Annotated in this window: 49 protein-coding genes and 1 pseudogene (1 of these 50 running past the window's edge); 20 read left to right on the top strand and 30 right to left on the bottom strand. The window is 73.1% G+C overall.

Annotated features, from left to right (window positions below; translation table 11 throughout):
• Positions 1–619 carry the final stretch of a hypothetical protein gene (locus tag IPL61_32970; protein MBK9036009.1) on the top strand. The gene continues 674 nt to the left of window position 1, outside the view, so only the last 619 of its 1,293 coding nucleotides appear in the window; the start codon falls outside the window, past its left edge; its stop codon occupies positions 617–619.
• 48 nt (positions 620–667) lie between these two features.
• Entirely contained in the window at positions 668–982 is a 315-nt protein-coding gene (locus IPL61_32965; GenBank protein MBK9036008.1) for a hypothetical protein, read from the top strand.
• Between the two features lie 143 nt (positions 983–1,125).
• On the opposite strand, the gene IPL61_32960 is transcribed toward IPL61_32965, so the two are convergent.
• The 6 genes and pseudogenes from IPL61_32960 to gltB all read right to left on the bottom strand — a co-directional run bounded on the left by IPL61_32960 (position 1,126) and on the right by gltB (position 12,829).
• Positions 1,126–2,850 carry a hypothetical protein gene (locus IPL61_32960; protein MBK9036007.1) on the bottom strand — a complete coding sequence of 575 codons (1,725 nt, stop codon included), beginning with the start codon at positions 2,848–2,850 and terminating at the stop codon, positions 1,126–1,128.
• A 23-nt stretch (positions 2,851–2,873) separates the two neighbouring features.
• Positions 2,874–3,179, bottom strand: a complete 306-nt coding sequence (locus tag IPL61_32955; protein MBK9036006.1) for a hypothetical protein — start codon at positions 3,177–3,179, stop codon at positions 2,874–2,876.
• A gap of 51 nt (positions 3,180–3,230) precedes the next feature.
• A complete protein-coding gene (locus IPL61_32950; GenBank protein ID MBK9036005.1) occupies positions 3,231–4,274 on the bottom strand; it encodes a hypothetical protein in 1,044 nt (347 codons plus the stop codon).
• A 70-nt stretch (positions 4,275–4,344) separates the two neighbouring features.
• Positions 4,345–6,522: a DUF4157 domain-containing protein gene (locus tag IPL61_32945; protein ID MBK9036004.1), complete on the bottom strand. Its 2,178-nt coding sequence runs from the start codon at positions 6,520–6,522 to the stop codon at positions 4,345–4,347.
• Positions 6,523–6,804: 282 nt separating this feature from the next.
• Positions 6,805–8,279: pseudogene (locus IPL61_32940) on the bottom strand (glutamate synthase subunit beta).
• Positions 8,279–12,829: a glutamate synthase large subunit gene (gene gltB / locus IPL61_32935; protein ID MBK9036003.1), complete on the bottom strand. Its 4,551-nt coding sequence runs from the start codon at positions 12,827–12,829 to the stop codon at positions 8,279–8,281. The pseudogene IPL61_32940 and the gene gltB overlap by 1 nt, the downstream one beginning before the upstream one ends.
• A 68-nt stretch (positions 12,830–12,897) precedes the next feature.
• On the opposite strand from gltB, the gene IPL61_32930 reads away from it, so the two are divergent.
• Together IPL61_32930 and IPL61_32925 are read left to right on the top strand one after the other, a co-directional pair.
• Entirely contained in the window at positions 12,898–13,842 is a 945-nt protein-coding gene (locus IPL61_32930; GenBank protein ID MBK9036002.1) for a hypothetical protein, read from the top strand.
• 34 nt (positions 13,843–13,876) lie between these two features.
• On the top strand, positions 13,877–14,167 hold the full coding sequence (locus tag IPL61_32925) for a hypothetical protein (GenBank protein MBK9036001.1): 291 nt from the start codon (positions 13,877–13,879) through the stop codon (positions 14,165–14,167).
• Between the two features lie 366 nt (positions 14,168–14,533).
• Here IPL61_32925 and IPL61_32920 read toward each other — a convergent pair whose 3' ends face one another.
• Genes IPL61_32920 through IPL61_32910 form a run of 3 tightly spaced genes read right to left on the bottom strand, consistent with a single transcriptional unit; the run spans position 14,534 to position 17,624 of the window.
• Complete coding sequence (locus IPL61_32920; GenBank protein ID MBK9036000.1) at positions 14,534–15,760, bottom strand: SUMF1/EgtB/PvdO family nonheme iron enzyme; 1,227 nt, start codon at positions 15,758–15,760, stop codon at positions 14,534–14,536.
• 8 nt (positions 15,761–15,768) lie between these two features.
• Positions 15,769–16,686, bottom strand: a complete 918-nt coding sequence (locus IPL61_32915; protein ID MBK9035999.1) for a PEGA domain-containing protein — start codon at positions 16,684–16,686, stop codon at positions 15,769–15,771.
• Positions 16,683–17,624 (bottom strand): PEGA domain-containing protein, encoded by a 942-nt coding sequence (locus IPL61_32910; GenBank protein ID MBK9035998.1) that lies wholly within the window; start codon positions 17,622–17,624, stop codon positions 16,683–16,685. The genes IPL61_32915 and IPL61_32910 overlap by 4 nt, the downstream gene beginning before the upstream one ends.
• 49 nt (positions 17,625–17,673) lie before the next feature.
• Between IPL61_32910 and IPL61_32905 the strand changes: the two genes are divergently transcribed.
• The 4 genes from IPL61_32905 (at position 17,674) to IPL61_32890 (ending at position 22,335) form a co-directional block, all read left to right on the top strand.
• On the top strand, positions 17,674–18,087 hold the full coding sequence (locus tag IPL61_32905; protein MBK9035997.1) for a hypothetical protein: 414 nt from the start codon (positions 17,674–17,676) through the stop codon (positions 18,085–18,087).
• A gap of 233 nt (positions 18,088–18,320) precedes the next feature.
• The gene (locus IPL61_32900; protein ID MBK9035996.1) at positions 18,321–20,816 is read left to right on the top strand and encodes a tetratricopeptide repeat protein; all 2,496 of its coding nucleotides are present in this window, start codon (positions 18,321–18,323) and stop codon (positions 20,814–20,816) included.
• Positions 20,817–20,899: 83 nt separating this feature from the next.
• Complete coding sequence (locus IPL61_32895; GenBank protein ID MBK9035995.1) at positions 20,900–21,826, top strand: hypothetical protein; 927 nt, start codon at positions 20,900–20,902, stop codon at positions 21,824–21,826.
• A 2-nt stretch (positions 21,827–21,828) separates the two neighbouring features.
• On the top strand, positions 21,829–22,335 hold the full coding sequence (locus IPL61_32890; GenBank protein MBK9035994.1) for a hypothetical protein: 507 nt from the start codon (positions 21,829–21,831) through the stop codon (positions 22,333–22,335).
• Positions 22,336–22,353: 18 nt separating this feature from the next.
• On the opposite strand, the gene IPL61_32885 is transcribed toward IPL61_32890, so the two are convergent.
• Positions 22,354–22,866, bottom strand: coding sequence for a hypothetical protein (locus tag IPL61_32885; GenBank protein ID MBK9035993.1), 513 nt, complete (start codon positions 22,864–22,866; stop codon positions 22,354–22,356).
• Between the two features lie 19 nt (positions 22,867–22,885).
• Here IPL61_32885 and IPL61_32880 point away from each other — a divergent pair, with 19 nt between their 5' ends.
• Both IPL61_32880 and IPL61_32875 read left to right on the top strand, forming a co-directional pair.
• Positions 22,886–23,701 (top strand): hypothetical protein, encoded by an 816-nt coding sequence (locus IPL61_32880; GenBank protein ID MBK9035992.1) that lies wholly within the window; start codon positions 22,886–22,888, stop codon positions 23,699–23,701.
• The gene (locus IPL61_32875; protein MBK9035991.1) at positions 23,698–24,063 is read left to right on the top strand and encodes a response regulator; all 366 of its coding nucleotides are present in this window, start codon (positions 23,698–23,700) and stop codon (positions 24,061–24,063) included. Before IPL61_32880 ends, IPL61_32875 begins: the two co-directional genes overlap by 4 nt.
• 182 nt (positions 24,064–24,245) lie before the next feature.
• Here the strand turns inward: IPL61_32875 and IPL61_32870 are convergent, their stop codons facing one another.
• Genes IPL61_32870 through IPL61_32855 form a run of 4 tightly spaced genes read right to left on the bottom strand, consistent with a single transcriptional unit; the run spans position 24,246 to position 29,853 of the window.
• Positions 24,246–25,346: a hypothetical protein gene (locus IPL61_32870; protein ID MBK9035990.1), complete on the bottom strand. Its 1,101-nt coding sequence runs from the start codon at positions 25,344–25,346 to the stop codon at positions 24,246–24,248.
• Positions 25,343–26,521 carry a hypothetical protein gene (locus IPL61_32865; GenBank protein MBK9035989.1) on the bottom strand — a complete coding sequence of 393 codons (1,179 nt, stop codon included), beginning with the start codon at positions 26,519–26,521 and terminating at the stop codon, positions 25,343–25,345. Before IPL61_32865 ends, IPL61_32870 begins: the two co-directional genes overlap by 4 nt.
• Positions 26,522–26,539: 18 nt before the next feature.
• Positions 26,540–29,026, bottom strand: coding sequence for a hypothetical protein (locus IPL61_32860; protein ID MBK9035988.1), 2,487 nt, complete (start codon positions 29,024–29,026; stop codon positions 26,540–26,542).
• Positions 29,023–29,853, bottom strand: a complete 831-nt coding sequence (locus IPL61_32855; GenBank protein ID MBK9035987.1) for a DUF4159 domain-containing protein — start codon at positions 29,851–29,853, stop codon at positions 29,023–29,025. Before IPL61_32855 ends, IPL61_32860 begins: the two co-directional genes overlap by 4 nt.
• A gap of 113 nt (positions 29,854–29,966) precedes the next feature.
• Here IPL61_32855 and IPL61_32850 point away from each other — a divergent pair, with 113 nt between their 5' ends.
• The 5 genes from IPL61_32850 (at position 29,967) to IPL61_32830 (ending at position 35,298) form a co-directional block, all read left to right on the top strand.
• Entirely contained in the window at positions 29,967–30,686 is a 720-nt protein-coding gene (locus tag IPL61_32850) for a hypothetical protein (protein ID MBK9035986.1), read from the top strand.
• Between the two features lie 17 nt (positions 30,687–30,703).
• Entirely contained in the window at positions 30,704–31,651 is a 948-nt protein-coding gene (locus IPL61_32845; protein ID MBK9035985.1) for an ABC transporter ATP-binding protein, read from the top strand.
• The gene (locus IPL61_32840) at positions 31,648–32,448 is read left to right on the top strand and encodes an ABC transporter permease (GenBank protein ID MBK9035984.1); all 801 of its coding nucleotides are present in this window, start codon (positions 31,648–31,650) and stop codon (positions 32,446–32,448) included. Before IPL61_32845 ends, IPL61_32840 begins: the two co-directional genes overlap by 4 nt.
• On the top strand, positions 32,445–33,125 hold the full coding sequence (locus IPL61_32835; GenBank protein ID MBK9035983.1) for a hypothetical protein: 681 nt from the start codon (positions 32,445–32,447) through the stop codon (positions 33,123–33,125). The genes IPL61_32840 and IPL61_32835 overlap by 4 nt, the downstream gene beginning before the upstream one ends.
• Before the next feature lie 85 nt (positions 33,126–33,210).
• Entirely contained in the window at positions 33,211–35,298 is a 2,088-nt protein-coding gene (locus IPL61_32830; GenBank protein ID MBK9035982.1) for an ATP-binding protein, read from the top strand.
• A 51-nt stretch (positions 35,299–35,349) separates the two neighbouring features.
• On the opposite strand, the gene IPL61_32825 is transcribed toward IPL61_32830, so the two are convergent.
• Positions 35,350–36,654, bottom strand: a complete 1,305-nt coding sequence (locus IPL61_32825; protein ID MBK9035981.1) for a hypothetical protein — start codon at positions 36,652–36,654, stop codon at positions 35,350–35,352.
• A gap of 138 nt (positions 36,655–36,792) precedes the next feature.
• Here IPL61_32825 and IPL61_32820 point away from each other — a divergent pair, with 138 nt between their 5' ends.
• A complete protein-coding gene (locus IPL61_32820; GenBank protein ID MBK9035980.1) occupies positions 36,793–38,616 on the top strand; it encodes a HEAT repeat domain-containing protein in 1,824 nt (607 codons plus the stop codon).
• Positions 38,617–38,891: 275 nt separating this feature from the next.
• On the opposite strand, the gene IPL61_32815 is transcribed toward IPL61_32820, so the two are convergent.
• Positions 38,892–39,197 (bottom strand): hypothetical protein, encoded by a 306-nt coding sequence (locus IPL61_32815; protein ID MBK9035979.1) that lies wholly within the window; start codon positions 39,195–39,197, stop codon positions 38,892–38,894.
• A 36-nt stretch (positions 39,198–39,233) separates the two neighbouring features.
• On the opposite strand from IPL61_32815, the gene IPL61_32810 reads away from it, so the two are divergent.
• Complete coding sequence (locus IPL61_32810; protein MBK9035978.1) at positions 39,234–39,632, top strand: hypothetical protein; 399 nt, start codon at positions 39,234–39,236, stop codon at positions 39,630–39,632.
• A gap of 358 nt (positions 39,633–39,990) precedes the next feature.
• Here IPL61_32810 and IPL61_32805 read toward each other — a convergent pair whose 3' ends face one another.
• From IPL61_32805 to IPL61_32790, 4 genes are all read right to left on the bottom strand, one after another.
• Positions 39,991–40,797, bottom strand: a complete 807-nt coding sequence (locus tag IPL61_32805; GenBank protein ID MBK9035977.1) for a hypothetical protein — start codon at positions 40,795–40,797, stop codon at positions 39,991–39,993.
• 11 nt (positions 40,798–40,808) lie between these two features.
• A complete protein-coding gene (locus IPL61_32800) occupies positions 40,809–43,106 on the bottom strand; it encodes a hypothetical protein (protein ID MBK9035976.1) in 2,298 nt (765 codons plus the stop codon).
• Positions 43,107–43,119: 13 nt separating this feature from the next.
• Positions 43,120–43,815: a PASTA domain-containing protein gene (locus IPL61_32795; protein ID MBK9035975.1), complete on the bottom strand. Its 696-nt coding sequence runs from the start codon at positions 43,813–43,815 to the stop codon at positions 43,120–43,122.
• A 347-nt stretch (positions 43,816–44,162) separates the two neighbouring features.
• Positions 44,163–44,510 (bottom strand): hypothetical protein, encoded by a 348-nt coding sequence (locus tag IPL61_32790; GenBank protein ID MBK9035974.1) that lies wholly within the window; start codon positions 44,508–44,510, stop codon positions 44,163–44,165.
• Positions 44,511–44,629: 119 nt separating this feature from the next.
• Between IPL61_32790 and IPL61_32785 the strand changes: the two genes are divergently transcribed.
• On the top strand, positions 44,630–45,112 hold the full coding sequence (locus IPL61_32785; protein MBK9035973.1) for a hypothetical protein: 483 nt from the start codon (positions 44,630–44,632) through the stop codon (positions 45,110–45,112).
• 95 nt (positions 45,113–45,207) lie between these two features.
• Here the strand turns inward: IPL61_32785 and IPL61_32780 are convergent, their stop codons facing one another.
• The 5 genes from IPL61_32780 to IPL61_32760 form a co-directional block, all read right to left on the bottom strand.
• On the bottom strand, positions 45,208–47,148 hold the full coding sequence (locus IPL61_32780; GenBank protein ID MBK9035972.1) for a TonB-dependent receptor: 1,941 nt from the start codon (positions 47,146–47,148) through the stop codon (positions 45,208–45,210).
• Positions 47,149–47,194: 46 nt separating this feature from the next.
• The gene (locus IPL61_32775) at positions 47,195–47,479 is read right to left on the bottom strand and encodes a hypothetical protein (GenBank protein ID MBK9035971.1); all 285 of its coding nucleotides are present in this window, start codon (positions 47,477–47,479) and stop codon (positions 47,195–47,197) included.
• Positions 47,480–47,615: 136 nt separating this feature from the next.
• A complete protein-coding gene (locus IPL61_32770) occupies positions 47,616–48,086 on the bottom strand; it encodes a hypothetical protein (protein ID MBK9035970.1) in 471 nt (156 codons plus the stop codon).
• A gap of 201 nt (positions 48,087–48,287) precedes the next feature.
• Positions 48,288–49,274 carry an extensin family protein gene (locus IPL61_32765; GenBank protein MBK9035969.1) on the bottom strand — a complete coding sequence of 329 codons (987 nt, stop codon included), beginning with the start codon at positions 49,272–49,274 and terminating at the stop codon, positions 48,288–48,290.
• 345 nt (positions 49,275–49,619) lie between these two features.
• Positions 49,620–50,141, bottom strand: a complete 522-nt coding sequence (locus IPL61_32760) for a hypothetical protein (GenBank protein ID MBK9035968.1) — start codon at positions 50,139–50,141, stop codon at positions 49,620–49,622.
• Between the two features lie 94 nt (positions 50,142–50,235).
• Here IPL61_32760 and IPL61_32755 point away from each other — a divergent pair, with 94 nt between their 5' ends.
• Entirely contained in the window at positions 50,236–50,904 is a 669-nt protein-coding gene (locus IPL61_32755; GenBank protein ID MBK9035967.1) for a hypothetical protein, read from the top strand.
• A 23-nt stretch (positions 50,905–50,927) separates the two neighbouring features.
• Here IPL61_32755 and IPL61_32750 read toward each other — a convergent pair whose 3' ends face one another.
• A complete protein-coding gene (locus tag IPL61_32750; GenBank protein MBK9035966.1) occupies positions 50,928–51,719 on the bottom strand; it encodes a hypothetical protein in 792 nt (263 codons plus the stop codon).
• A 295-nt stretch (positions 51,720–52,014) separates the two neighbouring features.
• Here IPL61_32750 and IPL61_32745 point away from each other — a divergent pair, with 295 nt between their 5' ends.
• On the top strand, positions 52,015–52,734 hold the full coding sequence (locus tag IPL61_32745; GenBank protein ID MBK9035965.1) for a hypothetical protein: 720 nt from the start codon (positions 52,015–52,017) through the stop codon (positions 52,732–52,734).
• A 981-nt stretch (positions 52,735–53,715) separates the two neighbouring features.
• Here IPL61_32745 and IPL61_32740 read toward each other — a convergent pair.
• From IPL61_32740 to IPL61_32725, 4 genes are all read right to left on the bottom strand, one after another.
• Positions 53,716–54,465, bottom strand: coding sequence for a hypothetical protein (locus tag IPL61_32740; protein ID MBK9035964.1), 750 nt, complete (start codon positions 54,463–54,465; stop codon positions 53,716–53,718).
• Between the two features lie 228 nt (positions 54,466–54,693).
• Positions 54,694–55,518 carry an SDR family NAD(P)-dependent oxidoreductase gene (locus IPL61_32735; GenBank protein ID MBK9035963.1) on the bottom strand — a complete coding sequence of 275 codons (825 nt, stop codon included), beginning with the start codon at positions 55,516–55,518 and terminating at the stop codon, positions 54,694–54,696.
• Between the two features lie 9 nt (positions 55,519–55,527).
• Positions 55,528–55,842, bottom strand: coding sequence for a hypothetical protein (locus IPL61_32730; protein ID MBK9035962.1), 315 nt, complete (start codon positions 55,840–55,842; stop codon positions 55,528–55,530).
• Positions 55,764–57,380 carry a PAS domain-containing protein gene (locus IPL61_32725; GenBank protein ID MBK9035961.1) on the bottom strand — a complete coding sequence of 539 codons (1,617 nt, stop codon included), beginning with the start codon at positions 57,378–57,380 and terminating at the stop codon, positions 55,764–55,766. The genes IPL61_32730 and IPL61_32725 overlap by 79 nt, the downstream gene beginning before the upstream one ends.
• Between the last annotated feature and the right edge of the window lie 291 nt (positions 57,381–57,671).

Here is a 57,671-nt window from a genome sequence, read left to right as displayed (position 1 = left end):
CGCCGCCCACCTCGTGGTGTTCGCCGGGGTGCTGGCTGGTCCGGATCTCGGACGCCTGGCGTCGGTGCTGATCGCGAACCGCCCGACCACGCCGCGACCGCCGCGCACGCCCTTGCCGCGGCGCTGGATGGAGCGCGCGCGGCTGGCGGTGAAGGCCGTGGTGATCGTCGGCGGCGTCTACGTCGTGCACGGCGAGAACCGGCGCATGAGTGTGCCGCCCGAGCTGCGCCCGTACCACGCGGCGTTCGAGGTCGATGAGTTCCGGCAGGCCGGGACCGCGGTCACCACCGGCGCGCGCTGGGCCGGCTGGTACCCGTCGTGGCCGGGGACGCTGGTGGTCGAGCAGGCCGACGGCGCGCGGCTGCGGTTCGCGATCGCCGCGGACGCCGTCACCAGCACCGTCACGCTCACGCTCACGCCGGTCACGCCCGCCGACGCCGCCGCGACCACGCCGCCGCCCGCGCAGGTGCTCCAGGCGACCTGGACCGACGCCGATCACCTGATCCTGCTCGGCGTGCTCGACGGCGTCGCCACCGAGGTGCACCTGCGCCGGCGCGCGCCGTGGAAGCTCATGACCCGCGGCTACCACTGGGTGAGCCCGGTCCCGTACAACCGCTAAGCGACCGCGGGCTTGCGCAGGCGGGGGGATCGGTGAAGGTGCGACGCGATGTCCGGTCGCACGCGCGAGTGGCCGGCCGAGCGCCGCGCCGTCGAGGAGCGCAAGGCCCGGCTGGATCAGGCGCTCGAGCAGCTGCGCCGACGCGAGGAGAAGGCCCAGCGCCAGGCGGCCGGTGAGCTGCGCGTGGTGGCCACCACCGAGCGCCAGCTCGTGGCGCTGGTCGGCCACCCCAAGGCCTCGCTGTCGGCGCTGTACGTCGCGCTGGCGGTGGTGGTGCTGGCCGCGGTCCTGTGGCCGGTGGCGCTGACCGGCGCCGCGGTCGGCGAGCACCTGGCGGTGCGCCGGCGCAGCCGCGGCGGGTGACGGCGACGGCCCGTCGCACCGAACGCGAGATCCGCTCGACCTGTGGACTTCAGCTCGGCGATGATGCCGGCCGCCGAAAGCGGGGACGAGGACACCTCGAACTCCCGACGATACCGGCCTGCGGGGCGGGCACCTACCCCCGGTCACTTCGCCTGGGGCGCGCACACGTAGTCGACGTCGGCGCCGCACTTCTCGTACTGCGCCACCTCGGTGTCGAAGGTCAGGGTGCCGCCCTTGGCGCACCGGGTCTCGAGCTCATCGAGGATGCTCACGGTGTCGATCACGTCGCCGACCGGCGCGCCGTCGCGCTGCTGCGTGAGCTTGAGGTTGTAGTAGGCGTCGAGGATGTCCTTGTAGCCGCGACGCTTGGCGCTGCCGGTGAGCTGCTCTTGCCCCTTGGCCTTGGCCCGGGCGCCCGGCGGCTTGAACTCCCAGATCTTGCACCCCGTGGCGGTGACGGTGACGCAGTCGGGGCGATAGCGGAGCTCGCACATCGTGCCTTTCCACCTGGCGCAGTACTCTCGGTCCGCCAGCCGGCACGCGTGGACGTCCTCCATGCGCCGGTGCTGCTGCTTGCCGAAGTTGATCCACATCTGGATCTTCGGGTTGCGCGAGCCGCGGGCGATGCCCTTGCTGACCACGTCGTCGATCAGGTTGCGTTCCACGACCACCTGGTCGGCGAACACGTTGAGCTGATCGCGCCATGCGTTGTACGCGTCGCTCGACACCATCCGGCCGTTACGGCGGGCCTGGGCCACGCCGGCGCGGGCGTGGAAGTCGTCGAGCTGGGCGATGGCGGCGGCGACGCGATTGTTCATCTCGACCTTCAGCTCGTCGGCGCGAGCCCCGTAGATCACGTCCTCCTCGTCGATCAGCTCGCCGTCGCCGTCGCGGTTGTCGCAGTAGTCCTCGTGCAGCTCCTTCATCGACTCGCAGTCGTACTGGTACAGTGACTTGGCCTGTGCCCGCCACGCGGCCAGGTCGTCGTCGAGCTGCTGCTTGAGCGCGGCGTACAGCTGGTCTTCGAGCTGCTTGAGCTGGGCGTGATCCTCGCCCTTGGTGGGCTCGGCGCAGGCCTTGGCGGCGGTGGCCCAGTCGGCCTGCCACTGGTCGAGCATCTTCTTCGACGACGCGTACATCGCCTTCACCACCGGCGCCCAGGCCTTGTCGTAGGGGCTCGGGGTCTCGAGCAGGCGGGTGTTGCGCTCGAGCTGGATCATCGACGCGCCGTTGGCCTCCTGGGTCGACACCCACTCGCGCACCAGGGGCTGCTGCTGGGTCGCGAACAGGCGCGCCGCGTCGAACTCGTCGAGCGACTTGTGCGCGAGCGCGGCCTTGCCTTTGCCCAGGACTGCGGTGGTGACGTCCTTGCACTGCTGGCCTACCGCCACCGGCTGCCGGTGCAGGGTCTTCATCGCCTCGAGGTCCTTGAGCCGCGCCGCGTAGCTGCCGAAGTAGTCGCCCCACTTCGACGTCACCCAGCCGGCGCGGGCGTCAGGGCCGTTGTTGGCGCTGACCTCGTCGCGGAGGCTCTGCAGCTTGGCCAGCATGTCGGGGGTGAACACCGACGCGCAGAACGGCGCGCCGCCGAGCGCCTTGATCGCGCCGCGGCCGTGGCGCCGGGCCGGTGCCGCTGCCGGCTTCGGGGTGGTCCCGACCGCGGTCGGGCACGGCGTCTTCTTGTCGACATTGGTGACCTGCGGCCCCAGCTTGCCGACCTCCTTGTCGAGCGCCGCCAACGCCTTGTCGCGCCGGGCCTTCTGGCCGGGCGGCTCGTCGGCGCGCGCCCACGCGCTCCCCAGCCCCACCACGACCATGGCCACGACCCCGACGTTCCGCAGGTGCCCCATGACTGGTCGAGTCGGCATCACGCCCCTTGTGACGCCCCGCCCTACGAAATCTCCGCGGTCCGCCGCGAGACGATCGAGCCACGCAACGCCGCCGGGCGCCCGCCGAGGCGGTCGCCACCAGGCGCGCCGTCGACCACCGAGGTCGCGACCCCACCGACGCCCAGAGCCGGCGGCGGCGCCGCCGCCGCCACATGTTTGTCGGCTTGAGCCCGCACCTGCGCGACGCGCTCGCGCGACCCGACCAGCTCGAGGATCTCGAGCGCCGCGAAGTGCGGCAGCGCGGCGAGCCGCGCGTCGTCGAACGAGCGGCCGTGGCAGCTCGACGAGCGGCACCTCTGGCGGCTCACCGATCACGCTGACGTCGATCCACTCGGGCACGAAGCCCCGCCCGCCCGCAGCTACGGCGCCAGGACGATCTCGCCGGCGGCGCTGATCGCGATCGCGGCCGGGGCGGTCGGCGCGGGGGCGGCCGCGGGCGCCACCTCGGCGCGGGTGCCGGCGGCGAGATCGAGGCGGCTGATGCCGTCGAGCCGCCGGGTCAGGTTGTCCGACATGCCCTCGCGCCGGGTGGTGACGTGCAAGAGCGCGACCCCGGCGCCGCCCGGGACGCCGGCGGCGGCGGCCACACCGCCCTGCAACAGCCCGAGCTCGGTCGATCGGCGGGTCGGGCCGGCGCGGCCGGTGCGCGCGTCGATCGAGACCAACCACTGCGGGTCGCCGAGGCCGCGGCCGACCGGGGGGCCGACGATCACCAGCAGGTGGGTCGCGTCGCCGCTGGCGGCGATCATCGCGGCCGGCTCGTAGCCCCACGGCAGCGCTCGCCCCGGGGGCGGGGGATCGTCGGCCGGCCGCCCGCTGGGTGGATCGGGCTCGCGCGCCGGCGGCGGCGTGAGCGTGGTCGACCACAGCGCGCGCAGGTCAGCGCCGTCGAGGGCCTCGACCACGACGGCGGTCGCCGTGACCGTGGTGACGAACAGCCGCGTCGCGTCCGCGGCCGCGACCGCGCCGGGCGCGGTCAGGTTGGCGTCCGCGGGCCGCTGCACGACGATCGGCGGCCCGCCGCCCAGCGCCACGAACGCCTGCTGGTTGCCCGACCGCAGCGCGATCACGATCCGCTCGGGCGTCACGGCCGCCGCCTCGACGTTCCAGTGCTCGGGCCCCAGCTCGAACGTCGCCCGCACCCGGTCGTCGGCGCTGGAGCGGACCTGGAACTGCGTCGGCGTCGGATGCTCGAGGAACACCACGACGTCGTCGCCGTCGGGGGCGCCCAGGCCGATCCCGGGGAGCGACCGGACCACGCGCCCGGCGTCGCGGTCGTACAGATCGGTCTGGTCGTCGCGCACGATCAGGGTCAGCGGTCCGCTGTCCGCGAGCGCCAGCCGGCGCACGCCAGCGGCGACCTCGAGGTGCTGCAGGTCGAAGACTGGGGGCGTGGTGGTCACGGGCGGGCTCGCCTTTCCGCAGGTGCACGAGGCCGCGAGCAGCGCCGCGCCCAGCCACGGCCGGCCGCGGTCACTTCGGGTGCCCATACTCGGACTTCGGGAACTTCTTGCGGAACTTGTCGTCGAGGCTGTCCTCGAGCTCGTCGGCGAGCTTGCCCCAGCCGACCTGGTCGATCACCCAGCGGGCGTCGGGCTCGGGCGCCAGGTCGAGCACGTACCAGACGTGCCACTCCTCGTCCTTCCAGGTCTTGAAGCCGGCGGTCATGTTCAGGATGAGGTCGCGGCGGGCCTGGCGCGTCAGCGACTGGATGCCGCCCGGGATCTTGGCGGCGTGCTCGTAGTAGGCGTTGGCGTTGTCGTCCTGGTTGTTGCCGAAGATGCCGCCGCCGGTGTCGGGCGTGTAGTTGAGCACGCCCCAGATCAGCCCCACGCAGCCGTCCTCGGTCTCGAGCCGCGAGATGATCGCCTTCTTCAGCGCCTTCTCCTTGGCGCCGCCCAGGTCGGCGCCGACCTCCTCGAGATCGGTCTTCTTCTCCTGGCAGAAGGTGAACAGCGCCTTGCGGAAGTACGGGATGGTCAAGAGCTCGCGCGGCGAGCCGAGCCGCCAGTTCATGCCCGGGTTGTCCTTGTCGGGCGAGCCGTCGAAGGTCGGCATCAGCCGCTCGCCCTCGAACAGCCCGTCCTCGCCGACCAGCTCGTCGACGCTGTCGCGCCCGGCCTTGCCGGCGGTCCACGCCTGCTCGACGTCGCACACGCTGGCGCCCACCGCGCGGATCGCCAGCGCCTTCTCGTCGCCCTCGCCGGCGTGGCCGTCGCCCATGAGCTTGACCTTCTTGCCGTCGACGTTGGCCGACACGCCCTTGGCGTTGTCGTAGTCGTGCAGCGCCAGCGCGACGATGTCGCCGAAGTTGACCACGCCCTTGGCGCCGACCTTGGCGCTCACCACCTGCTGGGCGCCGTCCATCGCACCGAACAACGGCCCGTTGGTCAGCGCGTCCTCGGTGAGGATGTTGTAGCCGCCCATGTTGTTCATCGCCCGCGCGATCTCTTGCGACAGGTAGGCGACGAAGTTGGTGTAGAACAGTGGCACCTTGTCGTTCCAGTAGGCCGGGATCGGGTTGCGCTCGGTGCGCACGTGGCCGCCAGAGAACGAGTCGGTCAGGAAGTGCGAGGCGAAGCCGTCGGTGGCCAGCGCCGAGTCCATGGGCTTGCCGGCCTTGCCGGCCAGCAGCGCCTCGTTGATCGCCATCACGTGGTTGTGGCGGTACGCCGCCACCGCGTTCTTGGGCTTGCCCTTGGGCCACCAGCCGCTCTTCTTGTCGCCGTCGAGATCCTGGCCCTTCTCGGCCGCGGTCTTGCTCTTGTCGCCGTCGTTGGGGTTGAGGAAGTGGACCGCGTTGTTGCTGGCCAGCGCGTAGTAGCGCTTGATCTGCTCGCGCTTGGCCTCCTCGGAGTACTTGAGGCCCTTGACCCCGAGCTTCCACTCGCGCGCGTACTCGATCTCCTCGCGCGACTCCTTGCCGCTGGGCTTGGCGGCGAACGTCCGCATCTGCTGGATCGACTCGAAGTGATCGCCGCCCAGCGCGGTCATCTCGCCGTAGGGCAGCTCGTAGTCGTCGGCCAGCTTGACCTTGTGCGAGCCGGACCCGCCGTTGCCCATGTCGCGGTGCTCGCCGGCGCTGAACCGCTGCACCGCCGGCGCGGCCGCGCTCGGCGCCGGGGCCGCGAGCTGATCGAGCAGCGGCGCCGCCGGCTTGCCGGCGACCACCGCGTCGGCGACCGCGTCGGCGTGCTGCTCGTAGCGATCGCCGGTCTGGCCGATGCCGCCGTACAAGCTGACGCCCGCGCGCTGCTGCACCACGTGGGCCGCCTCGTGGGCGGCGGTGTGCAGGTCGGGCGACGGCGACGCGAACGCGACGTCGTTGCCGGTGGCGTAGGCGCTGGCCCCGATGGCGCCGGCGCTGGTCGCGGCGGCGGCGTCGGTGTGCGCCCGCACGCCGCTGAGGTCGTGGCCGCCGAACGCCTGCTGGATGGTCTCGGCGTGGGGCAGCGCCGTGCCCGGGCCGGCCACGCCGCGCTCGGCCTGACCGCGGACGTCGGCCTCGATCGCGGCGTCGCCGTCGGCGCGCCGCTGCACCGGGGCGTCGGCGCTCCCCAGGTACAGGCGCACGTCGGCGATCGCGCGGCGCTGCACCACCCCGGCGCGGCGGTGCGCAGGGGCCTGCTCGTCGTCGGACTCACCGGTCACGGCGGGCCGCGTCGACGTGGATCGCGGGGCGATGGAGTGTTCGCTCATCAGGGGACCTGCGCTGGTAGTGGCGCCGATGCGGCGCCGTGCCCGTCATACTACGCATGGTTCCGGACCGACCTCCCCCTTGTCGCGCAACCCCTCGGACTCGTTGCCGCGCCGCGGCCCCCCCGGCCGCGGCCACGCCGGGCACCGGCCCTTGCAGGAGAGCTGGTCTGGATGAGACCTCGGACCTCGGAGCCCCCTGCACCTGCGTGGGTTCGGCGACGAACCTTCTGGAGCTCAGCGTCGATCGATCGGCGAGTCCTGGCCCCGGGCCGGCAGCAGCGAGGCGCCGCCGCGCAGGTGGGCGTCGACGGCGCGGGCGGTCTCGCGCCCGAGCGCGATCGCCCAGACGATCAGGCTCGCGCCCTTGTGCGCGTCGCCGCACGCGAACACCCCGGCGGCGGTGGTGCGCTGGTCGGCGTCGACGGCGACGTTGCCGCGGCGGTCGAGCGCGACGCCGAGCTGGGCGGTGAGCGTGGCGGCGTCGGGGCCGGTGAAGCCGAGCGCCAGGAGCAGCCGGTCGCAGCGCAGCTCGACGATCTCGCCGGTCGCGACCAGCTCGCCGGGATGGCGGCCGGCGGTGCCGGGCGCGGCCGTCAGGCGCTCGGCCACCAGCGTGGTCAGGCGGCCGCCGTCGCCGCGCAGCGCGGTCGTGCGCAGCGCGAAGCCGCGCTCGCCGCCCTCTTCTTGCGACGACGAGGTCCGGAACGTCATCGGCCAGGTCGGCCAGGGGTTGTCGTCGGGGCGGTCGGTCGGCGGCGTCGGCAAGAGCTCGATCTGCGCGACCGAGGCCGCGCCCTGGCGCAGCGCGGTGCCGAGGCAGTCGGAGCCGGTGTCGCCGCCGCCCAGGATGATCACGTGCTGGCCGGCGACGTCGAGGCGGCCGTGGGCTGCAGGCCGGCGACCGCGCGGTTGGCGTCCTCGAGGTAGGTCATCGCCAGGTCGACGCCGGCGAGGTCGCGGCCCGGCACCGGCAGCTCGCGGGCGCGGCCGGCGCCGATCGCGATGACCACCGCGTCGTGCTCGGCCCGTAGCCGATCCCAGGTCGGGTCCTCGCCGACCCGGACGCCGCAGCGCAGCTCGACGCCCTCGGCGGTGAGCTGGGCCAGCCGGCGATCGAGCACGCCCTTGTCGAGCTTGAAGTCGGGGATGCCGTAGCGCAGCAACCCGCCGGCGCGGTCGGCGGCCTCGTAGACGATCACCGCGTGGCCCGCGCGCGCGAGCTGCTGCGCGCACGCCAGGCCGGCCGGGCCCGAGCCGACGACCGCGACCCGGCGGCCGGTCTGGTGCCGCGCCGGCGCCAGCTGCGGCACGATCCAGCCGCGGTCCCAGGCCCGCTCGGCCAGCTCCTTCTCGACGTGCTCGATCGTCACCGGCGCGCCGTCGAGGCCGAGCACGCACGCGGCCTCGCACGGCGCCGGGCACAGCCGGCCGGTGAACTCCGGAAAGTTGTTGGTGGCGTCGAGGCGGCGCCACGCCGCCTGCCACTGATCGCGCCACAGCCGATCGTTGAAGTCGGGGATCGGGTTGCCGAGCGGACAGCCCTGCATGCAGAACGGCACGCCGCAGTCCATGCACCGCCCGGCCTGCTGCCGCAGCGTCGCCTCGTCCTGGTGGCCCTCGACCTCGCGCCAGTCGCGCAGGCGCTCGTCGATCGGTCGGCGCGGCGCCACCAGGCGCGTCCACTCGATGAAGCCGGTCGGCTTGCCCATCACGGCGCTCCTGCGGCGGGGGTGGCGGCGGCGGGGGTGGTGCCGGTGCGCGGGCGCTGCGCGGCGCGGCGGGCCTGCAGCACCCGGCGGTACTCGATCGGCATGACCTTGACGAACCGCGGCACCACCAGCTCCCAGTTGTCGAGCAGCTTGCGGCCCAGGGTCGAGCTGGTCAGGCGGACGTGGTCCTCGATCAGGCCGTGGACCAGCCACAGGTCGCTCTCGTCGACCAGCGACTCCAGCTCGACCAGCTCGCGGTTGACCCGGCTGGCGAAGCGCTTGTCCTTGTCGAAGACGTACGCGGTGCCGCCGCTCATGCCGGCGGCGAAGTTGCGCCCGGTCAGCCCCAGGATCACCACCGCGCCGCCGGTCATGTACTCGCAGCCGTGATCGCCGACGCCCTCGACGACCGCCCGCGCGCCGCTGTTGCGGACCGCGAACCGCTCGCCGGCCTGACCGGCGGCGAACAGCTCGCCCGAGGTGGCGCCGTAGAGCGCGGTGTTGCCGATGAGCGCGTTGTCCTCGGCGGCGAACCGGGCGCCGGCCGGCGGCCGCACCGCGAGCCGGCCGCCCGACAGGCCCTTGCCGACGTAGTCGTTGGCGTCGCCCTCGAGCGACAGCTCGACGCCGGCGGTCAGGAACGCGCCGAAGCTCTGCCCGGCCGAGCCGGTCAGGTGGACCTTGAGCGTGCCGTCGGGCAGGCCGTGGGCGCCGTGCCGGCGGGCGATCTCGCCGGCGAGCACGGTGCCGACCGCGCGGTGGGTGTTGTCGATCGCCAGGCGGACCTCGGCGGGCTTGCCGCCGGTGAGCGCGGCGCCGGCGGCCGCGATGATCGCGCGGTCGAGGTGATCGACCGTGGCCCAGGGCTCGGCGGCGACGAACCGGGTCGGGGCGTCGGTGGGCGGGCGGTGGAGCAGCGGCGCGACGTCGATCGCGGCGGCCTTGCCGGCCAGATCGGCGCGCGCGGCCAGGAGCTCCGTGCGCCCGACCAGCTCGTCGAGCGAGCGCGCGCCCAGCCGCGCCAGCCACACGCGCACCTCCTCGGCCAGCATCGTGAACAGCGCGACGACGTGCGCGGGCGAGCCGCGGTAGCGCGCGCGCAGCTCGGGATCCTGGGTCGCGATGCCGACCGAGCAGGTGTTGAGGTGGCACTTGCGCAGCATCACGCAGCCGGTCGCGATCAGCGCCGCGGTCGCGACGCCGTACTCCTCGGCGCCCAGCAGCGTCGCGACGATCACGTCGCGGGCGGTGCGCAGGCCGCCGTCGACCTGCAGCCGCACCCGGCCGCGCAGCCGGTGGTGGACCAGCACCTGGTGGGCCTCGGCCAGGCCCAGCTCCCACGGCACGCCGGCGTGGCGCAGGCTCGACAGCGGCGACGCGCCGGTGCCGCCCTCGTAGCCGGCGATCACGATCGCGCCGGCCCGGGCCTTGGCGACGCCGGCGGCGATCGTCCCGACGCCGACCTCGCTGACCAGCTTGACCGAGACGCGCGCGGTCGGGTTGATCGCGGTCAGGTCGTAGATCAGCTGCGCCAGATCCTCGATCGAGTAGATGTCGTGGTGCGGCGGCGGCGAGATCAGCGTCACGCCTGGCGTCGAGCAGCGGACCTTGGCGATGCGCTCGTCGACCTTGGCGCCGGGCAGCTGCCCGCCCTCGCCGGGCTTGGCGCCCTGGGCGATCTTGATCTGCAGGTCGTCGGCGTTGACCAGGTAGTGGGCGGTGACGCCGAACCGGCCCGACGCGATCTGCTTGACCGCGCTGCGGCGCCAGGCGCCGTCGGCGTCGGGCTCGAACCGGTGCGGCTCCTCGCCGCCCTCGCCCGAGTTCGAGCGGCCGCCGAGCTGGTTCATCGCGATCGCCAGGGTCTCGTGGGCCTCGGCGCTGATCGAGCCGAACGACATCGCGCCGGTGACGAACCGCGTGACGATCGCGCTGACCGGCTCGACCTCGTCGAGCGCGATCGCCCCGGCGGCCGGCGGCACGATCGCGAGCAGGTCGCGCAGGGTCAGGGGCGCGGGCTCGGCGGCGCCGGCGTCGCACAGCGCCAGGTACTCGGCGAACCGGTCCCGGTCGGCGCGCGCGACCGCGTCTTGCAGGGCCGCGATCGCGGCCGGGCTCCAGGCGTGGCGCTCGCCGCGGCGCCGCCACTGGTAGCGGCCGCCGATCGGCAGCTCGTCGACGATCGCCAGCCCGGCCGGGCCGAAGCCGCGCGCGTGGCGGGCCAGCACCTCGGCGCCGAGCGTGGCCAGATCGACGCCGCCGATGCGGCTGGGCGTGCCCGCGAACGCGCGCGCGACCACGTCGGGGCCCAGCCCCAGGGCCTCGAAGATCTGGGCGCCGCGGTAGCTCTGCACCGTCGAGATGCCCATCTTCGACATGATCTTGAGCAGGCCGTCGTCGCACGCGTGCAGGTAGCGCGCGACCGCGGCCGCGGCCGGGCCGGCGACGTCGCCGCGCCCGACCAGATCGACGACCGCGTCGAGCGCCAGGTACGGGTTGACCGCGGCGGCGCCGTAGCCGATCAAGACCGCCAGGTCGTGGACCTCGCGCGCCTCGCCGGTCTCGACCAGGAGGCCGGCCTCCATGCGCGTGCCGGTCGCGACCAGGTGCTGCTGGACCGCGCCCAGCGCCAGGAGCGCCGGCACCGGCGCGCGCTTCGCGTCGACGCCGCGATCCGACAGGATCAGGATGTTGCAGCCGTCCTCGATCGCGGCCGAGGCCTCGGCGCACAGCCGATCGAGCGCGGCCGCGAGCCCGGCCGGGCCGTCGGCGATCGCGAACAGGGTCGAGAGCTGCCGGGTCTCGAACGCGCCCTCGTTGAACGCGGCGATCTGCGCGACCGCGGTGTTGTCGAGGAACGGCCCCGGCAGCCGCACCTGGTGGCAGCTCTCGGGGGTCTCGTCGAAGGTGTTGCCGTCGGGGCCGATGTTGGTCTCGAGCGTCATCACCAGCGCCTCGCGGATCGGATCGATCGGCGGGTTGGTGACCTGCGCGAACAGCTGGTGGAAGTAGTGGGGCAGGGTCGGCGCGTGCTCGGACAAGGCCGCGATCGGCGTGTCGGTGCCCATCGAGCCGACCGGCTCCTTGCCGGTCGTGGCCATCGGCGTGACCAGCAGGCCGACGTCCTCGTCGGTGTAGCCGAACGCGCGCAGCTGCCGGCCCAGCTCGTCGCCGGCGATCGGCGCCGGCGGCGTCGCCGGCTCGAGCTCGTGCATCTCGAACACGTTCTTGTCGAGCCACTTGCGGTACGGGAACCGCCCGGCGACGTCGCGCTTGAGCTCGTCGTCGGCGACGATCCGGCCCTCGTCGGTGTCGACCACGAACATCCGGCCCGGCTGCAGCCGGCCCTTGGCGATGATCCGGTCGGCGGGCACGTCGACGACGCCGGTCTCGGACGCGAGGATCACGCGATCGTCGGTGGTGTGCCACCACCGGGCCGGGCGCAGGCCGTTGCGATCGAGCGTGGCGCCGACGACGAAGCCGTCGGTGAAGACCATCGCCGCCGGCCCGTCCCAGGGCTCGACCAGCGACGCCGCGTAGCGATAGAACGCGGTCCGCTCGGGATCCATCGTCGGATCGCCCTCCCAGGCCTCGGGGATCATCATCATCATCGCGTGCGGCAGCGACCGCCCGCCCAGGTGCAGCAGCTCGAGCAGGTTGTCGAACTGCGCCGAGTCGCTCTTGCCCGGCACGACGATCGGCGCCAGCCGCTCGATGCCGCCGCGGAACTTGGCCGAGCGCAGCTGGCTCTTGCGCGCGTCGAGCCAGCCGACGTTGCCGCGCAGCGTGTTGATCTCGCCGTTGTGGGCGACGAACCGGAACGGCTGGGCCAGATCCCAGGTCGGGAAGGTGTTGGTCGAGAACCGCGAGTGCACGACCGCGATCGCCGAGACCATCTCGGCGGCGTGCAGGTCGGGGTAGAACGCCGCGAGCTGGTGCGGCAAGAGCAGGCCCTTGTAGACGATCGTCTCGGTCGACAGCGACGCGACGTGGAACGTGTTCGATGGGTCGACGCCGCCGTCGCGCACGCGGTTCTCGGCCAGCTTGCGGATGACGTAGAGCGTGCGCTCGTACGCCGACGGCGGCACCCGGGTCAGGCGCACGTACAGCTGCCGGAACACCGGCATGACCTTGCGGGCGGTGACGCCGACCGCGCGCGCGTCGATCGGCACGTCGCGCCAGCCCAGCACCCGCTGGCCCTCCTCGGTGACGGCCTGCTCGAAGATGCGCTCGCACGCGGCCCGGGCGATCGGGTCGGCCGGCAGGAACACCTGGCCGACGCCGTAGCGGCGCCGGCGCGGCATGTCGAAGCCGAGCCGCAGGCCCTCGGACTTGAAGAACCGGTGCGCGAGCTGGAGCGTGATGCCGGCGCCGTCGCCGGTCTCGGGGTCGGCGCCCGAGGCGCCGCGGTGGGCCAGGCGCCCGAGCACCCGCAGGCCGTCGATCACGATGTCGCGCGACTTCTCGCCCTTGACGTGCGCGACGAACCCGACGCCGCACGCGTCGTGTTCGGTGGACGGGACGTACAGGCCGGGCCCGGGCGACGACATGATGCGTCAAGCCTAACGCGTCGCGTTAGCTGGCGCAGCACCCTCCGGCACTCATACAATAGGGATCTATGCGATGGCCGACCTGGGGACTCGTGGCAGCGCTCGTGGTGTTCGCACCGGCGTGCAAGGACAAGGGCAAGAGCGGCAAGGCGACGCCGGTGGCCGTCGACAAGGCCGCGGAGGAGGCGCTGATCGCGCGCCGCGACGCGCTGCTCAAGAGCCGGCAGGGGCTCGCGGACGAGAAGGCCAAGCTGGCGGCCGAGCGCGAGCGGATCGCGTCGGAGGGCGGTGACACCGCCGAGGTCGACAAGCGGGTCGAGGAGCTGCGCAGCCAGGAGGCGGCGCTGACCAACCAGGAGTCCGACATCGTCGAGCAGCTCATGGCCGAGCGCAAGACGCTGCTGGCGGCGGCGGCCGGCGGCGCCGACGCCACCGCGCAGATGGCGACCCGCGAGGCCGGCACCGCCGCGCGCGAGAAGGCGATGGCCGCGCGCGAGGATCGCGTCGCGCAGCGCGAGGCGGCGATGGCCCAGCGCGAGAAGGACCTGGCCGCGCGCGAGAAGGAGACCTGCGGCGCCGGCGGCGGCACGACGACGATCATCCAGACGGTCGATCCCAAGGCCGGCAAGCACTCGCGGTCCGAGGTCGACAACGCGTTCGGCAAGGCCAAGTCGCTGATGAGCGACAAGGGCATCCTGGTCGACGATCTGCCCGGCGGCGTGCGCGAGCTGTACCGGGACACCAGCGCCGCGCTCAAGGACAACGACATCGGCACCGCCTACGTCACCGCGACGCAGCTCGTGAAGCAGATCAACGCGCTGCAGGTCGATCGCGCGTTCGTGCAGTCGAAGAGCGCGCGGCTCTCGGCGATCGCCCGCGGCAAGTCGCTGTCGGACAGCGACACCAAGGCGGTGTCCGACCTGCTGTCGTCGGCGACCGAGCTGTTCGTCGACGGCAACTACAAGGGCGCCAACAAGAAGCTGAACGGCATCTACCCGTACCTGTCGCGGTGAGCGGCGGCGCCCACGCGTGATGACGTCGCCCCGGATGATCCTCACGTGGATCCTCGGGCTGGCGATCGCCGGCGCGAACATCGGGTGCTGGTGGTACGTGGTCATCCCGGGCGAGCGCCGGTTTGTCGCGTGGGTCGAGCGCCGCTACCAGGTGCAGATCGCGCGCGGCATGCGGGGGCACTGGCGGGTCACCGGGCCGGGCTCGAAGATCCGGCTGTTCCTGATCGAGCTGCTCCAGCTCGCCTACTTCATGGGCGCGATGGTGGTGTGGAGCGCGGCGATGCTGATCGCGGTGGTGGCGCTGACGCTGCTGCACGGGCGGTGAGCGCGTGAACCGGGAGCCGGAGCCGGAGCCGGAGCCGGAGCCGGAGCCGGAGCCGGAAGCCGGAGCCGGAGCCGGAGCCGGAGCCGGAGCCGGAGCCGGAGCCGGAGCCGGAGCCGGAGCCGGAGCCGGAGCCGGAGCCGGAGCCGGAGCCGGAGCCGGAGCCGGAGCCGGAGCCGGAGCCGGAGCCGAAGCCGGAGCCGGAGCCGGAGCCGGAGCCGGAGCGGAGCGGAGGCGGAGCCGGAGCTGAGCCGGAGGCGGAGGCGGAGCCGGAGCCGGAGCCGGAGCCGGAGCCGGAGCCGGAGGCGGAGCCGGAGCCGGAGCCGGAGCCGGAGCCGGGGAGCCGGAGGCGGAGCCGGGACCGCGCGCTCAGTCCGCGCAGCAGCGGAAGCCGGTCGAGTAGTCCCAGTGCGAGACGTCGTGGGCGGTGGTGCGGTACAGACAGCCGTTGCCGTTGATGACCGTGTCGACGTAGAAGCCGCCGCGGAAGGTGCCGGCGGGATCGGCGGTCCACTCGTGCAGGTTGCCCATCAGGTCGTAGAGGCCGTCGGCCGAGACGCACTGCGGGTGGGCGCCGGTGCGGGCGAGGCCGTCGGGGAGCTGGTTCAGGCAGCTGTCGCCGATCATGCCGAACACCGAGCTGTCGCTCGACTCGAAGAACTGGACCGCGGGGTGGCAGCCGCGCGCGTCGTTGCACACGCCGGGCATGCGCGTGGCGCCGTAGGGGTACGTGGTCCCGGTCGGGCCCTGGCACGCGCGCAGCCACTCGGCGTCGGTGCACAGGCGCTTGCCGGCGGCGGCGCACGCGGCGGTGGCCTGGGTCTGGTTGATGTAGCCCTGCGGCACCAGGTCGGGCGCGCTGACCGCGCGCACGCTGGCGGCGCCGGGGTTGGCGTAGGGCGGCCAGCCGCCGCCGGCGGTGGTGACCAGCGCCGCCTCCCAGCGATCGACGCAGAACGTGTCGACCCGGGCCATGCCGGCCGGGCAGCCGCCGACGCCGGGCGGCTCGGTCGGGGTGCCGTTGACGTCGGGCGCGTCGCCGCCGGTGCACATCGGGATCGGGTTGGTCAGGCACGCGGTCGACCGGGGCGCGTCGACGGTCAGCGTGTACGCGCCGGCCGCGGGCGCGGCGCCGCCGGCGTAGGTGTCGACCGCGATCCACCAGCTGCCCGCGGCGAGGTCGACGACCAGCCCGCGGTCGTCGCGGGTCAGGCAGCCGGCGGCCTCGGCGCCGGCGGCGGCCGCGCGCACGACCTGGACGTCGACGTCAGTCGTGGCGTCGGCGGTCGCGACCTCGACCGTGACGATCGCCGGCGTCGCCAGGTCGAGGCGGTAGACCACCTCGGCGCCGCCCTCGTCGATCGCCGGCGCGCAGTCGTAGCGCTGGGCCCGGACCTCGGTGGCGGCGCGGGTGTCGTCGGTGGCGGTGTACGGCAGCGCGGCGATGACGTACGGGTTGTCCCAGGTGCCGGCCCGCGCGGCGCTATCGGGGCCCGCGCCGTCGAGCGGCGCGTCGCTGCCGCCGCCGCACGCGGCCAGCCCCAGCACCAGCCATGCGCGGGCGGCGGTCATCGCGGCGGTCATCGCGGCGGTCATCGCGGAGGTTACTGCGGCGGCTTGACGACGCCGCTGGTCTCGAAGTCGAGGCCGTCGATGCTGGCGCCGATCGCGACCGCCGAGCCCAGCGCGACCGCCGCGAACCCGGCCACCGCCCACCACGTCCGGTACCACCGCGCCGGCTTGTCGACGTAGGTGATCGGGCCGCTGGGCTTGGGCTTGTCGGTCGACTCGACCGAGGACTCGACCGACGCGAACTGCTCGAGCGCGACCTCGACCGTCGTCGCGGCGCCGAAGCCGATGTCGACGAAGCGGACGTAGTCGCGGTGCTCGGGGTGGGTGATCCGCAGCGCGTGGGGCCCGACCGGGAGCCGTACCAGCGGCGTCGGCGACTTGCCCAGGCGCTTGCCGTCGACGTAGATCGACGCGCCGTCGACCGACACCTTGAGCTGGAGATCGCCGAGGAACTTGTCGGGATCGAGCAGGCGGGTGACCGCCCCGGCCACCCCACCCTCGGAGGCCTCGCCCAGGGACACCCGGACCCGGCGCTGCTCCTTCTTGCTCGCGACGTCGATCGCGCCCAGCGACAGCACCTGGACGTCGCCGAGCCCGCCGACCTCGCCGAACACGACCGTCGACACCCCGAGCAAGCTGCCGAGCTCGGCCAGGCACCCGGCGTCGCCGTCGCAGGCGCGCAGGTGAGGCTTCTTGGCCTTGCGCGTGGCCTCGACCACGTCGGCCGCGGTCACGACCCTGGCGGCCACGCCGAGCGCGCTGATCTCGCTGGCGAGCTTGGCCTCGAACTGGCGCCCGGTCGCCGAGGTGTCCTCGGCCCCGAGCATCGTCATCGGCGCGACCGCGATCGTCGCGGTCGGCGCGGGCTGGGCCGCGGCGTCGGTGCCCGCCGCCGCCAGCGCCGTCGCCGCCGTCACCGCGACCAGCGCCCACGTGCCGGCGCGCCTCATCGACACTCCATCAACGAGCAGTCGACCTCGGTCGGCCGGGTCGCGGCGTACCCGATCGCGACGCCGGCCACGACCGCCGCGACGCCGAACCCGACGTAGGCCCAGGTCGACGAGTACCAGGGGCGCGGGCGGCGCTCGATCACGATCGGCACCGCGACGCCCTCGGGATCGCCGGGCGCGACCGTCAGCCGCACGACGACCCGGGTCGCCTTCTGGAACCGGACGGTGACCGGCTCCTCGAACGGCGTGTAGCCCTTGGCCGAGACCGTGAGCTTGTGCTCGCCGAGCGGCAGCTTGGCCACCGGCCCCGGCAGCGGCGTGGCGCCGATCTTCTTGCCGTCGAGCGCCACGCTGGCGCCGATCAGATCGGTCAGCACCACGACCGAGCCGTAGAGCTGATCCGGCGCGAGCAGCCGGTACGCGGCCACCCGGATCGCGTCGATCAGCTCGTCGGGGCTGCCCCGCAGCGGATCGGTCGCGATCCGGCGGATCTGCGTGCCCTTGGCCACGTCGACCGCCTTGATGTTGAGGATGTAGTTGTCGCCCATGGCCGCGACCGACCCGGTGATCATCACGTCGACGCCCAGCTTCTTGCCGATCGCCGCCACGCACCGGTCCTCGCCGCCGCAGCGGCCCAGCTCGCGGTCGCCGGCGATGGCCTTGTCGATCTCGCGCCGGCTCGGCAGCGGCGCGGTGGCCAGGCGATCGAGCTCCATGCGGAACAGCGCCTCGAGGCGCCCGACCAGCTCGGCGTCGATGCCGAGCGCGTCGATCCGCCACAGGGCCAGCCGCTGGGTCAGGGCCTCCTCCGGCAGGACCTCGTCGGTCGGGACCGGCTCGGCCGGCGGCGCAGGTTGCGCCGCGACCGGGCTCGCCGCCACGGCCACCGCCAGCGCCAGCGCGCACAGCGAGCGGCCCGATCCACGCCGTGAGGTCACGGCGGCATCGTACACCAAGGCGCCCGGGCTCGCGTGGTACCCTGCCGCGATGCGTGCGCCAGTTCACGTCCGGCTCGCGATCGCGCTCGTGGCGACCGCGGCGTGCTCGTCGGTCTCGACGGTGCGGATCCAGCCCGAGAACGTGGCGGTCGGCGACGGCCTGCGACCGATCGCCGCGATCCAGGCGAACGCGACGTCGGCCTACCTCCTGTTCATCCCGATCCCCGGCGGGGTCGATCTCGATCGCGTCGTCAACCGCATGCTGATCGTCGCCGCCAAGACGATGGGCGCCGACAAGGTCGCCAACCTGACGTTCGACGTCACCCCCGACGCGGGCATCTGGGTGCTGCGCAAGGCGCTGGGCTGGCGCTCGGCCCAGGCGTCGGGCATCGCGGTCCAGGTCGAGGCGCCGGTCGATCCCGACGCCGACGCCGGGCCCGAGCCGACCGCGACCGCGCCCTGACCACAGCGCGCTCGAGCGTCGCCGATGTGGGGCCAGGTCGGCCTCGCAAGATCGCGTAGCCCCTGCCGTCGCGGCGCCGATGCTGGTAAGCTGATCGCGAGGGGGCACCACGCGCTCAGCCGAGCGCAGTGCCTAGCGATTCGATCGGAGGCCGCGTGCTCACCTACCGTACCTGGATACGAGCAGCTCTCATCGTCACCGCGTTGGGCGGACTCGCCGCGTCGATCACGCGGGTGCCATCGGCCTTCGCCCAGGCCGAGGACGATCTCCGCGAGGGCGACAAGTACTTCGAGGAGGGTGACTTCCGTCGCGCCGCCCGCGCGTACGACGCCGCGATCCGGAAGTATCCGGGCCAGGTGTCGGCCGAGGCGTACGGCAAGCGCGCCGCGATCTACATCATCCTCAAGGACTTCGAGGGCGGCCTCACGTTCGTGCGCAAGGTCGCCAAGGCCCAGCACGCCGAGGCGCCCGAGATCCTCGAGCAGGAGGCGCTGCTCCTGTGGCAGCTGGGGCAGAAGCCCGACGCCGTGGCCATCGCCGAGCGGGTCGTGGCGCGCAAGCCCAGGTCGTTCCTCAACCAGAACATGATCGGCGAGTACTACGCCAACCGCGATCCCGGCAAGACGATCGCCGCGTACGAGGCCTACCTCGACGCGCGCCCGTCCGAGCTCGAGGGCAACGACGTCCTGCCGCGCATCCGGCTCGGCTTCGCCTACCTCGGCCGCGCGCGCGCGCAGCTCCGCGACGGCAAGAGCAAGGACGCCGGCGCCGATTATGACAAGGCGGTCGCGCAGCTCGAGACCGTCCAGCGCAAGTTCGGCAAGCGCGCCAACGCGATGGTCAACGCCGACAACGGCCTGTGCGCCGGCTACACCGGCCAGGCCCAGTTCGATCGCGCCATCGCCGTGTGCGAGCGCGTCGTCGCCGATCCGCGCAAGGTCGACGCCAACGGCTCGGTCTGGTTCAACCTCGGCGTCGCCTACCTGGCCAAGAAGCAGCCCCAGCGGGCGCGCGCGGCCGCGCTCGAGTTCCTGAAGCGCAAGAAGAACGAGGCGCGCGGGTTCATCCTCACCGGCGACGCCTACTTCCAGGAGAAGGACTGGGCCGCGGCGCTCGACAACTACCTCAAGGCCGAGAAGCTGCTGCGCGCCGGCCAGCAGCGCGAGCAGGTCAGCCTGTCGGTCCAGCTCGGCAAGACCTACCGCCGCCTGCCGTTCTCGGGCGCCGGCCAGAACCCCAACCTGGCGCTGGCGATCGAGAAGCTCAAGGCCGGCATCGCGGCCAACCCGGGCAGCTACGAGCTCGCCACGGAGCTGGGCGGCGCGTACCTCGCGGCGCGCGAGGACGCCACCGCGCTCACCACCGTCGATCGCTTGATCGGGGGCAAGGACTTCGCGACCGCCTCCACCGACGACCAGGTCGGCGTCGTGCTGGTCTCGGCCAAGGCCCAGTACAACCTCGGCAAGCTCGGCGTCGCGCGCCAGCGGTTCGAGGCCGCGGCCCAGCTCCGGCCCAAGGACTCGCAGGTCCAGCGGGCGCTGGTCGAGACCATCAACGCGCAGGCGTGGGCGGCGCTGGCCAAGGACGAGCGCGCGGCCCAGGCGTTCCTCGACGAGGCCGCCGGCGTCGATCCGCGGTCGCCGATGACCGCGCTCAACATGGCGGTGCTGGCGATCGATCGCGGCGACTGCGACGGCGCCCAGCGCCACCTGAACAAGCTCGAGGGCAACCGCCGCGGCTACGCGATGGGCTACGAGCGGCTGCTGGCGCGCACGTACCTGTGCGCCAAGAAGCCCGACGCCGCGAAGGCCGCCGAGCACTACGCCGCGGCCGAGGCCGAGGCCAAGAAGAACCAGGCCAACCTGGTCGTGGCCGAGGTCTACACCGAGTGGGCGCCGCTCCTGTTCGCGACCGACCTCGACGACGCGGTCGAGAAGCTGACGGTCGCGGTGCAGTTCTCGGCCCAGGTGCCCGAGGTCGCGACCGCGGCCAAGCGCAACCTGGCGGTGGCGCTGTTCCGGCGCGGCTGGCGCTCGATCAAGGCCGGCAAGGCGTCCGAGGCGGTGGCCGACTTCGAGCGCGCGACCCGCGAGCCGGCCCTGCTCAAGGGCACCGAGCCGCCGGCGTTCCAGTTCTCGTACGCGCTGGCGCTGCTCGAGAAGGGCGACAACGGCGCGGCCGCGAGCATCTTCAAGGAGCTCGCCGGCAAGGGCAACCAGGGCGCGTACCTGCGGCCGCCGTACAACAAGGTCGGCTCGCAGTTCTTCGGCGCCTACGCCAGCTACCGCTCGAACAACGCCGCGGCGCGCCAGAAGGCCGCCGGCGAGTTCGGGCAGCTCCAGGGCGGCGCCAGCGGCGCGTTCGCCCAGAAGGTGCGCGAGCTGATCGCGTCGTCGTGGGAGTTCGTCGCCTACGACCACTGGAAGAGCGGCCGCACCGGGCCCGCCGACAAGGCGCTGCAGACCGCGGTCAAGTTCGCCGACGACGACATCCGCCGCCGCGTCACGATGAACCGCGCGGTGCTGTCGCTGGGCAAGGACCAGCTGCGCACCCTCGAGGATCTCAACGGCCAGCCGGCCGAGGCCCTGGTCAACCTCGGCATCGTCTACGAGCAGCTCGGGCGCCCCAAGGACGCCTACGACGCCTGGTCCAAGGCCAAGCAGCGCGGGGTCTCGAGCCGCGACCTCCAGAAGTGGATCGACGCCAAGAAGCGGATCTACGGGTACTGACGCGCCACGATGGACATGCACCCGCGCACCTCTCGAGTCCGTGACCTCGCCCGCGCCGCTGGCGGGATCTTGATGGAGCACCCATGAACAAGCTCACCGCCATCGTCCCCGTGGTCGCGATCGTCGTCGCCGGGGCGGCGCTGTACGCGCGCCGCGGCGAAAGCCAGCCGGCCGGGCCCGACAAGCTCACGATCGGCATCTACGCGCCGTCGGTCGAGTTCGGCACCGCCCAGGTCCGCCTGCAGTACGCGCAGTCGCTGGCCAAGGCCATCGAGGCCCAGACCGGCGCCAAGACCGAGGCCAAGTCGTTCGCGCAGTTCGCGCAGCTCAAGGGCAGCGGCGTCGACTTCGCGATCGTCGACGGTCAGTGCTACGCGACCAGCCTCGGGTGGCCGCTGCTCGCCAGCGCGCAGGTCGGCGGCGGCGTGACCCGCAGCTGGGCGCTCTACGCCGACGGCGCCAAGGACATGCAGGCGCTCAAGGGCAAGAAGCTGGCCTACGTCCAGACCGGCTGCAACGACAACGGCTTCATCGACAACGCCATGCTCGACTCCGAGGTCGACCCGGCGTTCTTCGCCGGCCGGGTCGGCAAGCCCGACATCACCGCCGCCGTGGCCGAGGTCGCGTCCTACAAGGGCGCGGCCGCGGTGTTCGCGCCGGTCGGGAGCCAGAAGGGCCTGAGCAAGGTGTTCGACACCGGCGCGGTGCCGAACCCCGGCTTCGTGCAGCTCAACAGCAAGCTGCCGTCGGCGCTGGTCGACAAGGTCGCCGCCGCGGTGGTCGGGTTCGGCGGCGGCGGCGCGATCAGCGGGTGGACCGGGCCGAACAAGGGCAACTACCAGGGCCTGGCCGGGGCGATGGGCAAGGCGGTCAAGCGCGGCGTGTTCGCGAACCCCGATCCGGTCCGGTTCGAGGCGAAGGACGTGCTGATCGAGCCGGCCTCCCTCGACGACACCGCCGCGACCGGGGTGCGCCAGCACTTCGAGCGGCCCCCGGAGAGGATGGAGTGAGCATGGTGGCGATCGATCCCGCGTCCGACGGCGCGCCGCTGTCGTGGCGCATCCGCGAGCGGCCGGGCGTGACGACGGTCGAGTTCGTCGGTGAGATCGATGAGAACGCCGACTTCGTCGACCTGCGGCGCCGGCTGCGCGGCGCGGTCGCGTTCCAGCTCGGCGAGGTCCGGCGCATCAACAGCTGCGGCGTCCGCGAGTGGGTGAACTTCGTGCGCGACCTGCCCCACGTCACCGAGCTGTCGTTCTCGCACTGCTCGCCCGCGATCGTCACGCAGCTCAACATGATCTACAACTTCCGCGGGCGCGCGAAGATCCGCTCGTTCTACGCCCCGTACGTGTGCGACGCGTGCGGGCGCGAGGAGGAGCAGCTGATCGACGTGCCGACCCAGGCCGGCTCGAAGGCCGGTCGGCCGTCGCTGCCGACGTTCGGGTGCCCCGAGTGCCAGGCGACGATGGAGTTCGACGATCTGCCCGAGCGCTACCTGTCGTTCCTGGCGGAGGCCTGAGCGTCCGCCGCCGAAGTCTCACCAGAGCTCTAGATCTTGGCCAAGCTGTACGACCAGATCACGTCCCTGCTCGAGGGCACCGTCGACGCCGCCGTCATCCTCGACGCCGATCGGCGCGTCCGCTACTACAACCCGGCGTACCAGGTCCTGACCGGGCTGCGCGGGCGGGTGCTGGCCGAGCGCGTCGCCGCCGGCGCGCGGTGCTTCGAGCTGTTCGAGCTCGACCTGTGCGCGAACGCGTGCGTCGGCTGCAAGGCCTACGACGGGGCCCGGCGCCTGCGCGTCGACGAGATCGCCGCCGTGCGCGGCGACGGCGAGGCCATGACCTGCATCGTCACCGCGGCGCCGATCGAGCTGCACGGCGGCGAGCTCGTGATCATCGAGACCTACCGCGACGTCACCGCCGACGTACGGATCCAGCGCCGGCTGAAGGTGCTGCTCGAGCGCGAGCGGCGCGCCAAGGAGGACCTCGAGGAGAAGGTGCGCGAGCGCACCGCCGAGCTGCGCGCCGCCCAGGCCCAGCTGGTGCACCAGGAGAAGATGTCGTCGCTTGGGACGGCTGGTCGCGGGCATCGCCCACGAGCTCAACAACCCGATCAACTTCGTCTACGGCAACGTCGACTTCCTGGGCCAGTACATGGAGAGCCTGCTGCGCCTGGTGGCGTTGGTCGACGCCCACCCGCTGCCGGACGGGACCCGGGCCGCCTACGAGGCGCTCAAGCTCGAGGTCGAGTACGAGTTCCTGCTCGGCGACTGGCAGAAGCTCCTGCGCTCGATCCGCGCCGGCGCCGAGCGCACCGCCGCGATCGTCGCTGACCTGAAGACGTTCGCGCGCACCGGCGGCACCGAGCTGGCCGAGGCCGACCTCGTGGCCGGCATCGACACCACGCTCAACCTGATCGCGCCGCTGCTCAAGAACCGGGTCGAGGTCCGACGCCAGGGCGGCCGCGGCGTGCCGCGGGTGGTGTGCAACGCCGGCCACCTGAACCAGGTGTTCATGAACATCCTCACCAACGCCGCCCAGGCCATCGTCGGGCCCGGCTGGATCGAGGTCGTGATCGCGATCCTCGACGACGGCGCCGCGGTCCGGGTGACGATCGCCGACTCCGGCCCCGGCATCGGTCCGGATCAGATGGCCAAGATCGGCGATCCGTTCTTCACGACCAAGGAGGTGGGCGAGGGCACCGGGCTGGGGATGTGGATCACGTCGAACATCGTGCGCGCCCACGGCGGCACCCTGACCTGGGGCAACCGGGCCGGGGCCGGCGCCGAGTTCGTGGTGACGGTGCCGGTGACGGGCCCCGATCGCAGCGCCGACCGCAGCGCCGACCGCAGCGGCGACGGCGAGGCGGCGCGCGCCCCGTGACCGCGCGGCTCCGGGTGCTGATCGTCGACGACGAGCGCTACAACCGCGAGCTGGGGCAGCGGACGCTGGCGCGGCACGCCGACGTGCTGGTCGCCAGCGATCTGACCGAGGCCCTCGCCGCGTGCACGGCGGTGACGATCGACGTGGTCGTGACCGACCAGCGGCTCGGCCACGGCGCCGCCACCGGCACCGAGCTGGCCCGGCGCCTGCGGGTGGCGACGCCGAGCGCGCGGATCATCCTGGTCACCGGCTACGTCGACGACGAGGCCGTGATCGCGGCGCGGCGCGACGGCGTCGTCGACGACGTGCTCGCCAAGCCGTACTCACCGGGCGCGCTGCGGGCCCGCGTGCTGGGCCGGTGAGCCGCGCGCCGCGCGCGTCGGCTCGTGCTCCGACCGGATGATCCTGAACCCGCCACACCGCCGATCCATCCCCATGGGCTTCGTTCCAACTCCTCGAGGTATAGGCAGTAGCCCTTCGTCGTTGCGCCTCGCCCTTGGGGCGCTCGACGCCGTGGACGGATCACAATCACCCGGTCGGAGCGCTAGCGCGCCGGCGCGGTCGTCGGCGCGGGCGGCAGCGGCGGCAGCCAGGCCGCGGCGCCGTCGACGACGCGCTCGATGACCACCGGGCGCTCGACGTAGGTGCCCGGGAGGCGCGCGCGGTACAGCGACAGCGGCCCGGTCGGCAGCGGCACGACGCTGTCGTCGACCGCGCCGTCGTCGTCGCCGCCGCCCTCCTCGACCTGGGCGGGCGAGGCCGCGTCGGCGCTGGCCGCCCCGTCGCGCGGGCCCAGCACCAGCGCCCACGCGCCGTCGGCCGACAGCGACACCGCGGTGTAGCCCTTCCAGCACTTGTACTCGCCGCCGACCGCGCGGATGACGCAGGCCTTGCCGCCGTCCTGGACCAGCAGCCAGCCGGCGTCCCACGACCAGTCGAGCACGACGCCGTCGCGGATCAGCCGCCGGCGGGCGGTGCCGCCGTCGAGCGCGAACCCGAACAGCTGATCGCGCGGCTCGGTCGCCTTGGGCTGGCCGGTCGGCGGCGCGGTGTAGACGCCGACCCCGCGGCGGCCGTCGGGCGAGATCACGACGCCGCGGACGGGCGCCTCGGGCGCGACCACGCGCGCCTTGGTGCGGTCGGTGATCGGCGCCGCGTGGATCGCGCCGTCGGCCACCCACACCAGCTCGCGGGCCCCGGCGCGCTCGGTCAGCGCCACGGTCGCGCCCGGCAGATCGCGGGTGAACACCTTGGCGTCGGCCAGGCGGATCAGCAGGGCCTTGCCGGCGGCGGACGCGCACACGACGCAGTCGCCGCCCTGCGACAGCCGCGCGGTCGTGCCGGCGCACGGCAGCGGCGCCAGCGCGGCGGTGGCGCCCTCGGTCGGCATGGCCGCCCAGTACCAGCGGCCGGCGACGTCGACGAGCAGGGTCGAGCCGGCCAGGTCGGTGCGGATCATGCGGACGTCGGCGGCCGGGCCGGGCAGCGTCGCCAGCTCGACCTCCGGCGCCTTGCCGCGGCCGTCGGTCAGCCACAGCGAGGTCCCGCGCGCGAACACCACGCGGCCGTCAGGGTCCTTGGCGCCCGCCGCCGCCGACCCCGTCAGCGCCATCGCCACGGCCGCCGCGACGAGCGCCGTCTTCACCGCAGCACCAGCGCGGCGACCTCGGCGTCGCGCCCCATCACCGAGCTGACGAAGCGGCCGCGGCCGGGCACGTCGAGCAGCACCACCGGCCCGAACCGCGGGAAGTGCGCGTCGAACGCGCGCACGCCGTCGGCCAGGGCCCGGGCGCCGGCGTCGAACGCGGGGCGCGCCAGCGGCTTGCCGTCGACGAACACCTCGGACAGGAACTCGAGCGGGGCGACCCAGCCGGCGCCGTCCTTGTGGATCCGATCCCGGACCATGCCGCTCAGCTTGTCGCCGGCGCGCAGCACGTGATCCCAGTCGCGCTTGCCGAGCGCGGCCGCGACGTCGAGGTCGAACCGCTCGGCCGGGAACACGAGCACGACCGTGCCGGCCAGGTCGGCCACGGCGATCGGCGGACCGGCGACGACCGGGGCCGGCGCGGCGACCGGGGTCGGCGCGGACGGTGGCGGCGGCGGCGGCTCGGGCGCGAGCTTGGGCCGGGGCGCGCCGGGGAAGGTCGAGAACTGGTCGACCGCGGCCAGCGCGGCCTCGAGCTCGAGCGAGCGCCGCTGATCCCAGGTGCCGTCGGCCTCGAGCACGTCGAGGATCAGCAGCTCGCCGCGGCGCTCGACCGTCACGTCGGGCGGGAGGTTGGCGAGGATGTCGTCGTCGTCGAGCTCCTCGAGGCGCTTGTCGTAGGCCATGATCTTGGCCTCGAACTCGGCGCGCTGGAGCTGGTTGGCGCGGCGCTTCCCGTCGAGGTCGACGGTGGGGTCGAGCGCCCACGCGATCAGGCACACGGCGCGCAGGTCGCGGGCCGAGCGGGCCACGAGCACCGCGTCGCCCCAGGAGCCCAGCGCGAACAGGCGCCCCAGCCGCACCGGCAGCGTCTCGCACAGCGCGATCAACGCCTCCTTGGCCGGCCGCAGATCCACCGGCACCACCGGCTCCTGCGGATCGGCGCGCAGCGGCGCGCTGTCGTCGATGATCATCAGGCGGCGCTCGGTGCGGCGCCGGAACGGGATCGACGGCGACAGCTCCATCTCCATGCGGGGATCGAGCATGTCGGGGTCCAGCAGCTTCTTCTGCTTGGCGGCGTCGGGGCCGCCGAGCGCGTCGATCAGCGTCTGCTGCTCGAGCTGCGCGTCGGCGCGGAACATCAGGTCGGTGACCAGGCTATCGAGGGCGAGCATGGGATCCTCTGAGGCGGTTTACAGGTATCCGCTGCGCTGGCGCAAGAGCCACTCGAGCCCGAGCAGGAGCAACGCCAGCGCCAGGAGGCCGGGGCGGCTCCACAGCTCGACGTCGGCGCGCTGATCGACGCGGACCACCCGCGGCAGATCGAAGTTCAGGACGGCCGGCAGGCTGTCGACCGGGCCCAGCGCCCGGCCGCCGGTGGCCAGCGCGATCTTCTCGAGCGTCCCGGGCACGCCGGCCGGCTCGTCGAGCTCGACCGAGGTGTCGCGCACCAGGAAGATGTCGCCGGCGGTGATGACCCGGCCGCTGACCTCGGCCGTGGCCTCGATCCGGTACGCGCCCGGGGCCAGGCCGCGCAGGTCGTAGGTGCCGGTGCCGTCGTCGCCGACGGTGATCGACGTGGCGCCCACCGGCGTGGCGGTGGCGGGGTCGGCGCCGCGCTTCCACGTCACCGCGACCTTGCCCTTGGCCAGCGGCTGGTAGTCGCGCCCGAGCAGCCGGGCCGTGAGCCGCACGGTCGCGCGCGGGGCGTACTCGACCGCGTCGCTGTCGATGTGCAGGTTGCGCAGGTCGGGATCCTGGATCAGCCAGCGGATCGCGTTCTCCCACAGCTTGCCGTAGGCGCGGCCGTCGTCGCCGGGGCGGCCGGCGGCGACGAAGCCGTAGCGCCACAGGCTGTCGGTGGTGATCGCCAGGGTCCGGCCCTGGCCGTAGTCGCCGGCGACGATCACCGGCATCGGCGCGCCGCGCGCGGTGCGCAGGCGCGGGTGGACCGCGAGCACCGTGGCGTCGGGCTTGGCGCCGAGCACGCGGTTGACGCCCTCGAGCTCGGGCAGCGCCTTCCACGCCGCGACGTTGTCGGCGGTGGCGTAGCGCAGCGCGGTCACCGGGTGGGTCTTGCCGGCGTCGGTCAGCTCGGGCGCGAAGCGCGCGGTGTCGATCAGGTCGCCGGCGCCCCAGGGCTCGGCCAGCTCGACCGGCAGCGCCGCGGCCACCGGCGTGCCGTGGTAGCCGCCCGAGGAGAACGACATGTCGCCGCCGAGCATCGCCAGCCCGCCGCCGCCCTCGACGTAGCTGCGGATGTTGTCGAGGTAGTCGCCGATGCCGTAGGGGAGGAACTCGAAGTTCTGCAGCACGATCACGTCGAACGACGGCAGCTGCTCCTCGAACAGCTCGCGGGTCGGGAACGGGATCAGCGACATCTCGTCGTTGGGCACCAGCGCGATGTCGTCCTGGGTCCGCAGGATGAAGAACGAGATCAGATCGACGTTGGGGTTGTCCTCGAGCATCGCCCGCAGCGCCCGGACGTCCCAGGCCGGCGCGCCGGCGACCTGGAGCACGCGGATCTTGTCGCGGATGACCCGGACCACGAACGCCCGGGTGTTGTTCGCGTCGACGGCCTCGTCGCCGGCGACCGGCACCGCGATCTCGTACAGGTAGCGCCCGACCCGGGGCGGGGTGACCTCGAACGTCACCGTGGCGGTGCCGTCGGCGGGCAGATCGACCCACTTCTGGCGCTCGACCTTGCCGTCGGCGGCGAGCGAGACCTGGACCCGGCGCGCCGGGTAGCCGGTCGAGCGGATCACCGCCTCGAGCCGCACGACCGTGCGCACGAACGCGAACTCGTCGGCCAGGACCCGCTGCACCGCCACGTCGCGCAGCCCCGGCCGCGCGGTCCAGACCGTGTGCACGCGGGTGTCGAGCGAGCGCAGGAAGTCGCCCATCACGCCCTCGCCCTCGCTGAACTCGCCGGTGGCGGCGCCGTCGGACAGGACCACCATGCCGGCGAGGTCGCGGCCGTCGTAGCGGGCCCGGATCGCCTCGAGCGCCTTGCGCAGCAGGGAGGCCTCGCCGGTCGCGGGCGTGCGGGCGACGCCCTCGAGCGAGGTCGGCGCGACCACGTCGGAGAAGGTGTAGACGTCGAGCTGGTGGTCCTTGCGCCAGGCCGCGAGCGCGTCGGTCGACGCGTCGAGCAGCGCCCGCACGCGCTCGGTCCGGGTCGGCCCACCGGCCCGATCGTGCAGCGCCATCGAGCGCGAGTCGTCGACCAGGATCGCGACCCGGTTGGGCTCGCGCGCCACCTGCCGCAGCTCGATGGCCGGCTCGAGGAACACCACCAGCGCGATCACCGCGGCGCCGGCCCGCAGCGACACCATCGCCGCGCGCCGCAGCGGCGTGGCGCCGCGGCTGGCGCGCCAGCCCAGCGCCGCGATCGCCGCCACCGCGATCGAGCCGAGCCACAGCCCGCGCCGCCGCCACGGCGCCAGCAGCACCCAGCGGTGCTCGTTGAACTCGACCGCCGCCGGCGCGGCCAGGCGCACCGTCAGCGCCACCAGCGCCTCGGCCGCGATCACGCCGACCGCGCCGAACACCGCGCACAGCGCGATCGTGCCCACCCGCGGGGCGCCGCGGCGGCGGGCCAGCACGGCGACCGCGGCCCCGATCACCGCGACCGCGGCCAGGAGCCACCGCATGCGCGGATCGAACAGGGCGACGGTCACGGCTTGGGCGGCGTCGGCGGCGCGGCCGGGGTCTGGGCGCCGTCATCGGGACGCCAGCGCCGCCGGCGCATGATGAACGGCACGTGGACCTGGTCGGTCTTGTAGTCGAGGCACAGCGCGTACATCGCCAGGTTGACGCCCATCCGGTAGGCGAGCTCGCGCTGGCGATCGCCGTCGGGCTCGCACGGGAACGCGTAGTTGCCGAAGTTGTCCTTGGTCCACGCGCCGCCGAGGTCGTTCTGGACGTAGGCGACGGTGAGCCGGCCGCTGCGGGTGATGCCCTCCATCACCGGCGACAGCGCCAGGCGCCCGAGCGGTCGCTCGAGCAGGTAGAACGCCTTGTAGACCACGTGATCGGCTGGCACCAGCTCGAGGCCCGGGGCCGGGGTCGGGTACAGCGCCGCGCACAGCGCCCGCACCGACTTGTCGAACGCGCCGTCGGTGGTGCCCTCGGCCGAGTCGATCAGCAGGAACCCGCCGAAGGTCAGGAACCGTCGGAGCGCCTCGACCCCGGCCGGGCTCGGCACCGCGAACTCGCGATCGCCGGCCAGGTACAGGAACGGGGTCTCGTGCAGGGTCGGCGCGGTCGGGGCCACGGTCGGCGCCTCGAGATCGACCGCGATCGAGGTGCGCTTGTCGAGCTCCCACAGCAGCCGTCGCAGCGCGTCGGGCCGCGGCTGCGGCGCGCCGAGCGCCAGCTGGCCGACCCGGAACTTCGACCCGGGGCCGATCGCGCGTGCTCGCCGAGGCCAGGCCAGGGCGGCGGCCCCGACCAGCCCGGCGCCGAGGAGGCGACGGCGCGAGATCACGCCCAAAGCTAACCCCAGAGTGCACCGGTGTCGACCAGCCGGATCGAGGACCCGCCGGATCGAGGCCGCGCGCAATCTCGCCCGGGCCGACCGGCGCGCCGGCGGGGTCGGCCGTGATAGCGTGGACGCCGATGAGAGCCCTGTCGGCCGCAGGCCTGACCGTCGCGATCGCGCTGCTCCCGGGCCTGGCCCGTGGCGACGGCCTGGCCCCGGTCGACGACGCCGCCGCCGCGGGCGAGGGCCCCGGCGACGGCGAGCCGAAGCTCTACACCACCGAGCCGGTGGCGCCGCCGTCGATGGCTCGCCGCACCCACAAGGGTCAGGTCGGGCTGGCGGTGTCGCTGCTCACCGGCGGTCGCTTCATCAAGACCTACGACAACGAGTACTGCGGCGACCGCGACAGCAACGGCAACACCACCGGCAACTCGGCCGTGTGCCTGGGCCGGATCCCGTTCGCGTTCGACCTGTCGGTCAGCTACGGCCTGACCGGGCGGGTCGAGCTCATGTTCGACATGCGCCTCGGCGTCGAGCGCGACTTCGGCGGCAGCGTCACCGCCAGCGACGGGCCGCGCCTGCGCCACTACGCGCCGGGCGTGAAGTTCTACTTCAACGACACCGGCGTCCTGAAGTTCTTCTCGACCGCGCAGCTCGCGATCGACGACACCGGCTACACCAGCCCGACCGGCGACGAGCTCGGCACCGACGTGTCGATCCGCAACGCCAACGGCATCCACCTCGACTTCCACGAGGCCTACGGCGCGTACGCGTTCTTCGCCGAGGACATCGCGTTCCGCCGCTGGATCTCGGTCGGGATCGAGTTCGGCGTCGGGTTCCAGGGCCGCTACCCGTAGGCGCCGCCGTGGCCGTCATCACCGTCACCGATCTGGCGAAGACCTACCGCACGCCGTTCCGGCGCAAGAAGGTCGAGGCCCTGCGCGGCGTCTCGTTCGAGGTCGCCGCCGGCGAGGTGTTCGGCTTCCTCGGGCCCAACGGCGCCGGCAAGACCACGACCATCCGCTGCCTGATGGGCCTGTGCTCGATCACCGGCGGCAAGGCCGAGATCCTGGGCGCGCCGGTGCCGACCCGGGCCGCGCGCCAGCGCATGGGCTTCCTGCCCGAGCAGCCGTACTTCTACGACTACCTGACCGTCGGCGAGCTGCTCGATCTGGGCGGGCGCCTGTTCGGGATGTCGGCCGCCGATCGCCGCGCCCGCGCTGACCTGCTGATCGTCAAGGTCGGGCTCGACCGCGCCCGCGGCCTGCCGCTCAAGAAGTTCTCGAAGGGCATGATGCAGCGGGCCGGGCTGGCGCTGGCGCTGATCAACGATCCCGAGCTGGTCGTGCTCGACGAGCCGATGAGCGGGCTCGATCCGATCGGCCGCAAGGAGATCCGCGATCTGATCCTCGAGCAGCGCGACGGCGGCAAGACCGTGTTCTTCTCGTCGCACATCCTGTCCGACGTCGAGTCGATCTGCGATCGGGTCGCGATCTGCGTCGCCGGCACGATCCGCGACATCGGCCGGCCGAGCGATCTGGTCGACGCCACGACCCTCGACTCCGAGGTGCGCCTGGCGCTGGCCGACGACGCGCCGGCCGAGGCGGTCGCGGCGATCTCGGCCCGGGCCAGCACCGCGCGCCGGGTCCCGGGCGAGCTGCTGGTGACCGTGGCCGCGAGCAGCGACCTCGACGACCTGCTGGCGTTCGCGCGCGGCCAGGGCGCCCGGGTGCTGGCGGTCACGCCGCGGCACGAGACCCTCGAGGATCTGTTCCTGCGTCGGGTCGAGGACGAGCGCAAGGCCGGGACGGTGCCGCTGTGACGGCGTCGCTGGGCCGGATGTGGGCGATCGGCCTCAACACCTTCCGCGAGGCCGCGCGCATCAAGATCCTCTACGGGATCCTGCTGATCGTCGTCGCCGCCAACCTGCTGGCGATCGTGCTGGGCGAGATGTCGATCAGCCAGCAGGGGCGGGTGGTGCGCGACATCGGCGTGGCCGGCATCTCGATCTTCGGCGCGCTGACCGCGATCGTGGTCGGCGTGCTCCTGCTCTACAGCGAGATCCAGAAGCGCACGATCTACTCGATCATCTCCAAGCCGCTGGCCCGGTGGGAGTTCGTGCTCGGCAAGTACCTGGGCATGGCGCTGATCCTGACGGTGCTGGTGGCGCTGTTCGCGCTGGCGATGGTGGTCCTGCTCGGCTACCAGGGCGTGGCGGTCACCGGCCCGGTGGTCAAGGCGATCGTGCTGGCGTGGTTCGAGGTGCTGACGGTGGCGGCGATCGCGGTGTTCTTCTCGTCGTTCTCGAGCCCGTTCCTGTCGGGCCTGTTCGCGCTGGCGCTGTGGTTGATCGGCCGGTTCACGCCCGACCTGCGCGCCGCCATCGCGACCTCCGAGACCCCGTGGATCAAGCTGGTCGCCCGGGGCGCGCTGGCGATCGTGCCCGACCTGCACGTGTTCTCGATCTCCGGCTCCGAGGTCGACGGTCAGCACGTCTCGATCCACGCCGACTTCGTCGACTGGGGCTACGTCGCGCTGGCGGCCGGCCACGCCGCGCTGTGGATCGGCGCGCTGCTGGTGCTGGCGTGCGCGATCTTCCGCAAGCGGGACTTCGTGTGAGGCTGCCGGCGGCGCTGGTCGTGGTGGCGGCGTGCAAGCCGCTGCCGCCGGCGCCCAACGTCGCGCTCCACCGCGACACCGCGGCCGCGCCGGTCGACAGCACCACCGCGATGCTGATCGTCGGCATCGCCGGTGAGCTGTTCTCGGACGGCCTCGGCGCGGCGATCCGGATCGAGCGCCAGGTCACGACCCGCACCGCGGTCGGCGGCGAGCTGACGATCGGGAGAGGCGAGGGCGACCGCGACCACCCGCACATCTGGATGGTCGCCGCGCGCGGTTTCGGGCTGGCCACGCCCGCCGCGCACGACTGGGTCGCGCTGACCTACGGCGCCGGCCTGGCGTGGCTCTCGACCGGCCTGGTCAGCGCCACCGTCCACGCCGGCGGCGCCGTCAGCTACCCCAACGACTACGGCACGCCCTACCTGCACCTGGGCCTGGCGCCGGTCGTGGTGCTGCGCGCGGGCGACCCGCTCGGCGACCCCACCGGCCCGCGCTCCGATGAGGCGCCGGCGCCGGCGCGGTCGGAGGTGTTCTGGCTGGCCGACGTCGGCCTCGTCGGCGTGCTCGGCGACACCGGCCAGCGGCTGTCGGTCGACCTCGGGTGGGCCGGCGCGCTGGTCGCCGACGAGCTCCTGATCGAGCTGTCGGCCGCCGACAGCCAGCGCGTCGAGCCCTGACCCCACCTCGAGTGGCAGGGGCCTGACCGTGGATCGGCGCCGCGCCGACGGGTGGCCGGTGATCGCGTCGTGCTACCGTCCGCGCGTGGCGTCGGTCGCACCGTCCACCTCCGACCAGCTCGACGAGATCGCGGCGATCGCCCGCGGCTGGCTCGAGGCGCTCCTGCGCCGGACCGCGCGCGCGCCCGACGCGGTCGAGGGCGTGCCGCGATCGCGGTTCGCGGTCGCCGCCAGCGACGTGGTCCGCATCCTCGACGGCGCCCGCACCGGCGCCGGTGGCGCCGACGACGTCGACCCGCGCTGGGCCGCGCTAGGCGCGCGACCGGGCCGGCTGGCGACGCTGGCGAGCGGGCTCGGGCTCACGGACCTCGAGCTGCGGATCGTCGCCGCGATGATCGCGCCCGAGCACGATCCCGACCTCGAGCGCGCCTACGCGTTCGCGTGGGACGACTTCACGCGCAAGCGCCCCGACGTCGGCTTCCTGATCGAGCTGGTCGGCGGCGACGACGCCGCCCGGCGCGGCGCGGTGCGGTCGGCGCTGGCGCCCGAGGGCGCGCTGCGGCGGCTGCGGGTGGTGCTGGTCGGCGTCGCCGCCGACACCGACGTGACGCCGCCGGCCCGGCGCCCGGCCCGGCTGGCCGATCGGGTGATCGGCTTCCTCCAGGGCGACGACGGCCTCGATCCCGCGCTCGACGGCGTGGTCGCGCTGGCCCCGCCGGCGACCGTCGCCGACGTCGTCGCGGCGCCCGCGGTCGTGGCGGTGGTGCGCCGCGCGCTGACCCAGGCCGGCGCGGCGCCGCCGCGGGTGCTGGTCCACGGCAGCGCCGGCATCGGCAAGACGCTGCTGGTGCGCGCGCTCGCCACCGAGGCCGGTCGGTCGGTCGTGCGGGTCGACGTCGCCGAGCTGGTGCGCGCCCCCGATCGGCTCGACGAGCGCATGGCCCGGATCGCGCGCGAGGCCGGCCTGCGCGGCGCGATCACGCTGTTCCACGAGGTCGGCGTGTTCGCCGAGGTCGCCCCAGGGCTGACCGAGCGCTTCGCCGACCTGGTGCGGCGCACGCCCGGCCCCGTGGTGCTGACCGCGCACGTCCGGCCGCCGTGGTTGACCCCGGCCGTCCCCGAGCTGGTCGAGGTCGCGGTGCCGGGGCCGACGCTGCACGAGCGGATCGAGCTGTGGCAGCGCGGCCTGGCCGGGGTCGGCGGCGGCGACCTGGTCGATCCCGGCGAGGTCCGGGCGATCGCCGCGCGGTTCGCGCTGGGCGGCGGCGCGATCCGCCGCGCCGCCGAGCGCGCGGTCAGCCAGGCCCGCCTGCGCGGCGACGCGCGGATCGATCTGGCGGCGCTGGGCGAGAGCGCGCGGCTGATGCTGCAGCACCGGCTCGGCACCGTCGCGCGCCGGATCGAGCCCGGGTTCGTCTGGGACGATCTGGTCCTGCCCGACGACACCCACGACACGATCCGCGAGCTGTGCAACTTCGCCAAGTACCGGGCGGCGCTGCTCGAGGAGTGGGGCTGGGCCCGCAAGCTGCCGTACGGCCGCGGCGTGTCGGCGATCATGGCCGGGCCGCCCGGCACCGGCAAGACCATGGTCGCGCAGCTCCTGGCGCGCGAGCTCGGCTACGACCTGTACCTGATCGAGCTGGCCCAGGTCGTCAACAAGTACGTCGGCGAGACCGAGAAGAACCTGGCGCGGGTGTTCGACGAGGCCGAGAACTCGCACGCGATCCTGTTCTTCGACGAGGCCGACGCGCTGTTCGCCAAGCGCACCGAGGTCAAGAGCTCTAACGATCGCTACGCCAACCTCGAGGTCAACTACCTGCTGCAGCGGATGGAGACCTACAACGGCGTGACGCTCCTGGCCACCAACCTCGAGCAGGGCATCGACGACGCGTTCAAGCGGCGCGTGCGCTTCACGATCCAGTTCGAGATGCCGGAGCCGCCGGTGCGGACCGCGCTGTGGAAGAGCATGTTCCCGCCCGAGAGCAAGGTGGCCGAGGACATCGACTGGGAGCGCCTCGGCGCGCGGTTCGAGATGTCGGGCGGCTACATCAAGAAGGCGGCCCTGCGCGCGGCCGCCCGCGCCATGGATCGCGGCAGCGACGCCACGATCACCGGCGCCGATCTGGAGCTGGCGGCGGGGCTCGAGTACCGCGAGATGGGCCGCATCGGCTGATCGCGGCGCTCGGGGGCGCGCGGTGCGCGGCGGGGCGCGCTCGCCCGCCTGCTACTCGGGATCGGCGACGGGCTCTTCGTCCTCGACCTGCACCGCCGAGACCGCGTCGGCCAGCGGCACCCTGCGGGCGCCCGCGCGGGCGGCGGCGATGGTCTCGGGGCCGATCCGGCCGTCGACCCCGACGCCGTTGGCCTGCTGCCACGCGATGATGACCTCCGGCGACACCGAGCCGTCGGGGAGCACGTACTGGTTGTCGGTCAGCTCGTTGAACGCCGCGACCAGCTCGGCGTGGCGTTCGTTGTACCGGCGCGCGCCGGCGACCCACGCCTCCTCGACGGCGTGGGGCTGCGTCAGGGCCTCCTCGATCACCGGCTCGGCCTTGATCTCCTCCTGCTGCGGCGCGGGCTCGGTCGAGGTCTCGGCCTGCTTCTCCTCCTCCTCGACGACGACCGCCTCGGCGACGACCTCGGCGCCCTGCTCCTTGGTCGCCTCCTCGAGGATCGGCGCCCGCAGGTCGGGGTGCTCGGCGAGCGCGGTGCCGATCAGCTCGGGCGCGGCCTCGGGCACGGCCGTGACCGTGTCGACCAGCGTGGCCTCGGCGGCGTCGGTGGCCTCGTCCTTGGTCTCCTGCGCGGGCGTGCCGGCCTGCTCCTCCTTCTGCTCGGCCTCCATCACGCCCATCTGGAAGGCGACGAACTCCTCGTCGCTCTGCTCCTTGGCCATCTCCTCGATCTGGCCCTTCACGAACTCGTCGTCCTCAGCCTGGGCCATCACGCCCATCTGCTCGGCCACGAACTGCTCGTCGTTCTGGGTCCGATCCATCTCCTGGATCTGGTCCTTCACGAACTGGTCGTCCTCGGCCTCCTTGGCCATGACGCCCATCTGGAAGGCGACGAACTCCTCGTCGCTCTGCTCCTTGGCCATCTCCTCCATCTGCTGCTCGACGAACTCGTTGTCGTCCTCGGCCTTCTTCTCCTCGGCCATGACGCCCATCTGGAAGGCGACGAACTCCTCGTCGCTCTGCTCCTGGGCCATCACCTCGATCTGGTCCTGGACGAACCCGTCGTCGGTGGCCGCCTTGGCGCCCTCCTTGGCCTCGTCCTTGCCGGCCGCGGCCAGGGCCCGGTTGACGGTGTCGTTGCCGAGGTGCGCCATCGCCCACTCGAGGATCTGGTCGTGGAGCTCCGGGAAGTCCCGCAGGCGCTGGGCCAGCAGGTCGGAGTCGCCCGGGCCGAGCGTGTGCAGGTTCGCGAGGACCGCGGCCTGGCCGTGATCGTCTTTGATCGCCGCCTCGGTCGTCGGGGCGACCTCGGGGGCGATCTCGGTGAGCTTCTCGTCTTCGACAGAACGGTCCATGGGCGCTCGCCTCCAGCGGCCTACAGAATACGCTCGTCGCGCCGGATTTCTCCCCGCGGGAGGACCCGGAATCGCCCTTGCCCGGGAGTGATAAGTTCGGGTTGCATTCCGGGGGGTTGCGGTGTGAGCCTCGTCGACATGGCCAAGAATCTCGGGGGAGCCGTGATCGCGCTCCTCGATCACGAGCGGGTCGATCTCCGCGCGGCGGCGGTCACGGTGCTGGCAGAGGTCGGCGGCGGCGACGACGCGGTGGAGCGCGGGCTGATCGGCCGGCTGACCGACGCCGACCCGGTGGTGCGGCGGTTCGCGCTCGAGGCGCTGATCGGGCACGGCGCGACCGGCATCGCCAGCCACCTCGTGGCGATCCTCAAGCGCGACGACGACGCCCTGGCCGAGCGCGCGGCCCAGGTGCTGGCGGGCCAGGGCGCGGTGGCCGAGAGCGCGCTGCGCAAGGAGCTGGGCCACGGCCCGGTGGCGGCCCGACGGGCGATCGCGCAGCTGCTGGTCAAGCGCGTCACCGTCGCGGCGGTCGACGCGCTGCTCGATCAGCTCGGCGATCACGAGCTCGGCGAGCAGGTGCTGCAGCTGGTCCGCCACGAGCTCGACGCCGGCGACGACAAGCTGACCGAGCTGGTGGCCAAGGCCGCGACCGCGCGGGTCGGCGACAGCGGCAAGCGCCTCGACAAGGAGCTGGCGCGGGTCGAGAAGGACCACGCCAAGGCCACGCCCGCCGCCAAGGCCGCCGGCAAGGGTGGCAAGGCCAAGCCCGTCGACGACGCCAAGGCGGCGCCGCCGTTCGATCCCACCCGCGACCCGGCGGTGGTGCCGCTCCTGACCGAGCACACGGCGCTGTTGCGCCTGCTCGGGTACCTGGCCCGGCCCCAGGCGCAGGCGCTGCTCGTGGCCCAGGCCCAGCCGGGCCGGGCGCGCCCGGTGCGGTTCGCGGCCATCGCGGCGCTGCGCCGGATCGTCGCCGCCAGCGAGGCCAAGGGCACCGAGGCCGCGATCGAGGCGCTGATCGAGTACGCCGACGGCGCCGATCTCGGGATCGCGCAGACCGCGATCGACACGCTGCGCGGCGCGCGCATCCCCGAGCGCCTGGCCAAGGCGTTCGCGGGCCTGGCCAAGTCGAAGAACCCGGCCGCCCAGAAGCTGGCGATGGAGCGCCTGCCCGCCGGCGGCGGCGCCGGCGCGGTCAAGGCGCTGATCGACGCGCTCGGCGGCGACGACGTCACCGCCCGCGACGCCGCGGCGCGCGGCCTGGCCAAGGCGCCCGAGGCGGTGCTGCCGCTGACCCGGGCGCTGCTGGCCGCCACCGACGAGCAGGTCGCGCGGCGCTACGCCGGCGCGCTGCGGGCCCACCGCGGCCACGTCTCGGCGGCGGCGCTCGACGAGCTGGTCGCGACCGCCCACGAGCACCTCGAGCGTCACGGCAAGGGCAAGAGCGACGCCGACTCGATCCTGCTCGAGCGCGTGCTGACCGAGCTGATCGCCGATCTCGCGCCGGCCAAGCACGTCGAGCTGCTGTTCGAGTACGCGCGGCGCCTCCGCCGGGCCGGCAAGCCGGGCGAGGCGTTCGCGGCGCTCAAGCCGCTCCTGCGCAGCCGCGCCGATCTCGACGCCGCCATCGACGACGACGCCCGGTTCTTCCTCGCCGTGCTCGGCCTCAAGGCCGCCGGCAAGGCGATCCTGCGCGCCGCCCACGCCGACGATCCGGTGCTGGCGCAGTTCGGCCGCCTGGCCCGCAGCGGCTACCCGGTCGGCAAGAAGCTCGGCAAGGACAAGGACGTCGAGGACGAGGAGATCTACGGCCTCGGCTTCCGCCTGCTCGAGTCACCCGAGGGCGACGATCAGGAGCTCGGCGCCGAGCTGCTGGCCGGCATCGTCGAGGAGCGCCCGCGCAGCAAGCTGGCCAAGGCGGCCAAGAACAAGCTGAAGCTCACCGGCCACCTCGACGATTGAGCGCCGGCCGGCGGGGCAGATCAGCGCCTGTCGGTATTTCGGTCGAGCACCGAGCCGCGCGCCGGGAGTCTCGCGTCGTGGGCGGTCCTATTCTATGGGGGCCAGTCGCGTCGCTATGTTGGAGTAATCTCAGGCGGTTGGATCCCACGGGCGACCGCGCTATGCCGCCCCGTTCCGGCTGGAGTGGCAGCACGCTGGCAGCACGGACCAAGCGGTCGACGAGCGCGACGGCCGATGGCGCAGAGCGGCGCGCGGCGTAGGCGACCGCTCGTCCCTCACGGCGCGCGGCTCGAGGGCGCGCCGAGGATGGGCTGCATGAGCGCCTCGAGCGCGACCCGCTTGGCCTCGGCGGCCGGCGACAGCGCGTCCGCGTAGGGCGTGAGCTGGACGAAGACGACGTCGCCAGCCTCGAGCACCGCGAACGGCTCGACCGCGGCGCGGATCGCCGCGGGGCCGCCGATGGCGTCAGCGTGGCGGCGCTGCAGGAACGTGCCCCACTCGGGCTCGCGGGCGTACGGACCCCAGGTCCGGCGGGCGCCCCACAGGCGCCCGGTACGGGCGTCGAGCTCGGTGCCTGGCATGCCACCGCTGCAGATCGCCACTCCGACCGCCTCCAAGTGGCTGGGGGCCGCCACTACGACACCAGCGGCGAGACCGATGTGCACTACGAACTGCTCGAAGACGGTGGCGACGAGGCCATCCGCGTCAGAACACCGGGCGAGCACGGCAGCGCCGAGGCTGAGATGGCCCTGGTATCGATACGGCAGGTGCAGATCCATCTCGGTGAGCGCGCGACTCGCAGGCGCAATGCACCTGAGCCGGATCAGCTCGACTTGGTCCGGGTCGGCCCGTTGAGCTTCGGTGCCGAGACCGAAGAGGATCACGTCGCCTTGGCGATCGTCCGCTTGAGGCGCGACCAGTTGAACCGGGCAGGCTTCGTGAGCCTGCCGGTCGCCAGGGGCATGTACGTCTGGTCCTTGATGAGATCTTTGACGCTGCGACGCGTCGAGGGGTAGCGCGAGGAGCCTCTGGATCAGGTCGAGTTCCTCGACGATCGCGCGATCGAAGTGGAACGCGAAGGCGAGCAAGCCTGCACTACTCGCACTTCGGGTAGCGGTAGCCCTGGCCTTGAACCCATCGCCGCCCGTTGGGCCCATCCGCTCTGCCAGCACTTCTCCCACGGTTTGCCGGCGGAGTTCTCTTTCGGGAACGCCTTGTCGACATCCGGGACGTATCGCGAGGCCTGGTCGACGGCGTCGGACGTGCTCCAGCTGCTCGGCTTGAACTCCCAGACCGTGCACTGGGCGTGGCTGACGCAGTCGGCGAAGCCGCCGCCGGCGGGATCGGCGCGCGGCGTAGGCGACCGCTCGTCCCTCACGGCGCGCGGCTCGAGGGCGCGCCGAGGATGGGCTGCATGAGCGCCTCGAGCGCGACCCGCTTGGCCTCGGCGGCCGGCGACAGCTCGTCCGCGTAGGGCGTGAGCTGGACGAAGACGACGTCGCCAGCCTCGAGCACCGCGAACGGCTCGACCGCGGCGCGGATCGCCGCGGGGCCGCCGATGGCGTCAGCGTGGCGGCGCTGCAGGAACGTGCCCCACTCGGGCTCGCGGGCGTACGGACCCCAGGTCCACCGGGCTCCCCAGAGTCGACCTGTGCGAACGAAGAGCGAAGTGCCCGGCATCCCCCCGCTCGCCCTCGCCGTGCCCAGCGCTTCACGGCACGTCGGCGCAGCCACCACGACACCGACGGCGAGACCGAGTTCCGCGACGAGGTCCCGGAACACGCCCGCAACGAGGACATCCACATCGGCGCATCGCGCCAATACCCGAGCGCCAAGCCCAAATGCGCCATCGAACCGGTAGGGCAATCGCCGGTCCGGGGCGACGTGATCGTATGTGTCGGATGAGATGAGATCCAGCATCAGCTCCACGTGGTCCGCGTCAGGACCCGATGGAGCTGAACTCAAACCGACGACGATGACCTCAGTCTCCTCGATGGTCTTCTTGAGGCGCTTCCACTCAAACGCGCCGGGTTTCCTCAGCTTGCGGGTTGCGAGCGGCATGCACGTCTGATGCGTGATCAGATCGATCACGCGCGACGAGTCGAGATGGGTCATGAGCAGGTCGTCGACCAGGGTCAGATGGTCGACAATCCGCCGATCGAAGCTCAGGCCAAACGCCAATGCGGCTAGCATTACTCGCACTTCGGATAGGCATAGCCGCGGGGGATGTAGCCGCGGCCACCCGAAGGCCCATCCGCACGCCAACACTGCTCCCACGGCTTGCCAGCCGCGTTGCTCTTTGAGAAGGCGCTCTCGACGCCCCCCACATAGTCGCGGGCCTGCCGTTCGGCTTGGTCGATCGTCCAGCTGCTCGGCTTGAACTCCCAGACCGTGCACTGGGCATGGCTGACGCAGTCGGCGAAGCCGCCGCCGGCGGCGAACTCGACCTCGGCGCACGCGAACTGTGAGTCGCGCTGCAGCTCGCGGTGCTTGGCGCGGCCGTACTTGTTGGACGCGGCGACGCGAGGGTTGCTCTGGCCCTTGAGGACGTCGTCGGACGCGTTCACGAAGGCCTGGCGATCGCTGGCGAGCATGCCGAACAGCTTCGAGCGGTCCTTGTCGCGCAGCGCGGCCACGGCCGCGATCATCTCACGGAGCGGCGCCAGCAGGCCCTTGTCGACGGCGGTCAGCGCCTCGTTGTCCTTGAGCGCGGTCTCGCTGTCGGCCTGGAACGTGCGCAGATCGCGGTAGATCGCCTCGAGCCGGGCCTGGTTCGCGTCGGCGCCCTTGACGTACTCGTCCAGGCGGCCCCGGGCGGCGGACACGAGCCGGTTGCCCATGTCCTGCGACAGCCGGTCGGCCTCGTCGCCGTCCTTCTCCTGATCCTGGCTGCACATGAAGACGATGAGCTGGTTCAGCTCGTCGGTGTCGAACTTGCGCAGGCGCCGCGAGTCGTTGATGCCCGCCCAGACCGCGCTCTCGGTCTGCTTGTACTCCGCCTGCAGCGCCGTCCAGCGGCTGGTCAGCTCGGCGATGCGCCGCTTGGCCCGGTCGTTGGCCGACGACTCCTCGCCGGCGAGCTTCTGCACGGCGTCCTTCACGTCGCGGGCCTCGTCGCCCTTGGCGAGCTCGTCGCACGCCGCGTGGGCCGCCTCGCGGGCCTTCTTCCAGTACTCGAACATCGCGCTGGCCGACGCACGGTGCTTCCCGGTGACGTCGCGCCACCGCCCCTCGCTCGGATCGAACCGCTGGGCATCGGCGAGCGCCCGCTCCATCACAGCGTGCTGCTCGTCGGTCTTGGCCAGGCCGGCCTTGATCGGCTCGGCGAAGCCGCGAGCCCGCAGCGGGATCTCCTTCACACCCCGAGGCTCGGACTTGTCGACGTAGCCACGGATGAGCTCGCGCAGGCGCTCGCTGCTCTCCCGGCACTTCTGCGGCGCCAGGTCGGCGGCGAACTGCGCCAGCTTGAGGACCCGCAGCTGCTTCCAGGCCTCGCGGGCAGCGCGGGCGATGTTCCGGTACAGCTCGAGCCGACGGCGGGCCTCGCCGTCGTTGCCCTTGACCCGATCGAGCTGGTCGAGGTTGCGCTCGAGCTCGCCGAGCTTGCTCTCGGCGGCGCTGATGTCGGAGTCGGAGCTGTCGCCCTCGAGGCGGTCGAGCGACGAGGCGATCTCGCTGAGCTGACGGTCCATCGCGTCGTAGAGCCCCTCGATGCCCCGCTTGCCCTCAGCGAGCTTCTTCATCGCCTCCTCGACCAGGGGGTTGCGGTCGTCCTTGGCCAGGTTGCCGCACACGTCGTCGCGCTTGAGCTGCTCTTGCTTGTCGAGCAGGTACTTGTAGACCGCCGCGCCGGCGCCGATCAGGTACGAGCGCACGTCGCTCCACTTGCCGTCGCTGGCCGAGAAGTCATCGACGCGATCGTTCCAGGCGTACATCTCGTAGCGCGTGCGCTCGGCCTGCTCGAGCAGCTCCTTGCCGACCCGGGCCGCCTCGCGCGCCAGCTTCGGCACCTCCTCGAGGCCGCGCGGATCGCCGCTGTCGGTGTAGCCTCGCATCTTCGCGACCAGCTCGCGCTGCGCGTCCTCGCACTTGCGCGGCCACTCGTCGAGCTTGCGCTGGCTGGTCTTCATCTCGCGCAGGTACTTGACCGCGTCCTGGAACTTGCGCGCGTAGTCCGGGTAGTAGTCCCCCATGCGCTTGGCGTCCGAGTTGTCGTCGGCGTTGTACTTGAGGTCGTTGGCCTTGTCGTAGACGTACTCGGACTTCGCGAGCGCGCTGTCGACGTACGAGGTGCCCGAGTCCCCCGGCACGTTCGACAGCGCGCTGGCCATGTCTGACAGCAGCTGGTTGATCTCGGCCATCAGCCGGTTCCGGGTCGCCTCGTCGGCCCGGGCCGGCCGCGCGATCACCAGCGCGGCGATTGTGGCCGCGGCCGCGACCGCGGTGAGGAGCAGGACCGCGCGACCGCGGCGTGTGCGAGGGAGGGTCATGGCGGGCTCCAGGTCAGAAGTACGTGTCGGGCTTCGCCGCGGGCGGCGGCGTGGTGGCGGGCGGCGTCGGGTCGCTCGGGTCGACCGTCGTCGGCGGCGCGGCCACGGGCTGCGGCAGGCCGACGTAGAGGCGGCCCTGCATCCGCACCTGCTTGCGCTGCTTGGGGCCGGGCGAGATCTTGCAGATCGTCCTGGCGGCGCAGCCGGGCTCGACGACCTCGATCACCTCGAAGCTGGTCTCGATCGGCAGCTGCGCGCGGGCGAGCATCGTGCGCGCGACGTCGATCGACTTGCCGACGACCTCGGGCACCCGCCGCCACTCGCCGGGGCCGTTGGAGCCGCCCTCCCACGCGTCCTTCTCGAGCGTGTACGTCAGGCGCACCGTGCCCCCGTAGGTCGTGGCGCCGACCTCGGGCCGCTGCTTGCAGATCGTGCCCTGCTTGGCCATCTGGTGGTCCTCGCCCTCGCCGCACAGGTCCGCACCCTGCTCGGTGGTGCTGGCCACGTTGAACCCGGCCGACCGCAGCAGCGCCTCGGCCTCGGCCGGGGTCTTGCCACGCACGTCGGGCATCGGCGCTTGCCGCGTCGAGTCACCGCTCGACGACGACGTCGACGACGGGCCCGAGCCCGACGACAGCGTCGAGCCGCCCAGCTTCCCCGAGAACGAGCACGCCGCCAGCGCGACACACGCGAGTGGGACGATCTTCATCGCGCCACGCTACCCGCCGCGCCGAGACCTGGAAATCACCCGAGAGGGGTGATGTCCGGTGATGTCCGTCGTGGACACGAGGTCCGCCTCCGCACTGGCCAGGACGCCCAAGAGCGGGCGCGCGCGGTCTGCCGAGCGCGCGGCGACGGACGCCTCGCCGCGCGTCCTCTCGACCGGAGCGGGACCCGGCGTCGCCACAACCGGATCAACGACGACCTCGCAGCGGCCTTCGTGGAGGCGGGCATCCCGCGACGCAAGGGCAGCGGCTGGCACATGATGGCGGGAGAGGGATGATGAGTGTCCACAAAATCGGGGAGGCTCAATGTTCAGGGCGCCCCGATTGCGCGTCACGGTCCCTTCACGCGGAGTTCGTCGCGCAGGATGCGCGCCATGTGTATCGCGTGCCGCGTATCGCGAGGTAGGTCGACGACACGCTCCCATGCGCAGTTGTCGGGGTCGGAGAAGTCGATCTGAAAAAACCACGGCTGCCCGTCCGGGGCGATGACGTTCCCGCAGCAGCAGGGACCTTCGTCATTGAGCAAGTAGTTCGCGAGCACCCACGCTTGGACGACGACACCGTGCGCCTCCCAGAACGTGTATGCCGCGCGAGGAAGCGCCCCGCCTCGGAAGCGGTCGTTCGCGCGCACCACGTCGTCGTAGGCGCACTGCTCGGTGATCCGGCCGAAGGTAGCCACACACAGCATCGTACGCGCACCGCGAAACCCACCTTGATGCGATGTCTCCAAATTTTCGATCGGCCCTGGCCCCCGATCTGGGTGGCGGTGACCCGGCGCCCAGTCGGGCCGCGATCCGGGTGGCTGCGCCCCGGCGCCAGGCGGCGCACCAGGTGATCGCCGGCAAGCGCCCGTGGCCACCTCACCGCGGCGTGTTCCCGGCCCACGTGCGCGCGGTCGCGCGCGACCTGATGACCGAGCGCTTGCGCGTGGAGGCCTGCGCGCGGGTCCACGCGGAGTGCGAGCTGGCGCAGGTGCGCATGGCGGCGGCGCAGATCGGCGACCTCGCGGGGGTGGCCGAGCTGGCGCACACCGCGGGCGAGGTGATGGTGTTCCATCGCGCCGATGATCCCGCGCTGGTGGCGGCGGCGATCCCGGTCTGCGAGAGCGTGCGCGCGCTGCTCGAGCGCCTCGCCCACCAGGACACCGGCGCGGACACCGTGCCGGTCGTCGCGCCGTTTGCGCGCGGCGCGGTGCCCGAGCCGATCGTGGCCGACGGTCCGAGCCACGCGGCGCGGCCCGCGGCGATCCGCACAGAGCAGACGCCGAAGGAGCGGAGGTGAGCGCCGAGCCCACCCAAGAGCGGCAAGGGCCGCGTCGTGGCGCTCTCCAACGAGCCATCAAGGCGCCGCTGCGTAGCGCGGCGCGCGCTCGAACCTCACTGGCGAAAGCCGACAGTCACCAGCGCGGTCAGCGGCATGCCGGGCGTGAAGTGCACGTCCTCGACCACGGCCGCCGTCGCTGAGACCCGGGACTCGTCGGCGAACTGCGCCTCGCGCCAGTCGCGGTCGAGCAGGTTGTTGATGGTCAGGCCGAACGACCAGCACCGCACACGGTGCTCGGCCACCACGTCGAGCAACAGGTAGCCCTCGGCGGTGAGCGAGCCGTCGTCGTTGGCCGGCCGGTCGCCGATCCCGCGCGCGCGCAGCGCCACGAAGCTGTCGCCGCGATGCGCGGTGACGCCGGCGCCACCCATCACGCGCGGGGCCAGCGCCAGCGCACCGCCGTTGCCGGCGTTGGCGACGAAGGTCGCGCGTCCGATCGCGAGGTTGGCGTCGATGGCCAGCCACGGCGTCGCGTCCCAGGACGCGTCGAGGTCGACGCCGTAGCGGCGGGTCGGATCCGACGGCTCGGTGCCGCCGGCGTCGCCGCTCCAGACCTGCTCGGACGAGAGGTACAGGTACCAGAGGTCCGCCGACGCGCGCAGGCCGCGCACGGGCGCGACGCGTACGCCGGCCTCGGCGCCGGACGCCCGCGCGAGCGCGCCGCGGCCATCGGTGGCGACCGCGGCCCGGGCGTCGTTGGAGTGAAAGCCGAGGCCACCGCTGACGAACACGTCGACACCGTCGGTCGCGCGGGCGACCACCGACAGCTTGGGCGAGACGATCGCGCGCTGGGCGGTGCCGCCGGTGGTCGCCGGCGTGGTCTGGGTCTCGGGGTCGAGGTCGTCCACGTCCCAGGTGAACTGGTCGAGGCGCAGCCCCGCGAGCACGCGCACGCGCACGCCCACTGACAGATCTTCTTCGGCGTAGACCGCCAGGTTGCGGATCCGGCTGGCGGCCCGGTTGCACGGGTTGGCGTTCGCGAAGCAGTCGGCCAGGCGCTGCCGCTGGCTGGTGTGCCACAGCTCGGTGGTCACGTCGTCGGCGCGGCTCTGCGCGCCCACCCGGAGCAGCCCCGCGAGCGCCCCGGTCTGGTGGGTTCGGCGATAGACGACGTTGGTGCCGACCACGGCGCGGGCGTCGGTCTGCTCGATCTGGTCACCCGCGACCGGGTCGCGCAGGAACAGGGTGAAGTTCGAGAACAGGCGCAGCCGATAGTCGACCAGGTACGCGTCGACGTTCCAGGCCCCCTCGGCCGGCTCGCCCAGCGCGTAGCCCAGCGCGAGGCTCGCCCGCGACGACGTGCCGCCCTCGGTCGGATCGCTCGCGCCGAATCGATCGAGCCGGCCGGCGGCCACCGCGGCAGCCGGGATCTGCCCCGACTGGTTCCAGCGCGCGGCGTAGAAGGTCCCCGCCACGTGCAGCTCACCGTCGCCGACCGGGCGCGTCCACTTGAGCAGCGAGGCGCCGCGACGGAAGGCCTGCGGGTTGATGAACGGCCCGTCGCTGTCGCCGATCTCGGCCGCGACCAGCGCCGCGCCCCGCTCGAGCCGAGGGCTGCCCATGCCGACCAGGCGATACGACGGACGGCGCTCGTAGGCCACCGGCCCTGCCAGCTCGCCGCCGCCGGTCAGCCACACCTGGGTGCCCGGCGCGACGGCGGCGGTCTTCATCTCGATCGCGCCCGCGGTGTAGAAGTCGCCGTAGCGCGCCGCGTACGGCCCCTTGTGCACGTCGACGCTGTCGACGGTCTCGGGGATCAGCCAGTGGGTGTCGGCGTAGCCTTGGCCGTGGCCATGGCTGGTCAGGTTGGCGGGGACGCCGTCGACGAAGATCGCGACGTCGGTGCCGTGGTCGGCGTCGAAGCCGCGCAAGAAGTACTGATCGGACTTGCCGCCGCCGGCGTGCTGCGCGACCACCAGCCCCGGGGTCTGGCGCAGCAGATCCGACGGTTGGTCGTGCGGACGTCGGCGCAGCTCCTCGCGTGAGAAGTGCACGGAGGACGCCGACTCGGGCGGCGCCGTGCCGTCGAGTTCGATGATCTCATCGGGCGCAGGTGCCTCGAGCTCCTGCAAGGTCGCGGGATCTGGCGTCGGCGTCGGTGTTGGTGACGGTGACGGTGTTGGTGACGGTGACGGTGTCGGTGTCGGTGACGGTGACGGTGTCGGTGACGGTGACGGTGACGGTGTCGGTGTCGTCGGCTGCGGCGTCCGCGTCGGCGTCGGCGGCGTCGGTGTCGTCGGCGTCGGAGCCGGTGTCGGTGTCGGTGTCGGTGTAGTGGGTGGTGGGGTCGGCGTGGGCTGGGCGTGACCGATCGTCGGCGCGCACAGCGTCGCGACGACGGCTGCACGCACCCAGCCCCGCGTGAAGACGCGAGTGGACATACGTTGCTCCTGGGCGAAGTTGGAAGGCTGGACGTCAGCGACGCGCGCGATCCATCACCCGAGGGCAACGTCCGCGCGCGTCAGGCCGGCGGCCCGCGCGCGCCTGCGACCGGGACCGACGCGAACGTGACGATCTGTGCGCACCACGGAGGCGTCGCCGGTCGCTCGTGCCAGGTCACGATCGGGATCGCGACCGGCGGCGGCGGCGGCGCCAGCGCCAGGCCGCGGTGGGCCAGGCTGTGCCGGCCGTGGGCCGCGCGACCAGCGACAGCGCGCGCGGCGACGGGCCCCATCGGTACCGGCTCGCTGCCCTCGGTCGAGTCCCACACGTCCTCGCCATTGGGACCGTGTCGATGCGGCGCGTCGTAGTGGACGTGCACGATGGTGGCCGTCGTCGGGCCATCGCCCTCGTGGACGTGCGCCGCCAGGTGGCGGTGCAACGCCAGGTGCAGGTCGGGCCCGAGCTCGATCCCGACGACCCACAGCAGGACCGCCACCAGCGCCAGGCGCCGCCGGGCGGCTCGCGGGCGGACGCCGTGAGACCGAGGCACGCGCCGAGCGTAGCGGCAGCCGCTTGCCATGAACAAGGGCCTGGCGCTGATGAGTGTCTCTGCAGCCGTCTTCGACTCGCAGCTACCGAGCCTTCCGGCGTCGGTCGGTAGGCTCGCCGGACCTGTCTCGACCGGCGGCGGCAGACGTGGCATGCGATCAACCGAACTCGCGATGCACGGGCGGAACCGGCCCGCTGAACCTCAGTCGTCGTCGGGGCCGTGGTCCATCGGCGCGCGGCCGCGGATGAAGTCGGAGCCGGTGGTCAGGTCGACGTGGAAGTGATCGCGGTGCGCCGAGTTGTAGTTGGGCGTGAGCACGATGTTCCAGACGTCGTCGCCCTTGAGCGCGCAGATCAGCTTGTGCAGCCAGTCGTCCTTGGCGTCCTCGGTGGTCGCGGCGCAGGTGGGCTCGGTCGAGGGATCGATGACCCAGTCGGTCTCGACGGTGTAGGTCGTGTCGTCGGCGTGGACGAACCGCGCCAGGTCGATGGCCTTGGCGTACGCGTGCTGCGACATGCCGCTGGGGCAGTCGGGCGGCGTGCCGCTGCCGATGCAGCGGTAGTTGTAGACGCCGATGTCCTGGACCTCGACCACGCCGCGGCTGCGCCAGTGCGGGGCCGCGCGCACCAGCGAGCGCGCCAGCGAGCAGTCCATGAAGAACCGCGCCCGGGGCGCGCTGTTGCCGAGGTACCGGTACACCATGCCGTTGATCGGCGTCGTGACCGTGACCGGATCGGCGACGCCCTGGTTGGCGGGGCCGACCGTGTAGGCGACGCCGTAGTGATCGAGCCAGGCGCGGCAGCTCGCCAGCTCGGGATCGTCGACCATGACGTCGATCGTCGCGGTCGCCAGGGTGGCGCCGGCCGCGTCCTTGGCGGTGGCGGTGAGCGTGGTCGTGCCCAGCTCGGTCAGGTAGCCGTCGAGCGCGCCGGTCGCGTCGGCGGCGCCGAGCGCGCGGTCGTCGGCGGTGACCTCGACGGTCGCGACCTCGCCGGTGATCGCGAGCTGCACCGCCAGCGGCGCCGCGACCCAGCCGTCGGTCGGCTCGAGCATGTCGCGCACCAGCGTCGCGCCGGCCGCCGGCTCGGTGAACGCCAGGGTCACCGGCGTCGGAACGTCGTCGTCATCACCGCCGCCACCACACCCGATCATCGACAAGGACAGGAACACGGCGAGGTGAGCGCGCATCGGCGGCATTGAAACCAAGCGAGCCGTGCCGCGTCAAGTCGAAAAGGTTCGACCGTCGAACAGGTGTGTATGCAATCGGGATCATGGAAGCTTTAACCGATTTCGGCTCCGGCTCCGGCTCCGGTTCCGGCTTCCGGCTCCGGCTACGCTCGGGTTCCGGCTCCGGGTCCGCGACCGGCTCCGGCTCCGGCTCCGGCTCGGCTTCCGGCTCCGGCTCCGGGTCCGGGTCCGGGCTCCGGGGCCGGCTCGGGCTCCGGCTCCGCCTTCCGGCTCCCGGCTCCCGGGCTCCGGCTCCGGTGACCCGATCGGCTGCAACCGTCAGGTAGCAAGGTCGTTACTCGGGTGTCACACGATCGCGTCCGGTTCGAGCGCAAGGTGTCGCGCATGAAGCAAACGCTCCTCGCGCTCGTCACGGTGCTGGCACCTGGGCTGGCGCTCGCCCAGCCGTTCGATGACCAGCCGATGGCCGACCCGCCGGTCGAGGCCGAGCCGCCGCCGGTCGACCCCGCGCCCGCGCCCGAGGTCGCGCCGCCGCCCGCCGACGGGTCGAGCGTCAAGGTCAGCTACGACAAGGGCCTCACGTTCGAGACCGCCGACGACAGCTACGAGCTCAAGATCGGCATCCGGACCCAGTTCCGGTTCGAGACCGTGCGCAAGGACGACGGCGACGTCGAGTTCGAGAGCCGGTTCTTGGTGCCGCGGCTGCGCCTGCAGCTCGAGGGGCACGCGTTCGGCAAGCCCAACGCGTACAAGGTCGAGTTCGACATGGCCAACAAGGGCTACGCGGTGCTCAAGGACTTCTACGTCGAGCACGCGTTCGCCAAGGACCCTGCGCCTGCGCGCCGGCCAGTGGAAGAAGCCGTTCAACCGCGCCGAGATCGTCAGCGACTTCGGCAGCGAGTTCCTCGAGCGGTCGCTCGAGAACGAGTTCTCCGGCGCCGGCCGCGACCTCGGCGTCGCGGTGCACAACAACTACGAGAAGTCGCCCGATGGCCTCGAGTGGGCGGTCGGCATCTTCAACGCGTCGGGCGACAAGCCGGGCGGCGGCGTGACCTGCGAGCCGGGCCCGTTGCCGACCGACCCGCCGGACTGCAGCTCGAGCCTGCCGAGCAACGTGCCGACCGACTTCGGCCCGACGCTGGTGGCCCGCGCCGGCTGGAACTCCGGCGGCATCAAGGGCTACAGCGAGGGCGATCTCGAGGGCGGGCCGCTGCGGTACGCCGTCGGCGTCAGCTACCGCGTCAACCCGCGCGACTTCGACAAGGACGCGATGGACAACCTGATGATCCAGCACGCGGTCGCGCTCGACGCGATGGTCAAGGTCGAGGGCCTCGGCATCTCGGGCGCGGTCGCGCTCAAGAAGGACGGCGAGGGTGACGCCGAGATCGCCTTCTACGGCCAGGTCGGCTACATGCTCATGCCCAAGCAGCTCCTCGGCGCGGTCCGGTTCGCCCAGGTGCCCGAGGGCGACGAGCACAAGCAGGAGCTCCTCGGCGGCGTCGACTGGTTCTTCCACGGCCACAGCCTCAAGTGGATGCTCGACGCGGGCGTCATCCACACCACCGCCCCGAGCGGCGGCACCGCGACGACCGACCTGCAGGTCCGGTCGCAGATCCAGATGGTCCTCTGACCTGATCCGGGGCCGACGTCGGGTCAGGCGGGTGGCGGGGCCGCGGGCGCCGCGGGCGGCGTGGATGTCGTGGATGGCGGTCGCTCGATCGTGAAGTGATCGACCAGCGTGGCGGTGCCGACGTGGTCGTGCGGCGGGGGCAGGCGCATCGACATCCAGGCCCGCGTCCGGGTCCACCACGACGGCCGCGGTGGCGGGGCGTCGGGGCCGCGGTCGGCCGCGGCGATCACCCAGACCTCGGCGCGGTCGCGCGTGAGCTTGATGCGGACGAACTCGGCGTAGTCGACGACGCGCGCGGCGCCGCCGGCCTCGTTGCCGTGGCCGTTCCACTGCAAGCACAAGAGCAGGTACCAGCCGAACACCAGGCACGTGAAGTAGGCGCCGAAGTATGCGGTCAGGAGCAGCGCCAGCGCTGGCGGCGGGCGCAGGTCTGCCCGGGCGGGCATGGCGACGATCGGGACCACGACGTAGGCGCCGAGGAGCACCACGGCCAGCGCGAGCAGCCCGAACCGACGTCGCCACACCCGCCGGCCCAGGATCCACCTCGCCACGGGCGTGACCAGCCGGTAGAAGACGACCACGCCGATCAAGGCGACGTGCCAGCCGCCGGCGGCGATCACGCGCGTCCACGCGTACGGCAACCACACGATCAACGCGCCCGCGACCAGCGCGCCGAGCGTGAAGGCGACGCGCGCGCCCCACGGCGCCGGCTGGGCCAGCGGCGGCGTCGCGTCGGTGCGCCCGACGGTCCGCGGCGCCGGCGCGACGGCGGCGCCGAGCGCCATCATCCCCATCAGCACCAGGCCGACCACCACGTACAGCGGCAGGAACCCGTCGGCGGCGGCGCGCAGGCCGCACGACGTGTACCCGACGTAGAGCAGGCCGCCCCCAGATGGCGACGACGGCGAGCCACACCGGGCCAGTCAGCACCGCGACCTCGACGTTGTCGCGGTTGGCGCCCAGCAGCGCGGTCAGGCCGCGCACCCAGCCGCGTCGCACGCCGCGGCGCAGCCACGCCTGGTAGCGGGCTCGACGCGACGCGCGCCCCGGCGTCGGTGTGCGTCGGCGGCGCTCGATCAGCGCGTCGCCGAGCGCGGGCGGGCGCGGGCCGTGGCGCAACCAGCGCGTGAGGCGGCGCGCACCGATGATGGCGCCGATGCCGACGACCGTGGCGACCATCGCGGCGAGCACGACCAGGAAGTGCGTGCGCGCCCCGCTCGGGTCGGCCGACAGGTCGAGCAGCGGCACGTCGAGCACGTTGACCGGCTCATCGCCGCGCCGACCGGCCAGGTAGGTGAGGCCGAAGCACAGGAGCGCGACCGCGGTGCCGGCGAGCCCGACCGCCCCGGCCTGGAACACGGCCATCGGCCGCATCAGGCGCCCGCCGATCGCTTGCACCGAGGCCGCGGCCGGTGGCCACGATCGCCGCGGCGCGGTCCCGCCGAGCCGGACCTGCCCCGGGTGATGGAACGCGCCGCCGAGGCCCGAGACCACCGACGCGTAGCGGGGCTGCTCGGGCGTCTCGTTGGGCGCCGCGGCCCGGTTGCTGGCCGCGGGGTTGCTCGCCGCGACCGACTCGCTCGCGGTCGCGCTCGTCGGCGCGCTCGGCGCGGCGTCGATCGCGACCAGGCCGACCTGGACCGCCAGCGCCGCCGCGGCGTCGTCGGCCTCGACCCGGCCCTCGACGTCCTTGCCCCAGTAGCGCTCGTAGACGTGGGCGTCGCCGGACAGATCGAGCCGCAGCTCGGTGTCGTCGAGGAGCTGCCCCTCGCGCAGGAACGGCTGTGCGTGCGCCGGGCCCAGGCCGACCTGTTCGAACACCGCGGCTAGCTCGGCGGCGGCGTGCGACGGGCCGTGATAGACGACCGCCGGGCGCGACGTCACGACGATGCGCGCGGGCCGATCGGTCGTCGACGCCGTCGACCGTTCGGCCAGCTCGCGGAAGTACGCCGCCTGACGCGCGTCGACGCCGCGGAACTCGACGTCGAGCCCCCAGAGCTGCCAGCCGAACGCCAGATCGAGCGCGAAGTACGACGCGCCCTGCTGGCGCTGGTAGCCGGGCAAGGTGACCAACGGCGGCTGCGGCGGGTGCGCCTGCGGCGGCTGCGGTGGGTGCGGCTGCGGCTGCGGCGGGTGCGCCTGCGGCGGCGGGGTCCGGAACATCTGGACGTGCCCGGCGAGCGAGTTGTAGTAGTCGTGGTTGCCCGGGATGGCGACGAGCGGCACGTCCTGGGTCACCGCGACGCCCGCCGCCCGCAGATCCTGGCGCGCCCAGGCGAACGGCGCCCGCATCCGGCGCCGCAGCGTGTCGGCGTCGGACACCGGGTAGGCGGTGTCGCCGCCGATCACCAGCACCTGGCCGCGCGGCAGCGTCACGCTCGGTCGCCGGGCCGGCCGCTCGCCGGGCGGCGCAGCGTCCGCCCGGTCATCCGCCGGCGTGTACACGTCGAGCGTCGGGCGCTGCAGCAGGTGCGCGAGGCGGTAGACCAGCAGCGGCGAGTCGCCGGTGTCGGCCAGGAAGTCGAGCCAGACGCAGTCGGCGCCGTCGGCCGGGTCCACCCGGATCGGTGGGCCGGGCTCCATCCAGTCGCGCACGTCGGCCTCGGTCAGGCCCGAGGCGATCATGTCGCGCAGCGAGGCGGTCAGCTGGGTGCCGAGCAGCCACGCGGTCGGCAGCTCCCAGTCGCGCACCGACGTCGGTCGCGGCAGGTCCTCGGGCAGCGCCTCGTCTCCGTCACGATCACCCGGATCGCCCATGCCGCATCATCGCCCCACTTCTCCCGGGTCGCAATTTCGAGCGCGGGCGACCGCTCAGCCGGTGACGCGGCCGAACAGCACCGTCGTCGGCATGAGCCAGGGGCTGTCGAGGCCGATCCAGCCGTAGTGCGTGACCACCCCGGCGGCGTCGGTGACGAACAGCATCGTGCCCACGCCGAACCCGCCGTCCTCGTCGGAGGCCCGGCGATCGTCGCCGTGGCCGCCGCGGGTCGAGTCGGCGATCCGGACCGCGAACGCCCCGGGCCAGCCCGGCAGCGCCACCGGCGGCCCGACGATGACGCCGACGTGCCCGGTGATCTTCGACGTCGACACCGGCGAGCGCAGGAACGCGAACAGATCGCCCGGGCGCGCGTCGGCCACGTGGGCGAGGCGCTGCCAGCCGCCGCGGCTCGTGCCGACCGGGGCGCGGGCGATCGCGCGGTAGTAGTCGCGGGCGACCGGGCGGGCGCTGGCGATCGCGGCCCGGGCCCGTGGCGCGCTGCGCTTGAGCAGCCACGTCGTCATGCCCGAGCAGTCCCAGCGGTAGGTGCCGGCGCGCTCGTCGACCTGGGTGCGCGCCTGGTAGGTCGAGTCGGTGAGCGTGGCCTCGATCCGCGCGAGCCGCGCCAGCACGCGCCCGCCCGCGCGCGAGCCCGCGTCGGCGGGATCCAGGCTCTGGCGCACCGCGACGGCGCCGCGATCGAACGGGCGGACCTCGCCGATCGCGGCCGGGTCGGCGCGGCCGGGCGTGGGCCGGGCGGCGCAGGCGAGCAGGACGACGGCGGCCAGGCCCAGGTAGCGCATCGCCCTCGAGCGTACGGCATGGCCGCCGCCGTTCAAGGCCGGACACGTCAGGGCCCGCGCGTGACCAAGTCGATCGAGGATCGCGGACGAGGCGCCCGGATGGCAAGGCGACGGCGAGGACCGGGGGGGCGCGTCCTCGTTGGACGTGACCCGAGGACCGGAGCCGGCAACGCAGCCAGCCGGGATGGATCGGCCGCGAGACCGACCGAGTTGTTCACGCGCGGGCCCTTAGGGCCGTGTCAGGTGCTGGCGGGCAGCCGGGGCCGGCCCATCGACCGGGCGGCGATCCAGACGATCATGCGGCGCGGCACGAACCGCAGCGTCCACATGCCGATCTTGTTGGGCACGCCGGCGACGACGTTGCGGCGCCAGCCGAGCAGCGCGCGCAGGCCGATCGCGGCGCAGCGATCGGCGCTCATGAACGCGAACGCCCTCATCCAGCCGGGGACGGTCTGGCCCGCGACCAGGTGGAACTCGGTGACGGTCCCGCCCGGGCACAGGCAACACACCCGCACGCCGCGCGGGGCCAGCTCGTGGGCGATCGCCTCCGGTGAAGTCGCGGACGTAGGCCTTGCCGGCGGAGTAGGTGGCGTAGGTCGGGGCCGGCGTGTACGCGCCGATCGAGGCGACGTTGAGGATGTGCCCGCGCCCGCGCGCGGCCATCGCCTGCCCGAACCGGTGCGACAGCTCGGTCAGCGTGACGATGTTGAGCTGGAGCTGCTGCGCGACCCGGCCCCAGGCCTGCTCGACGAAGTACTGGTGCTCGCCGAAGCCGGCGTTATTGACGAGCACGTCGACGGGGTGGCCGGCGTCCTCGGTGCGCGCGAACAGCGCCGCGGCCGCGGTCGGGGTCGCCAGGTCGAGCGCGATCACCGTGACCTCGACCTGGTGGGCGGCCTTGATGGCCGCGGCCAGGGCCTCGAGCTCGGCCTCGCGGCGGGCGACGACGATCAGGTTGGCGCCGCGGGCGGCGAGCTGACGCGCGAGCGCCGCGCCGATGCCGCTCGAAGCGCCGGTGACGAGGGCGGTCTTGCCGCGGAGGTCGGTGGCCATGGCGCGAGGCTACACCTCGCCGGGGCTCAGCCGGGCGGCGGCGTCGCGATGAGCCGCGCGAGCGTCGCCACCAGCTCGTCGACCGAGAACGGCTTGGGCAGCACGTTGACGTCCGGGCGATCGACGAACGCGCGCGTGCGCGGGCGACACCGCGCCGCCGGTGATGAACACCATCCGCGTCGCCAGCGCCGGGCGCCGCCGGGTCAGCTCGTCGTGGACGGCGACGCCGTCGCGGCCCGGCATCATCAGGTCGCAGACGATCGCGTCGAACTCGGCCGCGAGCGCGTGGTCGATCCCGGCCTGCCCCCCGCTGGCCTCGACCACGGCGAAGCCCCTGGTCGGCGAGCATGTTGGCCACGACCCGCCGGACCACGGGCTCGTCGTCGATGATCAAGACCCGTGGCGGGCGTCGGGCGCGGGGCCACCGTCGGCGGCGACCGGCGCGGCCGGCGGTGGCGCGGTCGGCGCCGCCGGACCCGCGACGAGCGTGACCGCGACCGGCGGCGCGCCGGCGGCAAGACCACCGCGAACGTCGTGCCGTGACCGAGCGTCGACTCGATGTCGATCCGACTGCGCATCGACGTCACGATGCTCTGGCACACCGACAGGCCGAGGCCGGTGCCCTCGCCGGGCGCCTTGGTCGTGAAGAACGGATCGAACAGTCGTGGCAACAGGTCGGGCGCGATCCCCGAGCCGTTGTCGACCACCTCGATCGCGGCCTCGCCGCTGGGCCGTCGCCGGGTCCGGACCACGATCGAGTTGGCGGAGGTCGGGCGCTCAGGCATCGCGTGGCTGGCGTTGACGATCAGGTTGATCAGCACCTGGCCCAGGCGCGACTCGTTGACCAGCACGGTCGGCGTGTCGGCGTCGTAGTCGGTGGTCACCGCGGCCTGGTGGCGGACGACCGACGACACCAGCCGGATCGCCGCGTCGGCCACCGTGCGCACGTCGACGCGCACCAGCTGCTCCTGCTCGGGCCGCGCGAACGCGCGCAGGTCGGCGACGACGTCGCGGATCCGGCCCAGGCCCTCGCGCACCTGCGCCAGCGACTCGAGCATGGCCGGCGTGAGGCTGGCGGTGTCACCCAGGCGCATGCGGATCAGGTCGACGTTGCCGAGCACGTACGTGAGCGGGTTGTTGATCTCGTGGGCGACGCCGGCCGCGAGCGTGCCGGCCGCGATCAGGCGATCGGCCGAGCGCAGGCGGGCGTCGACGAGCCGTTGCTCGCTCAGATCGGCCAGGGTGCCGAACATCTGGAAGGTGCGGCCGCCGGCGCCCGGCACCGCGCGCCCCTTGGTCTGGACCCAGCTGAGCTCGCCGGTCGGACGCACCAGCCGGTACTCCATCTGGCACGGCGCGCCGCGCGCGATCGCGTCGGTCATCGTCGCCGCGACCCGGGCGCGATCGTCTGGGTGGATCCGCTCGGTCCAGATCGCGGTCTCGATCTCGACGTCGCCGGGCAGCCCGAGGATCTGCCCGAGGCCCTCGGAGATCCAGACCCGGCGCGTGTCCGGATCCCAGCGCCACAGGCCGACCCGCCCGGCGTCGAGCGCCAGGCCCAGCCAGGCCTCACGCTCGCGCAGCTCGCTGGCCGCGCGCTCGGTCTCGGTGAGCTGGCGGGCGAGCGCCTGGTTCTGGCTGGCGATCTCGGTCGCCTGCTGCTCGAGCTCGTCGAGCGCGGCGGCCGCGCCGGCGGCGAGGCGCAGGACCCGGCGGGCCCGGGACAGCAGGCCGCGCTCGCGCGGCAGCACGAGGTCGTAGGTGGCGAGGTGGGGCGTCGCGGCGAGATCGATCGTGACCGTCGCCGGCGGCAGGTCGTGCAGGGTGGGCAGGTTGCGCAGGATCCCGGCGACGAACCGCAAGGTCGGCAGCGAGCCGGCCTGGCCTGGGTCGATCGCGACCGTGAAGCGGGCGCGGCCGTCGCGGCGCGTGGCTCGAACCGCGCGGTCATGACCATCAGGTGCCGGCCCAGGCCCCAGCGCGCGAACAGCGCGTAGACGTCGTGCAGCGACAGGAAGGTGTTGGCGATCCGGACGAACGGGTGGCCCGTCCGCGCGCCGGCCCCGGCCACGAACAGCCGCTCGAGCTCGGCCGGCCCGCACGCGGCCTCGACCCGGTCCATCATCTCGACCCAGGTGCTCCACGGCACCCGG

This window comes from Myxococcales bacterium (assembly GCA_016717005.1).
Taxonomy (GTDB): domain Bacteria; phylum Myxococcota_A; class Polyangia; order Haliangiales; family Haliangiaceae; genus UBA2376.
This window is presented reverse-complemented; position numbering and strand designations above follow the sequence as displayed.

What these genes read in the sequence shown, in the direction of transcription:
- IPL61_32965 (MBK9036008.1), top strand. Translation starts at nt 668, where the DNA reads ATGTCCGGTCGCACGCGCGAGTGGCCGGCCGAGCGCCGCGCCGTCGAG.
- IPL61_32960 (MBK9036007.1), bottom strand. Translation starts at nt 2,850, where the DNA reads ATGCCGACTCGACCAGTCATGGGGCACCTGCGGAACGTCGGGGTCGTG.
- gltB (MBK9036003.1), bottom strand. Translation starts at nt 12,829, where the DNA reads ATGTCGTCGCCCGGGCCCGGCCTGTACGTCCCGTCCACCGAACACGAC.
- IPL61_32930 (MBK9036002.1), top strand. Translation starts at nt 12,898, where the DNA reads ATGCGATGGCCGACCTGGGGACTCGTGGCAGCGCTCGTGGTGTTCGCA.
- IPL61_32925 (MBK9036001.1), top strand. Translation starts at nt 13,877, where the DNA reads ATGATCCTCACGTGGATCCTCGGGCTGGCGATCGCCGGCGCGAACATC.
- IPL61_32920 (MBK9036000.1), bottom strand. Translation starts at nt 15,760, where the DNA reads ATGACCGCCGCGATGACCGCCGCGATGACCGCCGCCCGCGCATGGCTG.
- IPL61_32915 (MBK9035999.1), bottom strand. Translation starts at nt 16,686, where the DNA reads ATGAGGCGCGCCGGCACGTGGGCGCTGGTCGCGGTGACGGCGGCGACG.
- IPL61_32905 (MBK9035997.1), top strand. Translation starts at nt 17,674, where the DNA reads ATGCGTGCGCCAGTTCACGTCCGGCTCGCGATCGCGCTCGTGGCGACC.
- IPL61_32895 (MBK9035995.1), top strand. Translation starts at nt 20,900, where the DNA reads ATGAACAAGCTCACCGCCATCGTCCCCGTGGTCGCGATCGTCGTCGCC.
- IPL61_32890 (MBK9035994.1), top strand. Translation starts at nt 21,829, where the DNA reads ATGGTGGCGATCGATCCCGCGTCCGACGGCGCGCCGCTGTCGTGGCGC.
- IPL61_32865 (MBK9035989.1), bottom strand. Translation starts at nt 26,521, where the DNA reads ATGCTCGCCCTCGATAGCCTGGTCACCGACCTGATGTTCCGCGCCGAC.
- IPL61_32850 (MBK9035986.1), top strand. Translation starts at nt 29,967, where the DNA reads ATGAGAGCCCTGTCGGCCGCAGGCCTGACCGTCGCGATCGCGCTGCTC.
- IPL61_32825 (MBK9035981.1), bottom strand. Translation starts at nt 36,654, where the DNA reads ATGGACCGTTCTGTCGAAGACGAGAAGCTCACCGAGATCGCCCCCGAG.
- IPL61_32820 (MBK9035980.1), top strand. Translation starts at nt 36,793, where the DNA reads ATGGCCAAGAATCTCGGGGGAGCCGTGATCGCGCTCCTCGATCACGAG.
- IPL61_32815 (MBK9035979.1), bottom strand. Translation starts at nt 39,197, where the DNA reads ATGCCAGGCACCGAGCTCGACGCCCGTACCGGGCGCCTGTGGGGCGCC.
- IPL61_32800 (MBK9035976.1), bottom strand. Translation starts at nt 43,106, where the DNA reads ATGACCCTCCCTCGCACACGCCGCGGTCGCGCGGTCCTGCTCCTCACC.
- IPL61_32795 (MBK9035975.1), bottom strand. Translation starts at nt 43,815, where the DNA reads ATGAAGATCGTCCCACTCGCGTGTGTCGCGCTGGCGGCGTGCTCGTTC.
- IPL61_32765 (MBK9035969.1), bottom strand. Translation starts at nt 49,274, where the DNA reads ATGCGCGCTCACCTCGCCGTGTTCCTGTCCTTGTCGATGATCGGGTGT.
- IPL61_32740 (MBK9035964.1), bottom strand. Translation starts at nt 54,465, where the DNA reads ATGCGCTACCTGGGCCTGGCCGCCGTCGTCCTGCTCGCCTGCGCCGCC.
- IPL61_32735 (MBK9035963.1), bottom strand. Translation starts at nt 55,518, where the DNA reads ATGGCCACCGACCTCCGCGGCAAGACCGCCCTCGTCACCGGCGCTTCG.